The 54,559-nt window shown below is 67.1% G+C and carries 59 protein-coding genes (2 of these 59 cut by a window edge); 29 read left to right on the top strand and 30 right to left on the bottom strand.

Translation table 11 applies throughout. The features are described from left to right. A protein-coding gene (locus HNP52_RS13785) for a helix-turn-helix domain-containing protein (protein ID WP_221416278.1) crosses the window boundary here: on the bottom strand, nt 1–512 show its 5' portion. It extends 265 nt beyond the left edge of the window; the window shows 512 of its 777 coding nt (coding positions 1–512); it begins with the start codon at nt 510–512; its stop codon lies beyond the left edge, outside the window. Between the two features lie 320 nt (nt 513–832). Here HNP52_RS13785 and HNP52_RS13780 point away from each other — a divergent pair, with 320 nt between their 5' ends. Further along, on the top strand, nt 833–1,579 hold the full coding sequence (locus HNP52_RS13780; protein WP_221416276.1) for a siderophore-interacting protein: 747 nt from the start codon (nt 833–835) through the stop codon (nt 1,577–1,579). 224 nt (nt 1,580–1,803) lie between these two features. Continuing rightward, complete coding sequence (locus tag HNP52_RS13775) at nt 1,804–3,123, top strand: Nramp family divalent metal transporter (protein WP_184167995.1); 1,320 nt, start codon at nt 1,804–1,806, stop codon at nt 3,121–3,123. A gap of 157 nt (nt 3,124–3,280) precedes the next feature. Here the strand turns inward: HNP52_RS13775 and HNP52_RS13770 are convergent, their stop codons facing one another. From HNP52_RS13770 to HNP52_RS13740, 7 genes are all read right to left on the bottom strand, one after another. Next, on the bottom strand, nt 3,281–5,344 hold the full coding sequence (locus HNP52_RS13770) for a TonB-dependent receptor plug domain-containing protein (RefSeq protein ID WP_184167993.1): 2,064 nt from the start codon (nt 5,342–5,344) through the stop codon (nt 3,281–3,283). A 20-nt stretch (nt 5,345–5,364) separates the two neighbouring features. Next, entirely contained in the window at nt 5,365–6,309 is a 945-nt protein-coding gene (locus tag HNP52_RS13765; RefSeq protein WP_184167990.1) for a hypothetical protein, read from the bottom strand. 87 nt (nt 6,310–6,396) lie between these two features. After that, on the bottom strand, nt 6,397–8,013 hold the full coding sequence (locus tag HNP52_RS13760; protein ID WP_184167988.1) for a M56 family metallopeptidase: 1,617 nt from the start codon (nt 8,011–8,013) through the stop codon (nt 6,397–6,399). 3 nt (nt 8,014–8,016) lie between these two features. Further along, on the bottom strand, nt 8,017–8,394 hold the full coding sequence (locus tag HNP52_RS13755) for a BlaI/MecI/CopY family transcriptional regulator (RefSeq protein ID WP_184167986.1): 378 nt from the start codon (nt 8,392–8,394) through the stop codon (nt 8,017–8,019). Between the two features lie 75 nt (nt 8,395–8,469). Beyond that, the gene (locus tag HNP52_RS13750; RefSeq protein ID WP_311768468.1) at nt 8,470–11,229 is read right to left on the bottom strand and encodes a winged helix-turn-helix domain-containing protein; all 2,760 of its coding nucleotides are present in this window, start codon (nt 11,227–11,229) and stop codon (nt 8,470–8,472) included. A 373-nt stretch (nt 11,230–11,602) separates the two neighbouring features. Continuing rightward, a complete protein-coding gene (locus HNP52_RS13745) occupies nt 11,603–12,436 on the bottom strand; it encodes an oxidoreductase (protein ID WP_184167982.1) in 834 nt (277 codons plus the stop codon). Nucleotides 12,437–12,450: 14 nt separating this feature from the next. Then, nucleotides 12,451–13,560, bottom strand: coding sequence for a redoxin domain-containing protein (locus HNP52_RS13740; protein WP_184167980.1), 1,110 nt, complete (start codon nt 13,558–13,560; stop codon nt 12,451–12,453). A gap of 185 nt (nt 13,561–13,745) precedes the next feature. On the opposite strand from HNP52_RS13740, the gene HNP52_RS13735 reads away from it, so the two are divergent. From HNP52_RS13735 to HNP52_RS13720, 4 genes are all read left to right on the top strand, one after another. Next, nucleotides 13,746–15,017: an epoxide hydrolase family protein gene (locus tag HNP52_RS13735; RefSeq protein ID WP_184167978.1), complete on the top strand. Its 1,272-nt coding sequence runs from the start codon at nt 13,746–13,748 to the stop codon at nt 15,015–15,017. A 26-nt stretch (nt 15,018–15,043) separates the two neighbouring features. Continuing rightward, nucleotides 15,044–15,457: an organic hydroperoxide resistance protein gene (locus HNP52_RS13730; RefSeq protein ID WP_184167976.1), complete on the top strand. Its 414-nt coding sequence runs from the start codon at nt 15,044–15,046 to the stop codon at nt 15,455–15,457. A gap of 13 nt (nt 15,458–15,470) precedes the next feature. After that, complete coding sequence (locus HNP52_RS13725) at nt 15,471–16,247, top strand: alpha/beta fold hydrolase (protein ID WP_184167974.1); 777 nt, start codon at nt 15,471–15,473, stop codon at nt 16,245–16,247. Between the two features lie 149 nt (nt 16,248–16,396). Beyond that, nucleotides 16,397–16,753, top strand: coding sequence for a hypothetical protein (locus HNP52_RS13720; RefSeq protein WP_184167972.1), 357 nt, complete (start codon nt 16,397–16,399; stop codon nt 16,751–16,753). A gap of 41 nt (nt 16,754–16,794) precedes the next feature. On the opposite strand, the gene HNP52_RS13715 is transcribed toward HNP52_RS13720, so the two are convergent. After that, complete coding sequence (locus HNP52_RS13715; RefSeq protein WP_184167970.1) at nt 16,795–17,328, bottom strand: cytochrome P460 family protein; 534 nt, start codon at nt 17,326–17,328, stop codon at nt 16,795–16,797. Nucleotides 17,329–17,332: 4 nt separating this feature from the next. Then, the gene (locus tag HNP52_RS13710; RefSeq protein WP_184167968.1) at nt 17,333–18,376 is read right to left on the bottom strand and encodes an alpha/beta fold hydrolase; all 1,044 of its coding nucleotides are present in this window, start codon (nt 18,374–18,376) and stop codon (nt 17,333–17,335) included. A 198-nt stretch (nt 18,377–18,574) separates the two neighbouring features. On the opposite strand from HNP52_RS13710, the gene HNP52_RS13705 reads away from it, so the two are divergent. Next, nucleotides 18,575–19,231, top strand: coding sequence for a DsbA family oxidoreductase (locus tag HNP52_RS13705; protein WP_184167966.1), 657 nt, complete (start codon nt 18,575–18,577; stop codon nt 19,229–19,231). Nucleotides 19,232–19,390: 159 nt separating this feature from the next. On the opposite strand, the gene HNP52_RS13700 is transcribed toward HNP52_RS13705, so the two are convergent. The 4 genes from HNP52_RS13700 to HNP52_RS13685 form a co-directional block, all read right to left on the bottom strand. Beyond that, nucleotides 19,391–20,254: a hypothetical protein gene (locus HNP52_RS13700; protein WP_184167964.1), complete on the bottom strand. Its 864-nt coding sequence runs from the start codon at nt 20,252–20,254 to the stop codon at nt 19,391–19,393. 222 nt (nt 20,255–20,476) lie between these two features. Then, nucleotides 20,477–20,824, bottom strand: coding sequence for a hypothetical protein (locus HNP52_RS13695; RefSeq protein ID WP_184167962.1), 348 nt, complete (start codon nt 20,822–20,824; stop codon nt 20,477–20,479). After that, the gene (locus HNP52_RS13690) at nt 20,821–21,054 is read right to left on the bottom strand and encodes a hypothetical protein (RefSeq protein ID WP_184167960.1); all 234 of its coding nucleotides are present in this window, start codon (nt 21,052–21,054) and stop codon (nt 20,821–20,823) included. The genes HNP52_RS13695 and HNP52_RS13690 overlap by 4 nt, the downstream gene beginning before the upstream one ends. A gap of 138 nt (nt 21,055–21,192) precedes the next feature. Continuing rightward, entirely contained in the window at nt 21,193–22,515 is a 1,323-nt protein-coding gene (locus HNP52_RS13685; RefSeq protein ID WP_184167958.1) for a replication-associated recombination protein A, read from the bottom strand. 105 nt (nt 22,516–22,620) lie between these two features. On the opposite strand from HNP52_RS13685, the gene ubiM reads away from it, so the two are divergent. From ubiM to HNP52_RS13660, 5 genes are all read left to right on the top strand, one after another. Continuing rightward, nucleotides 22,621–23,781 (top strand): 5-demethoxyubiquinol-8 5-hydroxylase UbiM, encoded by a 1,161-nt coding sequence (gene ubiM / locus HNP52_RS13680; RefSeq protein WP_184167956.1) that lies wholly within the window; start codon nt 22,621–22,623, stop codon nt 23,779–23,781. 123 nt (nt 23,782–23,904) lie between these two features. Then, the gene (locus HNP52_RS13675; protein WP_409372629.1) at nt 23,905–24,495 is read left to right on the top strand and encodes a PadR family transcriptional regulator; all 591 of its coding nucleotides are present in this window, start codon (nt 23,905–23,907) and stop codon (nt 24,493–24,495) included. 69 nt (nt 24,496–24,564) lie between these two features. Next, a complete protein-coding gene (locus tag HNP52_RS13670; protein WP_184167954.1) occupies nt 24,565–24,897 on the top strand; it encodes a DUF2218 domain-containing protein in 333 nt (110 codons plus the stop codon). A 106-nt stretch (nt 24,898–25,003) separates the two neighbouring features. Beyond that, nucleotides 25,004–25,939: a hypothetical protein gene (locus tag HNP52_RS13665; RefSeq protein ID WP_184167952.1), complete on the top strand. Its 936-nt coding sequence runs from the start codon at nt 25,004–25,006 to the stop codon at nt 25,937–25,939. 25 nt (nt 25,940–25,964) lie between these two features. Continuing rightward, a complete protein-coding gene (locus HNP52_RS13660; RefSeq protein WP_184167950.1) occupies nt 25,965–27,923 on the top strand; it encodes an NACHT domain-containing NTPase in 1,959 nt (652 codons plus the stop codon). Here HNP52_RS13660 and HNP52_RS13655 read toward each other — a convergent pair. Beyond that, on the bottom strand, nt 27,868–29,022 hold the full coding sequence (locus HNP52_RS13655; RefSeq protein ID WP_184167948.1) for a glycosyltransferase family 1 protein: 1,155 nt from the start codon (nt 29,020–29,022) through the stop codon (nt 27,868–27,870). The genes HNP52_RS13660 and HNP52_RS13655 overlap by 56 nt on opposite strands. A 121-nt stretch (nt 29,023–29,143) precedes the next feature. Here HNP52_RS13655 and radA point away from each other — a divergent pair, with 121 nt between their 5' ends. The 8 genes from radA (at nt 29,144) to HNP52_RS13615 (ending at nt 35,771) form a co-directional block, all read left to right on the top strand. Next, on the top strand, nt 29,144–30,514 hold the full coding sequence (gene radA, locus HNP52_RS13650) for a DNA repair protein RadA (protein ID WP_184167946.1): 1,371 nt from the start codon (nt 29,144–29,146) through the stop codon (nt 30,512–30,514). 224 nt (nt 30,515–30,738) lie between these two features. Then, nucleotides 30,739–31,287: a hypothetical protein gene (locus HNP52_RS13645; RefSeq protein ID WP_260396090.1), complete on the top strand. Its 549-nt coding sequence runs from the start codon at nt 30,739–30,741 to the stop codon at nt 31,285–31,287. Between the two features lie 39 nt (nt 31,288–31,326). After that, nucleotides 31,327–31,890 (top strand): lipocalin family protein, encoded by a 564-nt coding sequence (locus HNP52_RS13640; protein ID WP_184167944.1) that lies wholly within the window; start codon nt 31,327–31,329, stop codon nt 31,888–31,890. A 95-nt stretch (nt 31,891–31,985) separates the two neighbouring features. After that, nucleotides 31,986–32,558 carry a CvpA family protein gene (locus HNP52_RS13635; RefSeq protein WP_184167942.1) on the top strand — a complete coding sequence of 191 codons (573 nt, stop codon included), beginning with the start codon at nt 31,986–31,988 and terminating at the stop codon, nt 32,556–32,558. Nucleotides 32,559–32,600: 42 nt separating this feature from the next. Next, nucleotides 32,601–33,026, top strand: coding sequence for an iron-sulfur cluster assembly scaffold protein (locus tag HNP52_RS13630; RefSeq protein ID WP_184167940.1), 426 nt, complete (start codon nt 32,601–32,603; stop codon nt 33,024–33,026). Continuing rightward, nucleotides 33,026–34,807, top strand: a complete 1,782-nt coding sequence (locus tag HNP52_RS13625; RefSeq protein ID WP_184167938.1) for a cation:proton antiporter — start codon at nt 33,026–33,028, stop codon at nt 34,805–34,807. Before HNP52_RS13630 ends, HNP52_RS13625 begins: the two co-directional genes overlap by 1 nt. Nucleotides 34,808–34,812: 5 nt before the next feature. Continuing rightward, nucleotides 34,813–35,151, top strand: coding sequence for a DUF423 domain-containing protein (locus HNP52_RS13620; RefSeq protein ID WP_184168354.1), 339 nt, complete (start codon nt 34,813–34,815; stop codon nt 35,149–35,151). Then, on the top strand, nt 35,133–35,771 hold the full coding sequence (locus tag HNP52_RS13615) for a 50S ribosomal protein L11 methyltransferase (protein WP_311768467.1): 639 nt from the start codon (nt 35,133–35,135) through the stop codon (nt 35,769–35,771). Before HNP52_RS13620 ends, HNP52_RS13615 begins: the two co-directional genes overlap by 19 nt. Nucleotides 35,772–35,891: 120 nt before the next feature. Here the strand turns inward: HNP52_RS13615 and HNP52_RS13610 are convergent, their stop codons facing one another. From HNP52_RS13610 to HNP52_RS13600, 3 genes are all read right to left on the bottom strand, one after another. After that, entirely contained in the window at nt 35,892–37,775 is a 1,884-nt protein-coding gene (locus HNP52_RS13610; protein WP_184167936.1) for a M1 family metallopeptidase, read from the bottom strand. Between the two features lie 88 nt (nt 37,776–37,863). Next, nucleotides 37,864–39,876: a PAS domain-containing sensor histidine kinase gene (locus HNP52_RS13605; protein WP_184167934.1), complete on the bottom strand. Its 2,013-nt coding sequence runs from the start codon at nt 39,874–39,876 to the stop codon at nt 37,864–37,866. A 96-nt stretch (nt 39,877–39,972) separates the two neighbouring features. After that, nucleotides 39,973–40,818: a LytTR family DNA-binding domain-containing protein gene (locus tag HNP52_RS13600; protein ID WP_184167932.1), complete on the bottom strand. Its 846-nt coding sequence runs from the start codon at nt 40,816–40,818 to the stop codon at nt 39,973–39,975. 143 nt (nt 40,819–40,961) lie between these two features. Between HNP52_RS13600 and HNP52_RS13595 the strand changes: the two genes are divergently transcribed. Then, nucleotides 40,962–42,896 (top strand): TonB-dependent siderophore receptor, encoded by a 1,935-nt coding sequence (locus HNP52_RS13595; RefSeq protein WP_184167929.1) that lies wholly within the window; start codon nt 40,962–40,964, stop codon nt 42,894–42,896. 98 nt (nt 42,897–42,994) lie between these two features. Here HNP52_RS13595 and aroB read toward each other — a convergent pair whose 3' ends face one another. Together aroB and HNP52_RS13585 are read right to left on the bottom strand one after the other, a co-directional pair. Continuing rightward, nucleotides 42,995–44,083: a 3-dehydroquinate synthase gene (gene aroB / locus HNP52_RS13590; protein WP_184167927.1), complete on the bottom strand. Its 1,089-nt coding sequence runs from the start codon at nt 44,081–44,083 to the stop codon at nt 42,995–42,997. Beyond that, on the bottom strand, nt 44,080–44,619 hold the full coding sequence (locus tag HNP52_RS13585; protein ID WP_184167925.1) for a shikimate kinase: 540 nt from the start codon (nt 44,617–44,619) through the stop codon (nt 44,080–44,082). Before HNP52_RS13585 ends, aroB begins: the two co-directional genes overlap by 4 nt. A gap of 75 nt (nt 44,620–44,694) precedes the next feature. Between HNP52_RS13585 and HNP52_RS13580 the strand changes: the two genes are divergently transcribed. The 4 genes from HNP52_RS13580 to HNP52_RS13565 all read left to right on the top strand — a co-directional run bounded on the left by HNP52_RS13580 (nt 44,695) and on the right by HNP52_RS13565 (nt 48,626). After that, nucleotides 44,695–44,832, top strand: coding sequence for a hypothetical protein (locus HNP52_RS13580; RefSeq protein ID WP_165828499.1), 138 nt, complete (start codon nt 44,695–44,697; stop codon nt 44,830–44,832). A 28-nt stretch (nt 44,833–44,860) separates the two neighbouring features. Then, entirely contained in the window at nt 44,861–46,621 is a 1,761-nt protein-coding gene (locus HNP52_RS13575) for a hypothetical protein (RefSeq protein ID WP_260396086.1), read from the top strand. Continuing rightward, nucleotides 46,618–47,520: a tyrosine-type recombinase/integrase gene (locus HNP52_RS13570; protein ID WP_311768466.1), complete on the top strand. Its 903-nt coding sequence runs from the start codon at nt 46,618–46,620 to the stop codon at nt 47,518–47,520. Before HNP52_RS13575 ends, HNP52_RS13570 begins: the two co-directional genes overlap by 4 nt. Nucleotides 47,521–47,678: 158 nt before the next feature. Beyond that, nucleotides 47,679–48,626, top strand: coding sequence for an acetyl-CoA carboxylase carboxyltransferase subunit alpha (locus HNP52_RS13565; protein ID WP_184167924.1), 948 nt, complete (start codon nt 47,679–47,681; stop codon nt 48,624–48,626). 19 nt (nt 48,627–48,645) lie between these two features. Here HNP52_RS13565 and HNP52_RS13560 read toward each other — a convergent pair whose 3' ends face one another. From HNP52_RS13560 to HNP52_RS13545, 4 genes are all read right to left on the bottom strand, one after another. Further along, nucleotides 48,646–48,798, bottom strand: a complete 153-nt coding sequence (locus HNP52_RS13560) for a hypothetical protein (protein ID WP_184167922.1) — start codon at nt 48,796–48,798, stop codon at nt 48,646–48,648. A gap of 67 nt (nt 48,799–48,865) precedes the next feature. After that, a complete protein-coding gene (locus HNP52_RS13555; protein WP_260396085.1) occupies nt 48,866–49,021 on the bottom strand; it encodes a Flp family type IVb pilin in 156 nt (51 codons plus the stop codon). 95 nt (nt 49,022–49,116) lie between these two features. Continuing rightward, a complete protein-coding gene (locus HNP52_RS13550) occupies nt 49,117–49,284 on the bottom strand; it encodes a Flp family type IVb pilin (RefSeq protein ID WP_184167918.1) in 168 nt (55 codons plus the stop codon). A gap of 144 nt (nt 49,285–49,428) precedes the next feature. After that, entirely contained in the window at nt 49,429–49,617 is a 189-nt protein-coding gene (locus HNP52_RS13545; protein ID WP_184167916.1) for a Flp family type IVb pilin, read from the bottom strand. Nucleotides 49,618–49,678: 61 nt separating this feature from the next. Between HNP52_RS13545 and HNP52_RS13540 the strand changes: the two genes are divergently transcribed. Continuing rightward, nucleotides 49,679–50,086 carry a (deoxy)nucleoside triphosphate pyrophosphohydrolase gene (locus tag HNP52_RS13540; protein ID WP_184167914.1) on the top strand — a complete coding sequence of 136 codons (408 nt, stop codon included), beginning with the start codon at nt 49,679–49,681 and terminating at the stop codon, nt 50,084–50,086. 16 nt (nt 50,087–50,102) lie between these two features. On the opposite strand, the gene HNP52_RS13535 is transcribed toward HNP52_RS13540, so the two are convergent. The 6 genes from HNP52_RS13535 to HNP52_RS13510 form a co-directional block, all read right to left on the bottom strand. After that, a complete protein-coding gene (locus tag HNP52_RS13535) occupies nt 50,103–50,369 on the bottom strand; it encodes a hypothetical protein (protein WP_184167912.1) in 267 nt (88 codons plus the stop codon). 8 nt (nt 50,370–50,377) lie between these two features. Continuing rightward, nucleotides 50,378–50,524, bottom strand: coding sequence for a hypothetical protein (locus HNP52_RS13530; protein ID WP_184167910.1), 147 nt, complete (start codon nt 50,522–50,524; stop codon nt 50,378–50,380). A 160-nt stretch (nt 50,525–50,684) separates the two neighbouring features. After that, the gene (locus HNP52_RS13525) at nt 50,685–50,927 is read right to left on the bottom strand and encodes a hypothetical protein (RefSeq protein ID WP_184167908.1); all 243 of its coding nucleotides are present in this window, start codon (nt 50,925–50,927) and stop codon (nt 50,685–50,687) included. Nucleotides 50,928–50,965: 38 nt separating this feature from the next. Then, nucleotides 50,966–51,364: a hypothetical protein gene (locus tag HNP52_RS13520; protein ID WP_184167906.1), complete on the bottom strand. Its 399-nt coding sequence runs from the start codon at nt 51,362–51,364 to the stop codon at nt 50,966–50,968. Next, on the bottom strand, nt 51,361–52,353 hold the full coding sequence (locus HNP52_RS13515; RefSeq protein ID WP_260396084.1) for a hypothetical protein: 993 nt from the start codon (nt 52,351–52,353) through the stop codon (nt 51,361–51,363). The genes HNP52_RS13520 and HNP52_RS13515 overlap by 4 nt, the downstream gene beginning before the upstream one ends. 117 nt (nt 52,354–52,470) lie before the next feature. Next, nucleotides 52,471–53,316 carry a class I SAM-dependent methyltransferase gene (locus HNP52_RS13510; RefSeq protein ID WP_184167904.1) on the bottom strand — a complete coding sequence of 282 codons (846 nt, stop codon included), beginning with the start codon at nt 53,314–53,316 and terminating at the stop codon, nt 52,471–52,473. Between the two features lie 42 nt (nt 53,317–53,358). Between HNP52_RS13510 and HNP52_RS13505 the strand changes: the two genes are divergently transcribed. The 3 genes in view from HNP52_RS13505 to HNP52_RS13495 are tightly spaced (at most 34 nt apart) and all read left to right on the top strand, a layout consistent with a single transcriptional unit that may run on beyond the window. Beyond that, nucleotides 53,359–54,117: a ComF family protein gene (locus tag HNP52_RS13505; RefSeq protein WP_311768465.1), complete on the top strand. Its 759-nt coding sequence runs from the start codon at nt 53,359–53,361 to the stop codon at nt 54,115–54,117. 34 nt (nt 54,118–54,151) lie between these two features. Further along, a complete protein-coding gene (grxC, locus tag HNP52_RS13500; RefSeq protein ID WP_184167900.1) occupies nt 54,152–54,409 on the top strand; it encodes a glutaredoxin 3 in 258 nt (85 codons plus the stop codon). A gap of 11 nt (nt 54,410–54,420) precedes the next feature. Next, nucleotides 54,421–54,559, top strand: the 5' portion of a protein-coding gene (locus HNP52_RS13495) for a DUF1178 family protein (RefSeq protein WP_184167898.1). 323 nt of this gene lie beyond the right edge of the window; 139 of the gene's 462 nt are visible here — the first part of the coding sequence; the start codon lies at nt 54,421–54,423; its stop codon lies beyond the right edge, outside the window.

The following is a 54,559-nucleotide window of genomic DNA, read 5'->3' as shown; positions in this document are numbered from 1 at the left end:
ATCGTGCCGCGATCCGCAGGCGCCGCGATCATCAGGTCCGCGACCCGCCGCAGCCGGGCGTCGGCTGGCATCGGCAGGTGCAGGTCCTCGACCCGGGCCGAGGCGATCTCGTCGACCAGCACAGCGATCAGCCGGGTATTGGCGCCGGTCTCCTCATAGAGCTCGGGCAGGGTGGCGGCGCGGGCCATCAGCTCGCGGAGCAGGGGCGTGGCGGCGAGGGCGCAGCAGCCCTGCGGGAGCCCGGCATCGACCTCGGGCGAGACAAAGGCGTTATAGCCCTCCAGCGCCCCCGAGGCCTTGATCGAATGGAGGGCGCCGCCCGGGATCCAGATGGCGCTGCGAGGCGGGACGATCCAGAGGCCACCCTCGACCTCGCAGCTAAGGGCACCCCTTTGGGCGAGGATGATCTGGCCCTTTTCGTGCCGGTGGAGGTCCAGCTCGAAGCTGCCGAAGTCGTCGGTGATGAAGCCATAGGTGACCACCGGACGCGGCACCGCGTCTGGATCCTCCATATCCGTTTTGTCACCAAGGTTACGCATTATCGGCATGCGGGGCTCCGGCGAGATTGGCTGAATCGAATAATATTCTGTCCATACTTCGCAGTGACGCCATAAGTCCAACCGATTATTCCAAGCGAACCAGCCAGTTGCGGCGGGAAAGTTGACGGACTGGACGCTCTGGACGCCGATGTTCGCACGCGGCGCCGGAACCGCTCGGCGGTGACCCCGCTCCGGCGCTGTAACCCGCTGACGAGGCTATGAAATTCGTGATCCCGCGGCCTGCGCGAGCAACGGGGGATGGAACGCTCCGATCAAGAGATGAGGACGTCGTGATGCTGCCGATGGAATCCCCCGAACGCCCCGGCACCAAGGCCCCCGGCCGGATCAGCCAGGCGCTGATCCGCCTGCTGATGAAGCGTGCAACCATCACCGCCAGCGAGCGTCTGGGCGAGGGCTTCGCGCTGATCACCCTCGAAGGACCGGCGCTCAAGGGCGTGGCCTGGACCGCGGGACAGAAGATCCAGATCGCGATGGGATCGGCCTTCACCGCGCGCACCTATACGCCGATCGAATGGAACGCCGAAACGGGACGCGTCTGCATCCTGGGATACATGCACGGCGAGGGGCCGGGCAGCGCCTGGGTGCGCGACGCCGCGCCGGGCGACAGCTGCGACATCTTCGGGCCGCGTGCCTCGCTCGACACCGGTCGGCTGACCGGTCCGCTGGCACTGTTCGGCGACGAGACGTCGATCGGGCTCGGCTATGCGCTCGCCTGGCAGGATCCCGCGCGGCCCGTCGCGAGCTATTTCGAGGTCGGCGATGTCGAGGCGAGCTGCCGGGTGGCCGAGCAGCTGGGGCTGGAGCGCATCTCGCTGTTCGCACGGTCGCCGGACGACGAACATCTCGCTGACATGGAAGCGCGGCTGGAAGCGCTGGCGGCCAGCGGCGCGAGCTTCGCGCTGACCGGCAAGGCGGGGACGATCCAGCGGTTGCGCCAGGCGCTCAAGCGGCTGGGCGTGCCGGCGGCGCGGATCGCGACCAAGGCCTATTGGGCACCGGGCAAGGCCGGGCTCGACTGAGATCGGAGGAAAGTGCGGGAGCGCCCGGAGGGGGGATGGGCGCTCCCGCGGCTTCCAAAGGGGGCGGAAGCTTGGGTGCGGCCAGCGCCGTCGGGGGGCGTTCGGCGATGACCTGCCCCGCCGATATGCACCCCCGCACGGGTGACCGCCATACTACCTTAGTTGGGGGTAACGGCATCGCTTTGGCGGTGGGCGATCCCATGCCCGCGCGCTAGGAAACGGCAATGCTCCTCTCGCTTCCCCGCATCGCCACCGCGCCCTTCTGCCCCGCCGAAGTGCAGGGGAGCGTCGCGGTGCCCGCCGGGCTGCCGGGCTGGCGCAAGCTGCTGCGCACGGCCGGGCCGGGGCTGCTCGTCGCGGTCGGCTATATGGACCCGGGCAACTGGGCGACCGATATCGAGGCGGGATCGCGCTACGGTTACGATCTGCTGTTCGTCGTGCTGCTGTGCGGCGTCGCGGCGATGCTGCTGCAATGGCTGGCGATGCGGCTGGGCCTGGTCGCCCGGCGCGACCTCGCCCAGATGGCGCGCGAGCGCTACAGCCTGGCGACGACGCGGACGCTGTGGCTGCTCGCCGAGCTGGCGATCATCGCCACCGATGTCGCCGAAGTGCTGGGTTCGGCGCTGGCCTTCAACCTGCTGCTCGGCGTGCCGCTCTGGCTGGGCGTGCTGCTGACCGGGCTCGACACGGTGATCGTGCTGGGGCTGAAGGGGCAGGGCTTCCGCCAGCTCGAGGCGATCGTGCTCGGGCTGATCTCGACGATCGCGATCTGCTTCGCGGTGCAGCTGGCGATCGTCGGGCCGAGCTTCGAGGGGCTGCTGCATGGCGCGGTGCCCAAGGCCGCGATCTTCGCCGATCCGCATGCGCTCTATCTCGCGGTCGGTATCCTCGGCGCGACGGTGATGCCGCATAACCTCTATCTGCACAGCTCGGTGGTGCAGACGCGGGTGACCGGCGCCAGCGTGCCGGCGACGCGCGAGGCGATCCGCTTCGCGACGATCGACATTGTGGTGGCGCTGTTCCTGGCGACCTTGGTGAACGGCGCGATCCTGGCGCTGTCTGCGGCCACCTTCCACGCCAATGGCTATACCGGGGTGGCGGAGATCGACGATGCCTATCGGCTGCTCGAGCCGCTGACCGGCGCGGCGGCCGCCGCCCTGCTGTTCGGCATCGCGCTGTTCGCATCGGGGCAGAGCGCGACCTTTACCGGCACGATCGCCGGGCAGGTGATCCTGGAGGGGTTCCTGAACCTGAGCATCCCGTGCTGGCTGCGCCGGATCATCACGCGCGGGCTGGCGCTGATCCCGGCGCTGATCGGCGTGGTGTGGATGGGCGAGGGCGGCGTGGGCAAGCTGCTGGTGCTGACCCAGGTGGTGCTCTCGCTCCAGCTGCCCTTCGCGATCTGGCCGCTGATCCGCTTCACCAGCGACCGGACGGTGATGGGCGAGTTCGCCAACGGGCTGGTGGTGAAGGTGATTGCGTGGGGGCTGTTCGGGCTGATCGCCGGGGCGAATCTTTGGCTGATCTGGCGGTGGTTTGGGTAGGGCCATTCTACCGTCGTCATCCCCGCGCAGGCGGGGATCCAGAGCCAAGAGCAGATCGCGTGCGGCTGGCTTTCGCGGTTCCGGTTAGCGTTTGCTCTATTGCATCGACTTCCCGAACTACCCTGGATCCCCGCCTGCGCGGGGATGACGATGATAGTCAGAAACTCCCGCTGATCTTGAAGGTGAAGATCGGGCCGATCAGCTGGTTGTTCGACTGGCGGAAGACCAGCGGATTGGTGGTGCGGCGGCCGGCATAGACCTCGCGGTCGTAATAGTGCCGCGCGCTGAAGATGTTGCCGACCGTGGCGCGGACCGTCAGGCCCAGCACGTTCTTGTGCTCGGCGAAGACGTTGACGAACCACGGCCCCTCATTCTCCTGGTTCACCTCGGTCAGGTAGTAATAGGGCGAATAGTGATAGAAGCTGGCGTCGACGCCCCAGGCGAGGGCGCTCTTCGGGATGTCGTGGCGGAAGTTGAGCTCCGCCCAGCGATCCTGGGTGCCGCTGATCGTACGCATCTGGCCGGTGAGCGGATCGCGGACGCGGGCGCGCTCGATGCCGACGGTCGCGTCGAGCTTGGCGCCTGGCAGGCCGAGCGGGGCGAACTGGATCGTGCTGGTGCTGACCAGCCCCATCCGGGTGGCGCGGGGCAGGTTGCCGACGCCTTCGTCGTCCGCGCCGATCGGGACGATATCGATGATGTCGTCGATCCGGTGATAATAGGCGCGCAGCCGAGTCTTGCCCGCCGCGCCCAGCGTGCGGCCGACTTCCATCTCCGCTTCCCAGCTTTGCGGCGGGACGAGATCGGGATTGCCGGCATTCTGGCGCTCGGACTTGAGATTGGGCTGGGCGAGGAAATCATAGAAGCTGATCTGGCCGACGCGGCGGCGGACCTTGAGGCTGAGGTCCCAGGCGGCATCGGGTTTCCAGCCGAGGGTTACGCTGCCCTTGGGCCGGAAGAAGCGCCGTGCGGGCAGGTCGCCATCGACGCGTTCCAGCACGCTGGTCTCGCCGCCGCCGGCAACCTGCAGGCTGAGCTTGGCACCGAGCGCCCGGCTATAGGTGACCATCCCCTCATGCCGGACCTCGCGGACGATCCCGCTGCCGCCGGGGAAGGGGACGGGGACGAAATCGCCCTGGGGGTTCAGCGTGGCGAGCGCGCCGCGCTGATCGAGCCCGTTGACCGCGCGCTCGAGCGAGACCTGCCAGTCGGCCTTGCCCATCTTCCAGCCATATTCGGCGCGGGCGATCGTCTCGGTGATGTGCGAGTTGCGGGTGAAGCGGGTGCCCTGGTCGGGCGCGCCGCTGGCGAAACTGTCGATCTGGGTGGAGATCACCGGCTCATGATCGAAATGGCGCAGGCCGATGATCTTGAAGCGGCCCGGCCCGAGCGCGAACTCGTAATCGGCGTTGACGTCGTAGAACCAGCCATTGAGCCGCTGGCGGCGCAGGCGAGTGCCGTCGTTGCCGTCGGCGCGGAAGCGCTGCTCGAAGTCGTAGACCGGGTTCCAATAGGGCGAATAGCCGAGGACGAGATTGCCCTTGGAGGTGCCCGGCCCGTCGATCGCCAGGCGGAGCTTGGCGGTGACCGTGTCCGATTCCTGGTGGAAGACTTCCTCGCGCCGCTCGATCAGCGAACCGTCGGCGGCGTAGAACAGCTCGGGCCCGCCGATGGCGCCGCGGCCGGCCTGGTCCTCGAGCGACAGGGTGTAATCGACCGCGCCGGTCTTGCCGGTGTAGCTGATATTGCCGCGGAACAGGTTGGGGCGCGAATAATGGGCGCGGAAATCGGGCTTCCACTCGAACTGGCCGCCGGCCTTGCGCGCATTCTTGAGGATGATGTTGGCGACCTGGCCCGAGAGGCCGGCGATGCCGAGCGTGGAGGCATCGACGATCTCGATCCGCTCGACATTGCCGGCGGCGATGCGCTGGAGCTCGGCGATCGCGCCGCCGGTCTTGTTGGCGATGCGGGTGCCGTTGATCAGGACATTCTCCGATGCCTGGCCAAGGCCGCGCTCCTGGTCCGCGCTGCGGATGGTGAAGCCGGGGAGCTGGACCAGCATGTCATAGGCGGTACGCGGGGCGAAGCGGGCGAAGTCCTCCGGCGTGAAGGATTGCTTGGCGGCCGCCGTGCCGGTTGCAGGCGGCACGGCGGTCTGGGCCTTTACCGCGCCCGAGGGCAGGAGCGCGGTGCCGGCAAGGAGAAGGGCTGCGAGACGCATACTGGCGCTTTCCCTGGCGATCAGTGCTTGAGCACGCGGATCTGGACGAGCTGCTCGGGCGTGGGATCGGTGATGCCGATCTTGCGCGCGTGGCGGACATCCTCGGCGGTGACGCCGACGGCCTTGAGCTCGACGAGGCGCTCGGCGGGCAGGTCCGGATAGCCGATCGCGGCGAGCTCGCGGACATAGGCGGGAGTGACGTTCAGCGCCTTGAGCTGGGTGACGTCATCGGCCGACAGGTTGCGGAGACCCGCTCCGGCCATCTCGGCGAGATATTCGGGCGAGACGTCGAGCGCCTTGAGCTGGATCAGCTCGTCGGCCTTGAGCTTGCCGAGCCCGGCGCGGAGCATGCGGCCGGCATAATCGGCATCGATCTTGAGCGCGGCGAAGGCGGTGAGGTCGTCGAGATTGTCCGGGCGGAAGCCCTGGCGGGCGAGATCGGCGATATAGGCGGAGGTGACCTGCAGCGCGGAGAGCGCGGTCAGCTCGTCGATCGTCGGCTTGGGATAGTCGGCCTTGGCCAGCGCCTCGACCAGTTCCTTGTTGGCGCCGACCAAAGTGAGATCGAGCGATTCCTGGAAGCTTGGCCGGCCGATGCCGCGCTGGGCGAGATAGCCGGCGAATGCGGCATCGGGGGTGAAGCTGCAGCTGCCGGTGGCGACCTTGCGCTCGGTGGCGCCGGTGCAGTCGAGGCGGCCGGGTTCACGCGCGATGGCGAAGCGGAGGGGGCCGTTTCCCTCCAGCGCCTGGGTGTCGAGGCCGATCTGGTTGCCCGAGACGCTGGTGTTCATGTTGTGGCGCTCGCCCATGGTCAGGCTGAGCTGGAAATGGCCGCGGCCTGCCTCGAGCTGGAGCTTGAAGCCGATCGGGGTGGAGGCGGTGACCGGATCGCGGGCGCGATCGCCGGCGATGGCGGTGGTGGCGAGCAGGGCAAGCGAAGCGAAGGCAATGATCGTGCGGCGCATGACATTTCTCCTGGGTGAAGAAGGCAAGCCGGGGGCGTTCACCCCGGGACGGGGTGTCAGCGCTTCGGCGGGTTGGGGGTGGTGGTCTTAGTTGTCGGGATCCGGGGCGGGCCGGGGATCCGGATGGGGACGCGGGCCGCGGCGGAGCGTCTTGCTCAGGGCGAGCGAGTCCATGTCGACGCTGGTGCCGGCGGCGCGCAGGCGGCGGACATCGTCGGCGGTGACGCCCATGCCGGCCAGGGCGATATAGTCGTCGATGTCGCCGTGATAGCCGGCCGCGATGATGCTGCGGACATAGGCGGGGTTCACGCCGACGGCGCGGGCACCCATCACATCGTCGTACGAGCGGATGCGCAGGCCGGTGGAGAGCAGCGCGCGGATATATTCCGGGGTGACGCCGAGGGCGCGCATGCCGTTGGCATCGTCGAGGCTGACCGGGCCGAGCTGGGGCGCGGCCTGGCGGAGCTCGGCGATATAGTCGCCGGTCACGCCCAGCGCCTTGGCGCCGATGATCGTGTCGAGCTCGTTGTGCTTGCGGTCGTCGCGCGCCTCGCGGTGGTCCTGCGGTGCGGCCGGGGTGGCGGCGGCGAGCGGGGCGGCGGGCGAGGCCGGCTCGATGGCTGCCGGGCGGGCGGCGACGCTGGGGGGCGCCGGGGTGGCGGGGGGCGTGGCGGCGGTGGTGTCGTCCCGACGCTCGGTGGCGTCGACGGTGAGCGCGGCGAGCGGGGCGGCCATCACCAGCATGCCGGCGCCGAAGCCCGCGATCCACGAGCCCTGGGCGCGGCCGCGCGGCAGGGTCGCGTCGAGCACGCGGCCGACACGGCGCTTGAGGCTGCCCTTGCCGGGGGCGACGCCGTGCGCGCCGATCAGCAGGCCGCGGGCTTCGTGCCGGGCGACGCGGACGAGCAGCTGGGCATAGTCGGGCGCATCGATATTGGCGGCGAGCACCGCGTCGTCGGCGGCTTCCTCGCGCAGCTGGTGCGCTTCGCGGGCCAGGCGCCAGGCGAGCGGGTTGAACCAGTGGATCGCGGTGGCGATGCGGGCGAGCATCAGCTTGGCCCAGTCGAGCGCGGAGACGTGCGCCAGCTCATGCGCGATGATCGCCTCGGCCTCGTCGGTCGCCGCCAGCGCATCGGCGCTGAGCAGGATGGTCGGGCGGGCGAGGCCCCAGGAGATCGGCGAGGGCAGGGCGTCGCTGACCAGCAGCGCGGTGCCGCTCTTCATCCCCATGCGACGCTGGGCATGGGCGAGCGCGCTCAGCCACACCGGATCGACGAGCACTTCGGCACCGGCGCGCAGGCGCACGAGGCGGAGAAGGGCGATAATGGTTAGCATTAGCAGCGCGACAACCGGCAGCGCATAGGCGAAGCGCTCCCAGCCCTGGGGCAGGGTGAAGCTGGGCTGCTCGGATGCGGTGCTGGCCTGGGGCGCAGCCGCGACGGTGGTTTCGCGGGGCGTGACCGGCTGGGGCACGACGTTCGTGGCGGCGGGTGCCTCGAACCGGCTCTGCAGCACCTCCGGCAGCGGCAGGCTGAGCGAGGGCAGCATGAAGGTCGCGACCGGCAGGATCACCAGCCCGGCCAGGCCGAGATGCGCGATCAGCGAGCGCTCGGCGGCGGAGCGGCTGCGGGTGAGGCGGAGCAGGAGCAGGGTGATGCCGGCGATCACCAGCGACTTGAGCACAAGGCCGAGCAATGCGGTCATCGATCAGGCTCCCTTCTTGGCGCGGGCGGCGGCGATCATCGCCTCCAGCTCGTCCAGGTCGTTGTCGTCGAGCTTCTCGCTCATGCCGAGCAGCGCGCTGGCGGCATGGGTGGTCGAGCCGTTGAAGAAGGTGCGCACGACATGGCCGAGCGCGTTCACGCTCGCCTTGTTTTCCGCGATGGTCGGCGAGAACAGGAAGCCGCGGTCGCTATGCTCGCGCTGGACGGCGCCCTTCTGCTCGAGCCGGGTCAGCATCGCGCGGACCGCCGAGGCCGACAGCTTGTCGGGCAGGGCGTCGCAGACATCGGACACGGCCATCGCGCCACGCTCATAGAGCAGGTCGACGATCTGGCGTTCGCGGGGCGGCAGGTTGTTCAGCATGACGAATCTCTCTACGCTACATTTGTAGTTCTAAGCTACAATTGTAGCGCATGCAAGCGCCATCTGAATCCTAGGCTAGCCGGTGCTCCCCGACGCGACGGACAGGGCCGCAAGATCGGCCGAAATCGCGTGTTCCCAGGCCAGTGCGCCCTGTGCATGGGCAAGGGCCAGCGCGTCCTCCAGCAATGCCCGACCCGCATCGGTGCCGGACGTGCAACGCGCCGCAATGCCGGCCTTGAGGCGTAGCAGCTCGGGGAGGGAGACGCGCTCGCCATTGGCGGTGCAGCGGGCGATCGTCGCGTCGATCAGTTCCAGCGCCTCGGGGTAACGCGCCTCGAGGACCAGCCCGCGCGCCAGCGCGATCGAGAAGGTTGTGGTCAGCAGGTCGTAGCGTGCGGCGCGCAGGCGGGAGAGGCTGTCGCGCAATATGTCCAGCGCCTCGCCGGTCTGGCTTCGCCGGATCGCCAGCTCACCCCGGAAACCGGCTGCCGCGGCGACATAGGGGCCGAGTGCATTGTTCTCGGCGCACTCATTGAACGCGGCCAGATCGGCCTCCGCAGCCGCGAGGTCTTCCATCCAGAGATGGACCGATAGCGACCAGATCAGCGCGATGCAGTGGGTGACCGCGTGGTTGAGCCGGGTGGCTTCGTCCACCGCCTGGCGGGCGAGGCGGTTGGCGCCATCGGTATCGCCGACGAGCCACAGGGTGCGCGCCAGCGCGATGATCGAGCGGTTGCGGTGATCGAAGCCGTAATGGATCGTCCGGCTGCGGATCGAGGGCGGGCTCTGCCGGATCGACAATTCCAGCGCCGGCCGTGCGCGTGTCTGGTCGCCATGGAGATGGTGCGAGATGCCGGCGAGCGAATAGGCGACGCCGATCGCCTCGGGCGCGCCGATCGCTTCGGCCACTTCCACCGCGCGCTCGGCCTGGCGCATGGCGATGTCATATTCGCCGATCCGCTCATGGAAGATGTGGAGCCGGCCGAGCAGGCGCAGCTGGTTCCAGCGATCGTCGAGCGCGGTGGCGATCTCCAGCGCACGGACAAGCGCATGGCCTGCCGCTTCGCTGTTGCCGCGGGTGAACATCAGCGTGATGCCGAGCGCGGCCTGGAGCTCGAGCTCGGTCGCGGTGCCGCGCTGGCCATCTTCGATCTCCGCGAGCGCCCGGGCGGTCCAGGTGCGGCATTCGATCATGTGCGACAGGTTGAGGAAGACGGGCGCGCTGGCGGCGGCAAGGCGGAAGGCGATCCGGGCATCGCCGTCCTGGCCGAAGCTCCAGTCGAGCGCGCTGCGGATGTTGCCGAGCTGCATGCGCAGCGGACGGGTGTCCTGCAGCACATCCTCGTCCTGCTCCGCCACCGCCTCGAGCTCCGCGAGGAAGAAGGCGGCGTGGCGCCGCGCCGCCGCGGCATAGAGCGGCAGCCCGCGGGCACGCAGCTTTTCCCGGGCATGGGCACGGGTCATCTCGAGCAGGCGATAGGTATCGGTGCGGCGCGAGCGATCGGGCGCGACCAGCGACTTGGAGACCAGCTCGTCGAGTGCGACGGCGACGGCGTCCGACCCGATTTCCGCATCGGCGGCGACCGCCAGTGCGGCATCGATCGAGAAGGGGCCGACGAATACCGACAGCCGCTCGAGTACGATGCGCTCGGCTTCGGAGAGCAGGTCGTAGCTCCAGTCGAGCGTGGCCTGCAGCGTCTGCTGGCGCGGCTGGGCGGTGCGGCGGCCGGACCAGCCCAGGCTGAACCGCTCGCCGAGCTGGCGTGCGGTGGCGGCCAGGCCGTGGGTGGCGACGCGGACGGCGGCCAGCTCGATCGGCAGGGCCATGCCATCGAGGCGCTGGCAGAGCTCGGCGATCAGCCGGGCGGCTTCGTCATCGATGACGAGCGTGCTGTCGGCCGCGCCGGCGCGCTCGCAGAACAGCTCGACCGCGGGGAAGGCGAGGAGTTCGGCGCGGCTGAGCCCATCGATCTCCTCGGGATAGGCGAGGGCGTCGAGGCGCAGCACATGCTCGCCGCGTACGCGCAGCGGCTCGCGCGAGGTCGCGAGCACGCGCGCGCCGGGCGCTTCCTCGACGATCCGCTCCACGATCTCCGCGATCTGGATGATGACGTGCTCGCAATTGTCGAGCAGCAGGAGGAAGGGGCGGTCGCGGATATGGGCGAGGATCACCGCCAGCGGATCGCCGCTCTGCGCCGAAAGGCCCATCGCACCCGAGATCATCGAGGCAACGACGGTGGGATTCTCCAGCATGCTGAAGTCGACGAACGCCACGCGCTCATCGAATGCCGGTGCCAGCTGGTGGCCGATCTCGATCGCCAGCGACGTCTTGCCGACGCCCGCCGGTCCGACGATGCTGAAGACCGGCGTGTCGACCGCGCGCGTTTCCAGAAAGGCGAGATCGCGCTCGCGGCCGATCAGATGGGGAAGGCGGGCGGGCAGGTTGAGCACCGTGCCGGGGCGGGGCGCCTCGACAGCGGGTTCCGGCGCCTGGGTGCCGGCGATGCCCTGGCGCTCCACCGGCGCGACAAAGGCATAGCCGACGCCAACCTGGGTGGCGATGTAGCGTGCGCCATCGACGCCGTCGCCGAGCAGCTTGCGCAGCCCGGCCATGTGGAAGCGGAGGCTCCCGTCCTCGACCACGACATCGGACCAGACGCGCTTGAGCAGCTCACGCTTGGACAGGACGCGGCCCGGCTGCTCGGTGAGCACCACCAGCAGGTCGAAGGAGCGACCGCCGATCTCGACCGGCGCGCCGTCGCGCGTCAGCAGCCTTGCGCCTGGCGAAAGCGCGAAGGGGCCGAAGCAGATGCGTTCGCCAAGCTGTTGATCCACGTCCGCCACGTTCTGCCATTACCCCTCTATGGTCGAGCGTTCCATGCCGCGCGGGTGGGCGCACCTCAATCCTACCTAAGTACTATTCTTTGGGTTCAGTCGGTTGGGCGGGGTTCCTTTCGGCATGCCCTTCTTTCGTCATCCCCGCGAAGGCGGGGATCAAGGTGTGAGGGATACGGGTCGAGGACAGGTCGACATTCAACAATCCTCCCCCGGAGGGGGAGGGGGACCAGCGAAGCTGGTGGAGGGGGCTTGCCACGGGCGGGTCGCTCGTGGCGTTCCCTCTCCACCACCGCCTTCGGCGGCGGTCCCCCTCTCCCTCCGGGAGAGGATTTTGAAGTCCAAGCCCGTAATCGATGAATGCCGATCCCTTCTAATCCTTCGGGAAATCGGTGGAGATGCTGAGCGTGCGCCAGCGCTCCAGCTCCTCCAGCCGCGCCCGGTCGCCGCGCTCGATCGCGCCGACCGCGTCGCTGCCGAGCGGCAGGCGGAGCGGCGGCGCATCCGAGCGGACCACTTCCAGGATCGCGCGGGCGCCGCGATGCGGGTCGCCCGGCTGCTTGCCGTTATAGGCCGCCTGCATGCGGGCGGCATTGCCGACCACCGCGTCATAGTCGGCGCGGCCGGCTTCCAGCGTGGTGGAGGAACCGGCGAAATCGGTGCGGAAGCCGCCCGGCTCGACGATCGTCACCCGCACGCCGACCAGCTTCATTTCCTGGGCGAGCACTTCGGAGAAGCCCTCGACGCCCCATTTCGCCGCCGAATAGGCCGCGCGGCCCGGCGCGCCGAGCCGGCCGCCGACCGAGGAGAATTGGACGATATGGCCGCTGCGCCGGGTGCGCATGTGCGGGATCACCGCCTTGGTCATGATGATCGTGCCGAACAGGTTGGTCGCGATCTGACGGCGAAAGCTGTGGAGCGAGGTATCCTCGACCGAGCCGATATCGCCATAGCCGGCATTGTTGACCAGCACGTCGAGCGCACCGAACTGGGCGATCGCCTCGGCCACCGCGGCGCTGGCATCTTCCTCGCAGGTCACGTCGAGCGGCGCAGTGGCGAGGCCGCCGGGGCGGCCGTCGCCCAGCCCGGCGAGCTGTTCGGGGTCGCGGGCGGTGGCGAGCAGATTGTCGCCGCTGTCGAGAATGGCTTCGCACAGCGCGCGGCCGAACCCGCGCGAGCTGCCGGTCACCAGCCAGGTGCGTGGCATGTGTGGATACTCCCTCAGCCGAAGGTGAAGACATAGGCGCGCGCGCCGGGGCGGGCGAACTCGATCGTGACGGTGCGATCGGTGATCGTGCCGGACTGGCGGATCAGCTGGTAGAGTCGGTCCTCCCGGACCTCGCCCCAGCCGTTCGCATCGACATCGACGCCGTGGCTCGCTCCCGGTGCCTTGCCGTCGAGCGTTACCCGGAAGCGGACCGGCTGGCCGTCCTGCGCGCCGCCGAGCACCAGATGCGCGTCGCGGGCGTGGAAGCGGAAGCGGATCGTGCCGGGGCCGTTCTCCAGCGCGGCATATTCGCCGCCGACATTCCAGCTTCCAGCCAGGTCCCACTGGTTGAGCGACAGGGACGCGGCGGAGGCATAGCCGTACGGCCTGTCGTTGCGCAGGCCGCCGGGCGAGACGAAGTTCTGGGCCTTGTCATAGCCGATATAGGCTTCGGGCGAGGCGAGATCGGCCCAGTCGGCCTGGGCCTCGACCCCGCTGGCCGGGACCGGGGCCACCGGCACATCCGCGACATTCTGCCCGGCTTCGGTCAGCAGCTTGCGGATCAGCCGCTCGCCTTCGCCATAGCCGCCTTCGCCCAGCCGGTAGCCGCGGATCTTGCCCTTGGCGTCGATGAAATAGATGCCGGGCCAGCCCTGGTTGGCGTAGTCGCGCCATACCGCATAGGCATTGTCCTGGAGGTTCGGCCAGGCGACGTGGAGCTGCTCGGTGGCGAGGCGCACCTTGGTGGGGTCCTTCTCGAAGCCGAATTCGGGCGCGTGGACGCCGACCACTTCGAGGCCCTTGGCGCCATAGCGCTCCTGCCACGCGCGCAGATAGGGCAGGGCGCGCAGCGAGTTGATGCAGGAATAGGTCCAGAAATTGACCACTACTACCTTGCCGCGCAGCGCCTTGGGGCCGCCGGGCATCGGGGTGAGCCAGGGAGCGGCGCCCTGCAGCACGCCGACGGGCTGTGAGGTTGCGCCGAAGGGCGCGGAGACGATCAGCTCGGCGCCCTGGGCCGGCGCATGCACCAGCCCGAGCGCGTCGCCGAAGCAGATCGCGGTGGTGGCGCCGGCCGCGACGATCGCGGCGACGGCGAAGCCTAGGGAGCGTTTATAGGTCATTGGGTGCCTGCCTCATTTTGCGGGTCATCACCGATCTAGGCGCCTGGCGCGGGAATGCCCGTTAGCGTTCGCCCGCCGCGCGTTAGTTGCTGCAAGCAGCGCCTAACAGCGCATCACTCCAGTTAACGGGCGCCGTGCCGCCATTCCCCTAAATCTGGGTTCAACCAGAAAGGGAGCAAAAGCCCATGTCCGCAGACAAACCTTCGCGCCGCCAGTTCGTGGCCGGTGCCGCGCTGGCAGGCGCCGCGAGTGCCTTGCCCTCGCGGCTGCTTGCCCAGGCGGCCGGCAACAGCGCCATCCGTCCGTTCCGGATCAACATCCCCGCCGCCCAGGTCGCCGCGATGCAGCGCCGGATCGGCGAGACGCGCTGGGCCGATGCCCAGCCGGTCGCCGACGACAGCCAGGGCGTGCGCCGCCAGACGCTCGAGCCGCTGATGCGCTACTGGGCGCGCGGCTATGACTGGCGCAAGATCGAGGCGCGGCTGAACGCGCTGCCGATGTTCCTGACCGAGATCGACGGGCTCGACATCCACTTCATCCATGTCCGCTCGCGGCATGAGAATGCGATGCCGATGATCCTGACGCATGGCTGGCCAGGCTCGATCCTCGAGTTCCTCGGCGCGATCGATCCGCTGGTCAACCCGACCGCGCATGGCGGCAAGGCGGAGGACGCCTTCCATGTCGTGATCCCCTCGATCCCCGGCTTCGGCTTCTCGGCCAAGCCGACGGTGCCGGGCTGGGGCTCGGACCATATCGGCCGGGCGTGGAGCGTGCTGATGCGGCGGCTGGGCTATGAGCGCTTCGTCAGCCAGGGCGGCGATTGCGGATCGGTGATCTCGCAGCGCATGGCGCTCCAGCATGTGCCGGGGCTGATCGGCATCCATCTCAACATGCCGGCGGTGGTGCCGGCGGAGATCGCGCATATCCTTGCCGCGGGCGATCCGGCGCCGGCAACGCTGACGCCCAAGGAGCGCTTCGCCTTCGACCAGCTCGTGGCCTTCTACCGCGACAATTCGGCCTATGCGGCGATGATGAAAACGCGGCCGCAGACGATCGGCTATTCGCTGGTGGACTCGCCGGTCGGCATGGCCGCCTGGATGTACGAGAAGATCGACCAATGGGCCTATCCGGCCGGCGATCCGCAGAAGGTGCTCGGCCGCGACGCGATCCTCGACGACCTGTCGCTCTACTGGCTGACCGGTACCGGGGCCTCGGCGGCGCGGATATATTGGGAGGATCACAGCAACAACTTCAACGCGCGCGGGATCATCGACCTGCCGGTGGCGGTGAGCGTGTTCCCCGGCGAGATCTTCCGCGCGCCGAAGAGCTGGGCGGAGCGCTGCTACACCAACCTCACCTACTTCCACGAAGCCAGCAATGGCGGGCATTTCGCGGCCTGGGAACAGCCGCGAATCTTCGCCGAGGAAGTGCGCGCCGCCTTCCGCTCGCTGCGCTGAACCAGCCGATCCACAGGAGAAACCCGATGTCCGATACCAAGACCCTCTACACCGCCAAGGTCCATGTCACCGGCGGGCGCGAAGGTGCCGCGCGCAGCAGCGACGGGCGGCTCGACGTCCAGCTCGCCGTGCCCGGCAGCGCCGGGGCGGGGACCAATCCCGAGCAGCTGTTCGCCGCCGGCTGGTCCGCCTGTTTCGAAGGCGCGATGGGGATCGCGGCGAAGAGCAAGGGCATCACCTTGCCCGCCGATCTCGCGATCGATGCCGAGGTCGACCTGCGCCACGGCGACGAGGGCTATTCGCTCGCCGCGCGGCTCAACGTCAGCGTCCCCGGTATCGAGCCGGAGATCGCACGCCAGCTGATCGAGGCGGCGCACCGCACCTGCCCATATTCCAAGGCGATCAAGGGCAATATCGACGCCGTCGTCGCACTCGTCTGAAGGGAGATCTGACATGAAGAAGCTTATCGCAGGCGGGCTGCTGCTCGCCGCTTCCGCCCTGCCGCTGGCGGCGCAGGCCCAGGCTGCCAAGCCGACCATCGTTCTGGTCCACGGCGCCTTCGCGGATTCGTCGAGCTGGAACGGCGTGATCCCGATCCTCCAGCGCGACGGCTATACCGTGATCGCCGCGCCCAACGCGCTGCGCAGCGTGCGCACCGATGCCGATGAGGTGCGCGACCTGGTGAAGAGCATCGACGGACCCGTCGTGCTGGTCGGGCACAGCTATGGCGGCTCGGTGATCAGCGAAGCGGGAGAGGGCGCGCCCAACGTCAAGGCGCTGGTCTATGTCTCGGCCTTCGCGCCGGAAGAGGGCGAGACCGCGCTTGGCCTTACCGGCAAGTTCCCGGGCAGCACGCTGGCGCCGGCGCTTGCCCCGCCGGTCAAGCTCGCGGGCGGCGGCAACGATCTCTACATCCTCCAGGCGCGCTTCCACGACCAGTTCGCGGCGGACGTGCCGGTGGCCGAGGCCAGGCTGATGGCGGCCGGCCAGCGGCCGATCGCCGATGCGGCGCTGGGCGAGGCGACCACCGCGCCGGCGTGGAAGCATGTGCCCTCGTGGTTCATCTATGGCGACAAGGACAAGAACATCCCGCCGGTGGCGATGCAGTTCATGGCCGGGCGCGCGAACTCGCGCGGAACCGTGGTGGTGAAGGGCGCCTCGCATGTCGTGATGGTGTCGCATGCCCCGGCCGTGGCCAGCCTGATCGAGAAGGCCGCGACCGCGCAGTGAGTTGAGGCGCCGGCGATCCCCAGCGCCCCCCTGCGCCGGCGCCCACGCCCACGGCCGGCATCCAGCGTCGCCGGCCGTGGGCGTCTTTTTGTGTCCAGACGCCCCCTATTCGGGCATGGCGCGTTCGATCCGGGAACAAGAGGGACGCGATGACTGTAGAAAAGCCCTGGGACGGCGCGCTGGTCCGCAAATGGCTCGAGCGCCGGCTGGCGGCGTCGCGGCTCGACCAGGCGGCGGCGGACCGGCGCGGCTATGAAGCGCAGGATGACTATGACAAGGCCGCTGCCGAGGAATGGGCGTGCCGGGCGCTGAGCGCCGCGGATTTCGCTGACGATCAGGCGGCCTTCGCCAAGCGGATCAAGGAGCTGATCGCGCAGGAGGAATATCCGCAGACGGGCATCTATGACGATGCCAAGTTCGAGCGGCACGTGCGCGGTCATCTGCGCAAGATCGCCAAGATGACCAAGGCGAACGAGGGGTTCGAGAAGACGCTGCGCTATCAATAGCATGTGGCGCCCGGGCAGCGGCCCAGGCGCCGTGCGGCGGGCTATTTCGAGTAGCCGGTGAAGACCAGGTCGGCCTGCTTGTCGATCGCGTCGAGCTTCACATGACAGGCGTAGCAGGACTGGGTGAGCGCGACATTCTGGTCGGCCACGCCATTCTCGAACTGGCCATAGCCCCAGCCATTGCTGGCGGCATAGCGCTTCGAATCCTTGACGCTGACCTGCACATTGGTCGGCGGTCCCGCCACGAAGGACTGGGGCGCCGGGAACACCGAGTCATTGCGCGGCGAGGACTGGTACTGCCAGGCGAGCCGCACGATCACGGCGCCGTCCGGGAAGGGGCGGATGTTCTCGCGGTATGCCTTCACCGCGATGTCGTTGCCCAGGATGGCGCGGATGTCGTTGTTCTTGCCCGCTTCGTGGGCGACGCTGATCAGCTTCCAGTCGCGATAGCCCTCGGGCAGGGTGACGCCATAGACCGGTGCGGCATCCTGTTTCGGGCGATTGGCGGCGGCGACGGCCGAGACCCCGAAGACCAGGGTCGCGGCCGAGAATGCGAGCGTGGAGAGGCGCCGCACCGGCTCAGCCCGCCATCTTTGCGACGTCGAGCACCGCCTTGGCGAAGGCGGCCGGGGCCTCCTGCGGCAGGTTGTGGCCGATGCCGCCGCTGATCAGGCGGAACTCGTAGGGGCCGGTGAACTTGGCGCGATATTGCTCGGGCGCGGGGTGGGGGGCGCCATTGGCGTCGCCTTCCATCGTGATCGTCGGCACGGTGATCACCGGGGTGGTCGCCAGCCTGGGCTCGATCGCGTCATATTTGGCCTCGCCCTCGGCCAGGCCGAGCCGCCAGCGATAATTGTGGATCACCAGCGCGACATGGTCCGGGTTGACGAAGGACGCCGCGGTGCGGGCGAAGGTGGCGTCGTCGAACTTCCATTTCGGCGAGGCGAGCTGCCAGATCAGCTTGTTGAAATCATTCGTGTTCTTCGCATAGCCGAGCTTGCCCCGCTCGGTAGCGAAGTAGAATTGGTACCACCATTGCAGCTCGGCCGCGGGCGGGAGCGGCGCGGCGTTGGCGGCCTGGCTGCCGATCAGATAGCCGCTGACCGAGACGAGGCCCTTGCAGCGCTCGGGCCAGAGCAGCGCCATGATGTCGGCGGTGCGGGCGCCCCAATCGAAGCCGGCGACGATCGCCTGCTGGATGCCGAGCGCGTCCATCAAGGCCAGGCCATCGGCCGCCAGCGCGGCCTGCTGGGCGTTGCGCGGCGTGTCGGCCGAGAGGAAGACCGTCGAGCCATAGCCGCGCAGATAGGGCGTGATCACGCGGTGGCCGCGGGCGGCGAGCAGCGGCGCGACTTCGGCGAAGGCATTGATATCATAGGGCCAGCCATGGAAGAGCAGCACGGCCGGGCCGTCCGCCGGGCCCATCTCGACATAGCCGATGCTGAGCGGGCCGGCGTTGACCTGCTTGACCGGGCCGAAGGGCGTGGCGGCAGGCGAGGCACCGGACCGGGGGGTGGCGGTGGCGACGCTGGCGACGGTGCCGCCGCCGAGCAGGGCGGCGAGGGTGGCGGCGCCGTGGACGAAGCTGCGGCGATCGGAGTGCAGGGACAAGGGCTTCGACATGACTCGGTCCTTTCTGGCTGGTGACGAACCCGGCCGAGATAGGTGCACCCCCTTTGGAGCGCCCGTTAGTCGGTGTGAGGTCGTATGAGACCTGACCGAACGGTCCGGACGCCTAAGCTCGCAAAGGTTGCGCCGAAGGGGCCTTTGCATCGGACCGGCCCCATCCCATCTGGGAGGGGAATGTCAGAAGGAACCTCCATGCCGCGTCCCCTCAAGATCGATTTTGTCTCCGATGTTGTCTGCCCCTGGTGCATCATCGGGCTGCGCGGGCTGGAGGAAGCCGTGGAGCGGACCCGGGATGTGGTTGATGTAACTGTGCATTTCCAGCCGTTCGAGCTGAACCCGCAGATGGCACCGGAAGGTGAGAATATCGGCGAACACATCGCTCGGAAGTACGGCTCCACCCCCGAGCAGTCGGCCGCCAACCGCCAGATGATCCGAGACCGGGCCGGCGCGCTGGGATTCTCGATGAATAGCTCTGCCGACAGCCGGATCTACAACACGTTCGATGCGCACCGGCTGCTCCACTGGGCGGAGACCGAGGGCGCGGACAAGCAGACGGCGCTCAAGCATGCGCTGTTCACGGCCTATTTCACCGACCAGCAGAACCCTTCGGACCCCGAGGTGCTGGTCGCGGCCGCGCAGAAGGCCGGGCTGGACGGCGAAGCGGCGCGCGAGGTGCTGGCCTTGGGCCGCTATGCCGAGGAGGTGCGCGCGGCCGAACAGCTCTGGCAGAGCCGGGGGATCAATTCGGTGCCGGCGATCGTGATCGAGGACAAATGGCTGATCTCCGGCGGCCAGCCGCCCGAGGCGTTCGAGCAGGCGCTGCGGGATATCGCCGGGCAGCTGGCGTAGGGCATTCTTCTGCTCCCCTCCCTGCAAGGGAGGGGTAGGGGGTGGGTTGCGAGCGGAGCGAGCCCTACTGGCCGGTGGCGTGTAAAGAAAAGGCCGGGCATCGAGCCCGACCTTTTCTAACCCACCCCTAACCCCTCCCTTGCAGGGAGGGGAATTCCGCTACCTGACCCCGAAGGTCCAGCCTTCGGTGCGCGCCAACTCCGGCGTCAGGCCCTTCGGCGCCCATATCGCCGGGTCGCCCGCCACGGTGCGCAGCCAGGCGGCGGTGAGGATCGCGTCGGTGGCGTGGTCGTCATAGCGGGACAGCGGCGCGTGGGGGCCTGAGCCCAAAGCCGCGAGCATCGCGTCGAGTGTTTCGCCGTCGCGGATCTTGGAGATGCCCTTGCGCATGCCGGCGGTACGGGCGGCGAGCGCGGTGTAGATCTCGACCAGCACCGGGCCAGTCTCGGGCAGCGGATCGAAGGGCCAGATCGGCACGCGCCCACGGAGGCGATGCAGCACGCGCATGCCGGTGAGGCTCGACTTGCCGACCTGGCTGGCGCCGACCAGGTTGAAGCAGCTGTAGGGCGAGAGGTGCATCGCGGCCTGGCCATGCTCGCATACCCGGAAGCGGCCGCGGCCGGGCGGGAACAGGTCGCCGCAATCGTGCAGCTGGCGGAAATGGCGCCGGGCCTCCGCGTTCTGGACGAAGCTGGTGGCGGCGAGGTGCGGGTCCTCGCCCGAGAGTTCCTCGACCAGCTGCCAGAGCGCCGGGCCGTCGCGCGGCGAGCGGTCCCAGCCGGGGAAATAGGCGCCGGCGTCGACCAGCGGGAAGGCAGGGGACAGGTCGAGCCCGATCAGCGCGCGGGTGCCCTTGTCCGCGAGGTCGGCGAGCCAGTCGGTGATGTCCTGGCGGGACCAGTTGCGGTCGATGAGTTCCGGCGCGGCGGTGCCGGCCTCGGCGCGGGCGACGGCAAGGCCCTTGGGACGCTCGACCGCCTGGCCGGACCAGTCGATGGCGATGAAGGTCGTGAAGGGGAGCATTGGTTTCGGGGTGATCCTCGGGCCTAGGGCGTACGACGTTCAGGTGTGGCGGAGGAGCTGTTCCCCGGCGAACGCCGGGGCCCAGGGTCACAAGCGATGCGGCAGAGAAACCCTGGGCCCCGGCTTTCGCCGGGGAACCGGGAGAGCCGAAGGCGATACGCCCCAGCACCTCCGGTCATGCTGAAACAAGTTCAGCATGACGGTGGGAGGAATTGGTGGGCCTCACGGCCGCTCCGGCATGCCGGCGGCGATGCGCTGCGGCTTCTTCGCACGGTCCCACCAGGCGCGCTGGATGTAGAGCTCGATCCGTTCGCGGCTTTCGGTGCCGTAGCGGACCAGCAGCATCGGGTAGTTGGCGTAGTGATCGGTCTGCCAGAAGGTTTCCGGATCGGTTTCGAACAGGATCTGCTTTTCCGGGTGGGTGACCATCAGCCCGAAGCTGCCCTGCTCGCGGCCGGGGGACATCAGGCCCTTGCCGTTGATCTTGGGACAGGGCGTGCCCCACCAGCTTTCCATCACCACATCGGGGAGGGTGCGGGCGTAGGCGGTGGCGTCGTCCCAGTTGTTCATTCGAACGCTCCGTTTCGCCAGGTGACGAAGCCTTCCGTCCACTTGTCCTGGCCCAGCGTGTGGCTTTCGATGAGGAAGTTGTCCGGGTGGTCGCAAAAGCCGGGCAGAGCCACGCTGCGCGCTCGTGCCGCCTCGGCATCCGCATGGCTGGCATAGATGCCGATCAGCTTGCTCTCCTCCTCTCCCTCATTGAGTTCGTAGGAGTGCCAGAGCGCGAAGACCTCGTTCATTCGTTCCATTCCCTTTCGTGCTAGCGCTCCAGCTCCCCGGCGAAAGCCGGGGCCCAGGGGCGCGAGCGATGCGGCAGAGAAACCCTGGACCCCGGCTTTCGCCGGGGAACGGGTGGGCGCCTGGGGAATAGGATGGCTTCACGCATCCCGCTTCCGTTCCCGCATCTCGTTCCACCACGCGAGCCGCTCGGCGATGCGCTTTTCGTGGCCGCGATCGGTGGGGGTGTAGAAGGTCTGGGGGGCCATTTCCTCGGGCCAGTAATTGTCGCCCGAGAAGCCGCCCTCGGCGTCATGGTCATAGGTGTAGCCCGAGCCATAGCCGATCTGCTTCATCAGCTTGGTGGGCGCGTTGAGGATGTTCTGGGGCGGCATCAGCGAGCCGGTTTCCTTCGCGCTCCGCCACGCCGCCTTCTGCGCCATATAGGCCGCGTTCGATTTGGGCGCGGTGGCGACATAGAGGCAGGCCTGGGCGATCGCCAGCTCGCCCTCGGGGGAGCCCAGGAACTCATAGGTGTCCTTGGCCGCGAGACACTGGACCAGCGCATTCGGGTCGGCGAGGCCGATGTCCTCCACCGCCATGCGGACCAGCCGGCGCAGCACGTAGAGCGGTTCCTCGCCGGCGGTGAGCATGCGCGCGAGATAGTAGAGCGCCGCCTGGGGATCGCTGCCGCGCACCGATTTGTGGAGCGCGGAGATCAGGTTGTAATGGCCTTCGCGGTCCTTGTCGTAGACGGCGACGCGGCGCTGGAGGAAATCGCCGAGCGCTGCGGGATCGAGCGGCTTCTCGAACTGGACCGAGAACAGGGTCTCGGCCTGGTTGAGCAGGAAGCGGCCATCGCCGTCGGCACTCGCCACCAGCGCGTCGCGCGCCTCGGGCGTGAGGGGGAGGGGGCGTTCCTCGGCGGCCTCGGCGCGGTCGAGCAGGCGGGTGAGCGCTTCATGGTCGAGCCGGCGCAGGATCAGCACCTGGGCGCGGCTGAGCACGGCGGCGTTGAGCTCGAAGCTGGGATTCTCGGTGGTGGCGCCGACCAGGGTGACGGTGCCGTCCTCGACATAGGGCAGGAAGCCGTCCTGCTGCGAGCGGTTGAAGCGGTGGATCTCGTCCACGAACAGCAGGGTCCTGCGGCCGAGCCGGGCATATTCCTTCGCCTCGGCGAATACCTTCTTGAGGTCGGCGACGCCTGAGAACACCGCGCTGATCGCGACGAAGCGCAGGCCGACGGCGTTGGCGAGGAGGCGGGCGATCGTGGTCTTGCCGGTGCCGGGCGGGCCCCAGAGGATGATCGAGCTGAGCTTGCCCGCCGCGACCATGCGGCCGATCGCGCCCTCGGGCCCGGTGAGGTGCTCCTGTCCCACGACATCGGCGAGATCCTGCGGGCGCAGGCGATCGGCCAGCGGGCCGTCGGGCGGCGTGGTCTCGGGGGCGAAGCTCGGTTCCTGGGCGGCGAAAAGGTCTGCCATGCACGCTAGATAAGCGCAGACGACGATTTGTGCATCCTTGGCTTTGACCAAACGCAATTGGCATCGGCGCGCCGGGGTGCATGAGCATGGCGAAGGAGTAGCGCCATGGATTGCGACGTCATCATCGTGGGCGGTGGCCCGGCCGGGCTGGCCTTTGCCCGGTCGCTGCGGGACACCGGGCTGGAGGTGCTGCTGGTCGAGCGCCAGCCGCGCGCGGCGCTGGCCGAGCCCGGCTATGACGGGCGCGAGATCGCGCTGACGCACGGATCGCGGGCGATCCTCGAGCGGATGGGGGTATGGGAGCGGATCCCGGAGGCCGCGCCGCTCCAGGCCGCGCGGGTGCGCAACGGGCGCTCGGCCTTCGCGCTCGACTTCGACCCCGGCCATGACGGGCAGCCGCTGGGCTGGCTGGTCTCCAACCATCTGATCCGCCAGGCGCTGTTCGAGGCGGTGCAGGACCAGCCGGGGCTGCGGCTGGCCTGCGGGATCGGGCTGGGCAGCGCGCGGACGACGCGGGACTTCGCCGAGGTCACGCTGTCGACTGGTCTCTCCATGCGCGGAAGGTTGCTCGTCGCGGCGGACTCGCGGATGTCGCCGGTGCGCGAGCAGCTGGGCATCGCGGCGGAGATCAACCGGCTGGGCCGATCGATGCTGGTGTGTCGCGTTTCGCATACGAAGTGGCATGAACAGGTTGCAACGGAATGGTTCGGCCATGGCCAGACGATCGCGCTGCTGCCGCTCAACAACGGCATGACCTCGGTGGTGCTGACCCTGCCCGAGCGGGCGATCGCGCGGCTGGCGACCTTGCCCGATGCGGCGCTGGCGAAGGAGCTGACCAAGCGATCGTCGGGGATATTGGGGCCGATGGAGATGGCCGGGTCGCGCCACGTCTATCCGCTGGTCACCACCTGGGCGAAGCATTTCGGGGCGCGGCGGGCGGCGTTGATCGGCGATGCGGCGGTGGGCATGCATCCGGTGACCGCGCATGGCTTCAACCTGGGGCTGAGCGGGCAGGACCTGCTCGCCGCCGAGATTCGCGAGGCGCTGCGGCATGGGCGCGATATTGCGGGCGAGCAGGTGATCCGGTCGTACGAGGAGGGGCACCGCGCGGCGGCGCGGCCGCTATGGCTCGGCACCAATTTGTTGGTGACGCTCTATACCGACGAGCGCCCGCTCGCCCGGGTGATGCGGCATACCGGGCTGCGGCTGGGGGCGAGGCTGCCGGTGTTCCGGACGGGGGTTCGGAACATGCTGATGGCGCGGTAGGGGGCATTTTTCCCCTCCCTTGCAGGGAGGGGAGGAAAAAGGGTGAAATTCTCCAAACCCAGGCCTTGTCAAAAACTGTTTAAGATATATCTTGTGCGCATCAAGAGTCGTACAGGAGTTATTATGCGACATCATCATTGCGGCCATCGCGGCATGCATTTCGGCCGCCGCGGCGGCTTTGGCGGGGCGGACTTCGCCATGGCGTTCGGCTTTGGCGGGCGTGGCGGCTTCGGGCATGGCGAGCGCGGCGGACGCCGGCGCATGTTCGACGGCACCGAGCTTCGCCTGATCCTGCTCAAGCTGATCGAGGAGCAGCCGCGCCACGGCTATGACCTGATCCGCGAGATCGAGGAGCGCACCGGCGGCGCCTATGCCCCGAGCCCCGGCGTGGTCTATCCGACGCTGACCATGCTCGACGACATGGGCCTGATCGAGGAGAGCAAGAGCGAAGGCGCCAAGAAGCAGTTCGCGATCACCGAGGCCGGCACCACGCATCTCGCCGAGCGGGCGGAGGAAGTGGAGGCGCTGTTCGAACGGCTCACCCAGCTGGCCGGCATGCGCGCGCGCGCCGATGGCGGCCCGATCCGCCGGGCGATGGGCAATCTGCGCACCGTGCTGCAGGAACGCCTTGCGGGCGAAAGCGTCGATCCCGACATGCTGCACAACGTCGCCGAGATCCTCGACGAGGCGGCGCGGAAGATCGAGCGGCTCTGAGCCGTGCCTCGGCTCGAACTATTGCGGCGGCGGCTCGGGATCGTGCCGCCGCCCGTGGAGAACGAACACATGACCCTCACGACCTTCTCGGCCGAGACGCTGACCCCGACCGAGCATGCCAGCCGCTACCTCCAGCAGCTGTGCAAGCACTGGCAGCACAACCTCCAGGTCGAGTTCACGCCGGAGAACGGCACGGTGATCTTCCCGAAGGACGCGCGCGGCGCCAATCATCCGGGCGACGCGGTGGTGACCTTCAATGTCGCCGAGACCGGGCTCGACATCCGCATCGACGCAAGCTCGCCCGAGCAACTCGACGGGCTGAAGGGCGCGGTGGAGCGGCATCTCGACCGGTTCGCGTTCCGCGAGGACGGGTTGAAGTATGATTGGCGACATGCCGGATGAAGTCGCTGAAACAAGAAGAACCGGAATGGTATATTCCGAGCTTGTAAACATTTACGGGAGTTGACGCTGAACTCGTCATGAGCGAGCCTTCGTATAGGGGGAACTCATGATCTATGTGATGTGGCTTTTCGTCGGCCTTCCTGCGCTTGCGACGTTCTTTTACTTTAGTCGCAGAAACAGCGGGAAGGCGTATGTCGCCACAGCTGCGATCTCCGCGATAGCCGCTATCATGCTGGGCTATTTCGGGGTCATGGCGACCGGGCTGCCGACGGTCCTGATTGCCTTCCTGCTCCGGCGCGAGCCCGACAAGATACTCGGGATCGTCGAGCCGAGCACATTGGTGGTCATCGCCTGCGGCATTCTCGCCATCGTGGCGTGCACCCTGATCTATCGGCTCGCGGTGAAAATGGTGAGCAGCGAGCGCTATGCGGCCAACACCTCCAGTCTCGGGGCCTATGAGAGCGGCAGGGTACCGCAGCTGCTCGAGCTGATGTTCAATCACTTCGTGTTCGTTTTTCGCGGGCAGCGCGATTCGGTTGTGGGTCCGCTCGGCGAGGACCCGTATATGCTGCCTCCGCTGCAGCAGGTGCCCGCCTGGGCGGATTTCTCCTTCGACCTGTTGATCCAGATGGAGCCGAACCTGGTTCGGGAGAGCTTCCGGCCGCTCCGGGAGCGGCAATTCTATACCGTGATCGAGGACAGTCCGTTTCCTCCAAATCCATCGACCACCTGGCTGGTGCAGCCTGTGGCGGAAGATGACGACATGGCAGCGGTCCTGCGGCGCTTCGAGGGGCTCGCGCCGCAGGAGCTCATGGCAGCATCCAACCTGAGGGTCGTGATCTGCATGCAGTCCCGAGAAGCGCGCGATGAGGTCATCGGCGCCTGGGGCGCGCATCCGGTTCGTCTGGTAACCGAAGGGGAATTGGTCCAGCGAAGCCTGGACCTCACCTATTATGTTTCCTCGCTGAACCAGCGCTTCCGCAAGCAATCCATCGCAGGCGTTGACTATACACTTGAGGATTGTTTCGTCCGGCCGCGCTGACCGGCGCGATCTGGGCTCGAGCGTCGTGGTCCCCAAGATCAAGGAGGGGCTCGACCTGCTCGATTTGCTCGAAAACTGGATCGCTTCCGACAGGGACAGCCATCTTTCGATCATCGGCGAATTTGGTCAGGGAAAAAGTACGGCGTTGCTGGCGCATTGCGCGGACTGGGCTCGCCGCTGGATTTCCGGCGACAAGAACGGCCGTGTTCCGCTGCTCATCGAATTGCGCGGCAAGTCGCCCAAGCGCCAGAGCCCAGAGGCCTTTCTCAGCGAGTGGGGGCAGCGCTTCAGGTTGCATGGCGATGCGCTCCTCAACCTGATCAAGACGGGCCGGGCAATACTGATCTTCGAAGGATTCGATGAAATACAGGACGCGGGGATGCGCTATGACCGCTTCCAGCAATTCAAGGCACTTTGGGATTTCTCTTATCCCGGCACCAAGATCATTTTCACGGGCAGGCCGAATTTCTTTCTAGATTCGGTCGAGATGGTGAATTTGCTGCGCGATAGCCCAGTTGCGCGGGCGGCCGGATTGGTGGGGTCGGAAATCTATCAGCTTCGCTTCCTCGAGGGAGACTCGATCGCCAACGCATTGAGGCGGCACGATAGCGAGACGGTCGCGGAGATTGTCGCCCGGTGTTCGGAGGACAAGGCCTTTCTGGACATTGTCCGGCGCCCATCCATGTTGCCGTTGATCGCAAGCCTTTGGCCCAGCATCCGCGCCGAGATCCGTGCCAAGAACAGCGTCACTTCCGCCCAGATCATCAAGCAGTTCATCGATTATCTGTACAAGCGCAAGGAGGCGGATGCGGAGAGGCTGGGCCGCTATCACGTGCTTAGCAGCGCGGTCCGGCACTATGTTACGCAGCGTGTGGCCTGGAAGATGGCGGAGACGAACTCGCGGAATACGATCACGGCGGAAGATTTCGCGGAAGTGGTGGAGCGAGCTTGTGATTCCTTCGATACGGAATTCAGAAGTGGCGATGCCGATGATGGCGGCAATGCGGATTTCATTCGGGATCTGAAGGCAAAGTATGAAAGCAGGCCGCGCCATGTATTTATTGCGGATGTCGTCACTGATGTTCGCGCCCAGGGCCTCCTGACGCCGGATCCCGCAGGCGGAAGGAATAATCTCTATTTCCCGCACAAGCAGTATTATGAATACATACTTGGTGAAGTGTTCTGGACCAGCCAGAATGGAAAGAAGGATAGTTGGGCATCCGGGCTGACGCAGGAATCCCTGATGAGGATTGTACGGCTTGAGCCTAGCGCCTTGCTGTTTTCTGCCGGTCTTTGGGACGAGGATAAGCTTCGCGCTTCGCGGTATCGTAGGACAATCGGCGAAAGATTGAAGAAATCGATACAGGCTCGCGCGGTATATATTGATGCCGTGGAAGGGGTATTATTTGAAAAGATAAAGAAGATTCTGTCCGTATTTTCAAAATACAATTTCAAGAAAAATGATACCAATAATGAAGATCGAGATAATAGAAGAGTAGTTTATCTTAATTCAACATTGGTCATGAGTATAATAAAATCGTGTCCTATAAAATATAGGTACCTATTCTTAAAAAGCAGGGTAATTTCATATAATGGCGAATATTATATTATGCGAGGTAATAGATTATTATCTATTAACTTAATGATGGCTACTATTTTTGGAGTTTATTCTATAAATATATTAAACCTAAGGGAAGTATTGGATTATTATGCCTTTGTGATTGCAGCGACGCTTGCATTCACTACATTTGCGCTGATTTCGCTGACCTTTTCAGTAAGGTCAAGAAATATTAGGATGGAGGATGCTTATCTGATAATGGAATATCTTAGGTTCGGAGAAATTAGATCCATCCGAAAGGAATATGGCGAGCGGGCGCACAGTTCTCTTTTGGCTGTATTCGGTACACCTGAGAATCTCTTTCTCGATCCTATTTTTCTCGCCATTCAATCGTCTCAAGATACGCGTCCAGAACCTTCTGGTTGATCGCGTCCCAGACATAGGCGCTGGCGATCTCATGGCCGGCCTTGCCCGCGGCGAGGCGGGCTGCGTGGTCCTCGCAATAATGCTGGATCGCATCGGCATAGCGGCCGACCGCGCCGGGGCCGGGCTCGACCAGCACGCCGCTGACATTCTCCTCGACCATGCCGACCGGGCCGACCGCGCGGGCGGCGACCACCGGCACGCCGGCGGCCATCGCCTCCAGCGTGACATTGCCGAAGCTCTCGGTGAGCGAGGGGTTGAAGAACACGTCCATCGAGGCGACCGCGCGGCCGAGGTCGTCGCCGGCCTGGAAGCCGGCGAACACCGCATCGGGCACGCGCTCGGCGAACCAATCCTGCGCCGGCCCCTTGCCGATCACCAGCACCCGGTGCTTCACGCCGCGGCGCTGCAGTTCGGCGACCACCTCCGCGAAGATGTCGAGGCCCTTCTCGAGCACCAGCCGGCCGAGGAACGCGACGGCGACTTCGTCGTCCTGGATGCCGAGGTCGCGGCGCCATTCCAGGCTGCGGCGGCCGGGATTGAACCGGTCATGGTTCACGCCGCGTGACCAGATGCGCATCGGGCGAGTGACGCCCCAGCTCTGCAGCAGCTCCACCATGCCGCGTCCGGGCGGGAGCAACATGTCGACCCGGTTGTAGAGCCGCGTCAGCATCCGGACCAGCAGCGGCGTGACGAAGCCGATCTTGTAATAGCCCGGATAGGTCTCGAAGCGGGTATGGACCGAGGCGACGGCGGCGATGTTGTTCTCGCGCGCCCAGGTCACTGCGCGGTGGCAGAGGATCTCGGGAGCCGAGATGTGGACGATATTGGGCGCGAAGGCCTCCAGATCGGGCAGCACTTCCTTGATGCCCTTGGCGAACCTGTATTCGTCGCGACCGCCCGGGACGGGGAGCGAAGGCACGCTGACCAGGTCGCCGGTGGGCGGGAACGCGGGGGTCTCGGTGGTCGGCGAATAGACGCGGACCTTGACGCCCTTGTCGAGCAGATAGCCGACGAGCAGGTTCAGCGCCTGGTTCGCGCCGTCGCGGACATAATTATAGTTGCCGCTGAACAATGCGACGCGGAGCTCGGTGGGCTTCATGGCGGGCGCATACAATCCGCGCGCTCGGGGAGCAAGATTGCGGCGGTGTGGCGAATTGTCCCGGCTCGGGCGCGGACGCGCGGGGTTTACAGTTGTTCCCTGATTGTTCTACGCATGCGCCATGGCGAAACTCAAGAAGCGTTATGTCTGCCAGGCCTGCGGCTCGGTCTCCTCGCAATGGGCGGGGCAGTGCGCCGATTGCGGGGAGTGGAACCAGCTCGTCGAGGATTCCGGCGCGAACGTGACGCCGTTCCAGGCGAAGCATAACCTCCAGTCCGGCGGACGGGCGATCATGCTCACCGGGCTCAACACCGATATCGCGCTGCCCGAGCGGACCTCGACCGGGATCGCCGAGTTCGATCGCGCGCTGGGTGGCGGCTTCGTCGAGGGCTCGGCGACGCTGATCGGCGGCGATCCCGGCATCGGCAAGTCGACGCTCCTTCTGCAGGCAGCAGCCAGCATCGCCTCGCGGGGCCTCAAGGTCGCCTATGTCTCCGGCGAGGAAGCGGCGGACCAGGTGCGGCTGCGCGCGCGTCGGCTGGGGCTGGGCAAGGCACCGGTGATGCTCGCCGCAGCGACATCGGTGCGCGACATCCTGACGACGATGGGCGAGGGCGAGCCGCCCGCGCTGCTCATCATCGATTCCATCCAGACCATGCATTCGGACCTGATCGAAGGTGCGCCGGGCACGGTGAGCCAGGTGCGTGCCTCGTCCGGCGAACTGATCCGCTTCGCCAAGGAGCGGGGAACGGCGGTGGTGCTGGTCGGCCATGTCACCAAGGACGGCAGCATCGCCGGGCCGCGCGTGCTCGAGCATATGGTCGATACCGTGCTGGCGTTCGAAGGTGAGCGCAGCCACCAGTACCGCATCCTCCGCGCCGTCAAGAACCGCTTCGGCGGCACCGACGAGATCGGCGTGTTCGCGATGCAGTCCGAGGGGCTGGAGGAAGTCTCCAACCCTTCCGCGCTGTTCCTCACCCAGCGCGACGAGAGCGTGACCGGCACGGTGGTGTTCCCGGCGCTGGAGGGCACGCGGCCGGTGCTGATCGAAGTGCAGGCGCTGACCGTGCGGCTGGCGAGCGGCGCGACGCCGCGGCGCGCGGTGGTCGGCTGGGATTCGGCGCGGCTTTCGATGATCCTCGCGGTGCTCGAGGCGCGCTGCGGGCTGAGCTTCTCGACCTGCGAAGTCTATCTCAACATCGCCGGCGGCTACCGGGTGCAGGATCCCGCGGCGGACCTGGCGGTGGCGGCGGCCCTGGTTTCGGCGCTCAGCGAGCGGCCGATCCCGGCGGATGCCGTGGTGTTCGGCGAGATCGCGCTGTCGGGCGAAGTACGGCCGGTGGCGCATGGCGCGCTGCGCTGCCGGGAAGCCTCGAAGCTGGGCTTCGGCCGGGCGATGGCGCCGATGGCGCAGGTGAACGACAAGGGCGGGCTGTCGCTCGCGGGGTTCAAGTCGCTCGCGCAGTTCGTGGATCATCTGCTGGGGCGGTAGGGCAGGCGGGATGCACGGCTGCGCTGGTTGCTCCCCGGCGAAGGCCGGGGCCCAGTAGCCATGTCGCCCGAGGGGTTTGACTGCCTATCCAGCTGCGCCGAGACTGGGCCCCGGCCTTCGCCGGGGAACTGAATGGGCAATGATCTCCACTCACTGCCATGGGCTTGTAATTGCTTCCATTGTCATGGAATAACATATCGAAGGAGAGGTGGTCGGAGCAACCGATGCTGCGGGAATTGGCGGCCGATTGGACGCGTCCGGGAATGCTGGTGCCGACCTTGTGCGCCGTCGTGCTGATGGCGGCGATCCTGGTGGCCGGCCGGGAGCCCGCGCGGACCCCGCCGCCGCCGCTCGCCTTTGCCGGGCTGCCGGTGAGCGGCAATGCGGAAGTTGCGCGAAGGGCGGGCTTTACCCGCTGCGTGCGGATCGATGCGTTCCGCCTGCGCTGCCGGCGCGAACCGGTGATGCTGTTCGGCGAGGGGCCCTATGAAGCGGCGGTCGACCTGATCGGGAGCAAGGGGCAGGGCGGCTTCGCCTATCTCACGCTGTGGAAGAACGGGCATCAGGAAGCCGTGTACAAGCTGGTCGAGGCGTTGCAGCGGCAGGGCTGGCGGCATTGCGAGACCGGCAGTGGGCGCTGGGGCGACCAGGATATCTATACCCATCCAGGCGCGCCGGTGCGCGTGTCGATGGACCTGAGCTATTACGGCAAGCGCCGGGTGCGGTTCCTGCCGCTGTCCAGCCCGGAACGAAGCTGCACGCCCTGGCATTGAGGGCTTTGCTTTCCGTCCCTTAGGCAGCAGAGTGAAGAGATGAAGCGAAGCACTGCCATTTCCATTGCCTCGGGCGTCGCGGTTGCGGCGATCGGCGGCATCTTCCTCTATTCGCGCGCCACGCGCCCGCCGGTGATCAACAAGAAGGTGCCGGAGCCGGCAAAGCCGGTCGATCTGACACGTTATCTCGGCAAATGGTACGAACTCGCCCGGCACGAGAACCGCTTTGAGAAGGGGCTCGATGCGGTGACAGCGGAGTATGCGCTGCTCGACGACGGCAAGATCAGCGTGATCAACAGCGGCACGCACAACTGGCCGGACGGCGACCGCAGCGTTTCGGAAGGCAAGGCGATCGTGGCGGACGAGGAGAGCGGGGCCAAGCTCAAGGTCTCGTTCTTCGGGCCGCTCTACACCGGCGATTACTGGGTGCTCGATCATGACGAGGACTATAGCTGGTCGATCGTCGGCGAGCCGAGCGGACGGTATCTGTGGGTGCTGTGCCGCGAGGCGGTGCCCTCGGCGGCGTTGGCGCAGACGATCATGAAGCGGGTCGAGGCGCTGGGCTATGACCGCTGGGCGCTGCGGATCACGCGGCAGGGCTAGGACGAAGCTCCCTCTCCCGCAAAAGCGGTAGAGGGAGGAGGCTTCCGCTCTCGGTCGGCTTGAGGCATAGCCCGTCGCGGGAGGGAAGTGTTCCAATGACTTTGACCGGGCTCGACATCATCGTGCTGCTCGCCATCGGCGGTGCCGCCGTGCTGGGTTTCCTGCGCGGGTTCGTCACCGAGGTGCTGGCGCTGGTCGCCTGGCTGCTGATCGTGCTGGCGCTCAAGCTGTTCCACACGCCGCTCGCCGCGGCGCTGGCGGGCTTGGTGGGGACCGACCAGGGCGGGGCGGTGCTCGCCTTCGTGATCCTGACGGGCGTGACCTATTTCGGCGGACGGCTGCTCGCCCGGGCGATCGGGGCGCGGACGCGCGAGAGCTTCCTCGGGCCGATCGACCGCGCGCTCGGCCTCGGCTTCGGCGCCTTGAAGGGGCTGATCCTGGTGAGCATCGGTTTCCTGCTGATCGTGCTGCTGTTCGACACGGTGAGCGGCGGCCCGGCCAATCGGCCGCAATGGATCACCAAGTCGACCACCTATCCGCTGCTCAACGCGACCAGCGCGAGCATCGCCGATTTCGTCGATCGCCGCCGCAAGGGCGAGCCGGTGTTCGGCGAGGACGAAGGCAATGGCAGCATCGCCAATCGCGCCGAGACAAATTCTACCCGATAGGGGGTCGCGCATCGCGGTCCGCTCCCCTAAGTCGGGAGCGGAATGAACGCGCCGCTCTACAACACCGAAATCCTGCGCTTGGCGGCTTCCGTGCCGTTCGAGGCGCGGCTGGAAGGGGCGATGGCCTCTTCCGAGAAGCGATCCCCGGTTTGCGGGAGCCGCATCACCGTTGACGTGAACCTCGACGAGGCGGGCCGGGTGGCTGCGCTCGGCATGTTGGTGCGTGCCTGCGCGCTCGGCCAGGCATCGGCGGCGCTGATGGAGGCGCATGCGGTGGGCCGATCGCTGGACGAGCTGGATGCGGCCCGTGACGACCTTACCGCCTGGCTGGCGGGCGAGCGGGCTACCCCGCCCGACTGGCCCGGGCTCGACCTGTTCACGCCCGCGCTCGAGCATCGCGGCCGCCATGCCGCGATCCGGCTCGCCTTCGAGGCGGTAGCCGAAGCCACGCGGAAGGCGCAGGGCTGATGGACCACGCCGAGACCTCGCTGCTGGGCGAATATGTACCGCTGCTCGGCTTCGCGCTGCTGTTCGTGCTGGTGTTCCGCCGGCTCGGGCTGGGTGCGACCCTGGGCTATCTCGTCGCCGGCGCGATCGTCGGCCCGCAGGTGCTGGGGCTGGTCGGCGATGCCGAGGGCAAGCTGGGCATCGCCGAGCTGGGCATCGCGTTCCTGCTGTTCCTGGTCGGCCTGGAGCTGAGCCCGGGGCGGCTGTGGCGGATGCGGCGCGACATCTTCGGGCTCGGCCTGCTCCAGGTGACGATCTGCGGATTGATCGTAGCCGCCATGGTGTGGTTCGCGACCGGCAGCTCGATCGGTGCCGCTTTGGCGCTGGGCCTGCCGCTGGCGCTGTCCTCGACCGCGCAGGTGCTGCCGCTGCTGCAATCGGCGGGGCGGCTGCGCACCCCGCTGGGCGAGCGCGCCTTTGCGATCCTGCTGTTCCAGGACCTTTCGATCGTGCCGCTGATCACGATCATCGCCGCGCTCTCGCGCAATCCGGCGGACCAGCACGGCGCGCCGGGCTGGATGCTCGGCCTGTTCACGGTGGCGGCGATCGTCGGGCTTGTCCTCGCCGGCCGCTACCTGCTGCGCCCGCTGTTCCGGCTGATCGGCAATCTGGGCGAGCGCGAGATGTTCATCTTCGCCGGGCTGTTCACGGTGATCGCGGTGGCCGCGATCATGCAGCGGCTGGGACTGTCGCCGGCGCTGGGCGCGTTCATCGCCGGCGTGATGCTGGCGGACTCGCCCTATCGACATGAGCTGGAGGCCGATGTCGAGCCGTTCCGCTCGATCCTGCTCGGCCTGTTCTTCCTTGCGGTGGGCATGACGCTCAACCTGCACGCGATCGCCGAGCGGCCCTTCTTCGTGATCGGCATGGCGCTGGCGCTGATCGCCGCCAAGGCAGCGATCATCATGGGGCTGGGAATGCTGTTCGGCATGCCGCGGCGGCAGGCCTTTGCGCTCGGCGTGCTGCTCAGCCAGGGCGGCGAGTTCGGCTTCGTGCTGTTCGCCCAGGCCCAGTCGGCGATGCTGATCGAGGGGCAGGCGGCGAGCATCTTCGGCGCGATCGTCACGCTGTCGATGGCGACCACGCCGTTCCTGATGATGGCAACCAAGCGGCTGCGCACCGAGCCAGAGCCGAGCGCGGCCGGGCTCGACCTGCCGCGGCACGAGGGATCGAACGCGGTGGTGGTCGGCTATGGCCGGTTCGGCCAGACGGTAGCGCAGATGCTGTTGTCGCAGGACATCCCCGTCACCATCATCGATACCGATGTCGAGATGATCCAGACCGCCAACGACTTCGGCATGAAGGTCTATTATGGCGACGGCTTGCGCATCGACATGCTGCGCCAGGCGGGTGCCGCCGAGGCCGAGCTGGTGATGTTCTGCAATGACGGCGACAAGATCGACACCGAGTTCCTGGAGGCCGTCCACTATGCCTTCCCCAAGTCGACGGTGTTCGTCCGCGCCTATGACCGGCGCAGCGTCATCAAGATGAAGGGCGCGCCGGTAGGCGGCGTGGTGCGTGAAGTGCTGGAGAGCGCGGTGATGATGGCGCGCCAGGCGATGCAGGCGGTGGGCGTCGACCAGCGCGAGATCGACAAGACCGAGGCGGAGTATCGCAAGCGCGATAACGCCCGGCTCGACGTGCAGCGCGAGACCGGCGACCTGCGTGCCGGGATCGACGGGATGATTACCCATGCCAGCCGGGCGGCGGCGATCGAAGTGGACCTGGAGAGCTCGGGGTGACGAACATGCGGATCGTGGCGGTGCTGGCGGCGCTTTCGGGCGCGGTTGCGGTGGCGGCAGGCGCGTTCGCCGCGCATGGCGCGAGCGGGCAGGCGGCCGAATGGCTCAAGACCGGTGCGCACTACCAGCTGATCCACGCCGTCGTGGCGCTGGTCGCGGCGCGGATGGGCGAGCGGATCTCGCCCTGGCTGTTCGTGGGCGGCGGCGCATTGTTCTCCGCGACGCTCTACGCCATGGCCTTTGGCGCACCGCGCTGGTTCGGGGCGATCACGCCGATCGGCGGGGTAGCACTGATCGCCGGCTGGCTGTGTCTGGCGCTGGGCGCGTGGAAGCGGGCCGCCTGAGCCTCGTCGATTTCATCCGGGAGCGGCTGCCGCTGCTGCCCGTGCCCGGGATTCCCGAGATAGTGCTGCACAAGGCGGTGCCGGCCAGCGGGCTTGGGCGGCTGGCTGCGCAGGACGACGCGTTCGGATCGCCGTATTGGGCCTATTACTGGCTGGGCGGGCTGGCGCTGGCGCGGTTCGTGCTGGACCGGCCGGAGACCGTGGCCGGGCGGCGGGTGCTGGACCTGTGCTGCGGATCGGGGCTGGTGGCGATCGCGGCGGCGAAGGCCGGGGCGGCGAGTGTGCTGGCGGCGGATGTGGATTCCTATGCCGTGGCGGCGACGCAGGTGAATGCGACGGCGAACGGCGTGATGGTCGAGGTGGCGCCGGGCGACCTTACCGACGGGCCGGTGCCCGACATGGACCTGATCCTGGCAGGGGACGTGTTCTACGATCCCGAGCCGGCGGCGCGGGTGACGCCGTTCCTGGCGCGGTGCCGGGCGGCGGGAGTCGAGGTGCTGGTCGGAGATCCGCGGCGGGCGCCGCTGCCGGTGGAACGGTTGCGGGTGCTGGCGGACTATGCGTTCGCCGAGACGGACAGCGGGGTTATGCGGGCGAGCGAGGTGTTCGCGTTCGATTGAGCCCCACCGTCATGCTGAACTTGTTTCAGCATCCAACTCTCCCCTGGCGGTATCGCCCGAGGCGCGTTGGACCCTGAAACAAGTTCAGGGTGACGGTTTGGTTTGGGTGGTCCGCTCCCGTCAGTCCGCCGCCCCCACGATCTTCGCCACGCCGGCGGCTGCGTTCGGGTGATACCCCGCCTTCGCGCCTTCGTAGAAGCGCAGCGCGATCGGCTTGCCCCAGTCGCCCTGGGCCATCAGGTCCTTGTAGATCGGGTAGATCAGCAGGCCGCGGCCGACGCGCTTCACGAATTCCTCGATCGACGGCAGCGCCGGTTCGTAGCGGTTGGCGATTGCCAGTTCGGCCCAGGCCGAGCGGACATAGGCGTTGTTCGATGCCGACAGGCCGAGCGTCTCGTCGAGTTCCTTGAGGCGGGCGGGCGTCTGCTGGCGGGGCAGGCCGTTCAGGAAGCGCAGCCATTGCTGGGTCGCCCAGCCGGTCGGCTGGACCGCGCTCGCCGGGCCGCCGGCGTTGAACGCGGCGAGCTTGGCGTCGACCGCCGCCAGCGTCGCCGAGGTGACGTGGACGGCATTGTCGGGCAGGCCGGCCTGATAGGCCCAGCGATCGAGCTCGAGCTTCGCCTCGAGCGCCTTGTCGCCCTTGATCAGGTTGGCGCGCAGGTCGGCGAGGAAGCCGGCGGTGGTCTGCGGCTGGAAGGCATGGCGATCGAAATAGGAGCGCAGATACGCGTCCCACTTCGCCCGGCCCACTGCCGCCTCGATCGTGCGCAGGAAGGTCGAGCCCTTGAAATAATCGAGCTGGCCGAAGGTCGCGCCCGGCTCGCCGTGGAGGCGGGTGGTCGGTGCATCCTGGCCGCCGGCGTTCTTGATGTCGCGGACCAGCCCGTCCCAGTCGAGGTCCGAGTACATGGCGGCGCGCTCCTTGCCGTAGACCGCCTCCATGATCCGGTTCTCGAAATAGGTCGTGAAGCCCTCGTTGAGCCAGGAGTCCGACCAGGTCGCGTTGGTGACGAGATTGCCCGACCAGCTATGCGCCAGCTCATGCGCGACGACGTCGGTGTTCGAGCGATCGCCGGTGATGATCGTCGGCGTCAGGAAGGTGAGGGTGGGGTTCTCCATGCCGCCGTACGGGAAGCTCGGCGGCAGCACGAGCATGTCGTAGCGGCCCCAGCGATAGGGGCCGTAGAGAGCCTGGGCGGCGTCGATCATCTTCTCGACATCGGCGACTTCGTGCGCGGCGGCGTCGAGCTGGCTCGGCTCGGCCCAGACGCCGGAGCGCGGACCCGTCGCCTTGAAGGCGAGGTCGCCCACGGCGAAGGCGATCAGATAGGGCGGCACCGGCCGGTCCATCTTGAAGCGGAACTGGCGCTTCTGGTGCGGGACCAGCGTGCCGGTGGCGCCGTCGAGCCGGTCGCCGCTCATCACCGCGACGAAGCCGTCGGGCACGGTGAACGTGGCGGACCAGGTCTGGCGGATGCCGGGGCTGTCCTGGGTGGGAATCCAGCTGCGATTGTTGATCGGCTGGCCCTGGCTGAACAGGTACGGCATCTTCTTGCCTGCGGTCAGCTCGGGCGGGAGCCAGCCGAGTGCGCTGGCGCCGGGCTTCGTCCTGTAGCGGATCAGGATCTGCTTGTTGCCCTCGAGCTGCACGGTGAGGGCCGAGCCGAGGCCGGTCTCGGTCTCGCGCGGGCCGATGGTGAAGGGCAGAACCTTGCCCTTGGGGCAGGTGACGCTCTCGATCACCAGGTCGTCGACGTCGAGCACGATCTCCTTCGCGCCCTTGGCCGCCAGCACGTTGAGCGTCGCGACGCCCGACAATGTCTTGCTGGCGAAGTCGACGTCGAGGTTGAGGTCGACATGGGTGACGCGCGCCACTTCGGGCTGGGCGTGGGTCCATACGTCCTTCGCCTCGGGCGTGGTCAGGATCGGGGCGGGCTTGCCGGTCTGGGCGGCGGCGGGGGCGGCGATCAGCATCGCGGCGGCAACGGGAGCAAGGATGCGCATGGCCGCGTGCTAAGCGGATCGCGGCTGAACGGCAACTGAGTGGAGACGATGCCGGCCCGGCCATGGACGAAGGCGACCTTCGCCAAGGTCACTGATCGAGCATCTCCCGCACCTTGGCGGCGAGGTCGGTATAGGTGAAGGGTTTGGGGAGGAGCTGCACGCCCGGATCGAGCCGGCCATGATGGACGATCGTGTTGCGGGCATAGCCGGTGGTGAAGAGGACCTTGAGTGCGGGGCGCTTCTCCTGCGCTTCGGCGGCCAGCACCGCACCGGTCATCCCGCGCGGCAGGACGACATCGGTGAAGAGCAGGTCGATCGGGCCCTGCTCCGCATCGAGCGCGGCAAGCGTGGCAGGGCCGTCACCGGCTTCGATTACCCGGTACCCCAGCTCGCGCAGCACCTCGACCGTGTAGGCGCGGACATCGTCATTGTCCTCGCACACGAGGATTGTCTCATGGACCTTGCCCTGGGGCGCGACCTCTGCGGCGGTGGCTTCGGGCACATGGGCCTGGCCGCGATAGCGGGGCAGGTAGATCTTCACCGTGGTGCCATGGCCGGGCTCCGAATAGATCCGGACATGGCCGCCGGACTGGCGGATGAAGCCATAGACCATCGACAGGCCCAGCCCGGTGCCGCGGCCGACTTCCTTGGTGGTGAAAAAGGGCTCGAAGGCGTGGGCGAGCGTGTCCGCATCCATGCCGGTGCCGGTGTCCGACACGCAGATCACGACATATTGGCCGGGCGCCACTTCGCTGTCGCGGGCGGCATAATGGGCGTCGAGATGGGTGTTGGCGGTCTCGATGGTGAGCTTGCCGCCCTCGGGCATCGCGTCGCGCGCGTTGATCGCCAGGTTGAGCAGCGCGTTCTCCAGCTGGTTGGCGTCGATCTCGACCGGCCAGGTCCGCGCCGAGGGCAGGATCTCCACGCTGATCGTCTCGCCCAGGCTGCGGTGGAGCATGTCGGACATGCCGGCGATCAGCCGGTTGGGATCGATGCGCTCGGGGGCGAGCGGCTGGCGACGGGAGAAGGCGAGCAGGCGCTGGGTCAGCATGGCCGCGCGCTGCGCGCCTTGCATCGCCGCGTCCGCCGCGCGCGCGAGGCGGGGCTGTTCGGGCGGCAGGTTGCGCTGGAGGATATCGAGATTGCCGGTGACGACCTGGAGCAGATTGTTGAAGTCATGCGCCACGCCGCCCGTGAGCTGCCCGACCGTCTCCATCTTCTGGGCCTGGCGCAGTGCCGCCTCCGCGGTCTCGAGTGCTTCTGCCGCTTCGCGTTCGGCAGTGATGTCGCGCGCGACGCAGTAGAGCAGATTGCCTTCGGGCGCGCTCGTCCAGCTGAACCAGCGATACTCGCCGTCCTTGCCGCGCAGGCGGTTCTCGAAGCGCCAGGTCGGCTCGCCCTGCTGGAGTTTGGCAAGCTCCGCGCGGGTGCGCGCCAGATCGTCAGGGTGCTCGATCCATTCGGAGGTGCGGCCGGTCAGTTCCGCCTCGCTCCAGCCCAGTATCTCGGTCCAGGCCGGGCTGGCGTTGCGCCAGATGCCCTGGCTGTCCGCGATCAGGAAGGGGTCGCGCGCGAGCGTCCAGAGCCGTGCGCGGTCGGCCAGCGCCTCGCGCTCGGAAAGTACCCGCGCGGTCGTCTCGCTGACGATGCAGAGCACGCCGCCGACCGATCCGTCATCGTCGAACACCGGGGAATAGCTGACGTCGAAATAGACGGTCTCGCCGCGTCCCTGGTCGCGCTCGATGTAGAAGGGGCGGTCCTTCGCCCAGAAAGTCTCGCCGGTATCGCGGACGCCCTGGAGCAACGGGCCGAGATCGTCCCACAGCTCGCCCCACCAGATCCGCGCCGACTGGCCCAGCGCATTGGGGTGCTTGTCGCCGATCGTCGGGGCATAGGCGTCGTTGTATAGTGCGCAGAAATCCGGGCCCCAGAACATGACGATCTCGGCACGGGCGGGCAGCATCATGCGTACGGCGGAAGTGAGCGCGTTCGACCAGGTGGAGACCGGGCCGAGCGGCGATTGGGTGCCGATGGCGGCAGTCAGGCGGCCCAGCTCCCCGAGCTTCTCGAAACTGTTCGTCTGGAAGATCGCCGTGGCCATCCGCGTCCCGAGGGTTGGTCTCGTTGCGCAGGCGCAATTTGCCCGCTTGCCAACTCAACGCGGCAGAGGGCGATCAGGTCCCGGGAAAGCTGGGGATCAATGGCAGAGCGTGGAAAGCGCGGTGCGGTAGCTGCGGCCGAGCGGCACGATCTCGCCGCAACGCAGCTGCACCGCCGGGCGGCCGCCGGCCTCGCGATAGATTTGCGAGACATGGCCGCGGTTGACCACCACCTGGCGGTGTACGCGGACAAAGCCGAGCGCGGCGAAGCGCTCGGCGAGCTCGGAAAGCGGCGCGCGAACGAGATGGACGCGGCCATGCGCGATGATCTCGCTGTAATTGCCGGCCGAACGGATCTGGGCGACGTCGCAGGCACGGACGCGCAGGAACGGCGCCTCGGGCAGGTCGAGCCAGTCCTCCGCGCTGGGTGGCGCGAGCAGGGTCGGTTCGATCGACTGCTCTTCGTCATTGTCGAGCATGCGGCGATTGGCGAGGTGGCGACCCCAGGCCATCAGCGTGAGCAGCGCGGTCGAGCCGAGGATCGCTGAGCGCGGCAGGCACGTGACCAGCGGCGCGGGCAAGGCCGGGCCGCCGGGGCCGCACAGCTGATATGGCGAGATGGCGAAGGCGAAGCGCGATGCGGCAAGTTCGGCCAGGGTGACCGGGACAAAGGCCAGCGCACCGAGCAGCAGCGGCGAATGGCGAGGCGATTGGAGCAGCTCCTGCACCGGCTTGCGGCAGGCCCAGGCGATGCTGAGCATCGCACCCCAGACGAGGATTCGCGCCAGCCGCGCCTCATCGGGATGCTCGGTGGAGAAGCGATCGGCACCCGTCTCCAGGCCGCCCATGCCGAAGCCGAGCAGGAAGGCGAACAGCGCCAGCGCCGCCGCTACACTGAGCGGGACCCGAATGTCCCAGATCGACTCGCCGGCCGCCCTCTCCATGCACGCAGGATAACCCGCGAACGCGCGCGCGCGAACTGCCGTTCGTCACGCCGGCAATTCATTCGTCCCAGCACGCTCTCCCGGCCCTTCGATCAGCGGCAAATCGGCGCCGACAGGGGGTGTCAGGGAAGAGGGTTCCAGTCATGCGTCATTCGTTGTTCTGCCTGTCGGTACTCGCGGTACCGACCGCCCATGCCCAGACCGCGCGGGCGCCGCAGCCGCCCGCCAATGGCGATGTGGTGCGCGCCGCCGACGATGCGTTCGGCAGGCGCGTGGGGATCGAGGAAGTCGGGCTCTATTCGGAAGGGGAGGTGCGCGGTTTCGACCTGCAGGCGGCGGGGAACTACCGGATCGAGGACCATTATTATGTCCGGGTCGCCGGTATGCTCCAGCCGCTGAACGGCGGCACCGCGATCCGGGTCGGCGCCAATGGCCTGCGCACCGATTTCGCGGCCCCCTCGGGCGTGGTGCAGTATACGCTGCCGGCAGCCGGGGGCGGCTCCCGGGCTTCGCTCGAGGCAGGCTGGTGGGGCGGATCGGGGCCGGTGGCGATGCTGCGCGGGGCGGCCGGCACCGCGGGAGGCGAGCTGTCGGTCGCCGGCGGGCTGCAGCTCAGTGTCGCCCAACAGTATAGCGATGGGACCGGCGGCGATTTCGTTGCGGCCGGGCTGGTGCCGCGCTGGTCGCCGGCGCCGGGGGTGCGGGTCACCGGGTTGTGGAGCCACAACTGGTTCCCGCGCGAAGGAGACACATTCTTCGCGAATCCGGCCGGCGCGCCGGACCAGGTGAAGCGCTGGACCAACCGCACGCAAAGCTGGATGCGCGGCTATAACGAGTCCGACCTGCTCGGTGCCTTTGCCGATGTGGATGCCGGCAACGGCTGGACCTTCGGGGCCTCGCTGTTTCGCAACGCGCTTCCCTACACCCGCAGCGTGTTCAACCTGCTGCGCTTCACCGGCAATGGCCGCGAGGCGGCCCAGAGCGGGCTGGTGTTCGGCGCCGAGAATCGCCGGTCTATCTCCGGCGAGCTGACGGCGGCCAGGCAATTCCGGACGGGCAATCTCACGCATCGGATCATCGCCATGGCTCGCCGCAGGGATTCGATGGTCGAGAGCGATCCCGGCGTAAGCTACACGCTGGGCACCTATGCCGATGTGAACGATATTCCCGAGGTTGCCGCACCGGCGGTTTCGCGCGGCGCGGCGCGGATGCGGGACGATGTCGGGCAATGGACCGGCGGGCTTGGCTATCGGCTGTCGATCGGGTCGTTCGCCGAATTGCGGCTCGATGCGCAACGGGTCGACTATGCCAAGCGCGTGCGCGCCGTCGATGGCCGGGTAACCGAACAGGTGACGCGGCCCTGGCTCTATGGCGGATCGCTGTCGGTGGCGATCAGCGATCGGCTAACCGGCTTCGCCAGCTATGCGCGCGGACTGGAGGAAGCGGGCGTCGCGCCAGCCAATGCCAGCAACCGCGGCGCGGTGCTGCCCGCCGCCATCTCGCGCCAAGCCGAGCTGGGAGTGAAATATGGCTTCGCGGGTGGCCCGACGCTGATCGCCGGGTTGTTCGACCTGTCCAAGCCGACCCCCGGCATCGATGCGGCGGGCGCGTTCGACTTTGTCGGGAAGGTGCGACATCGCGGCGTCGAGCTGTCCCTGGCCGGCCCGCTCACCTCGCGGCTGAGCGCGGTGCTGGGGGCGACCTATCTCGATGCGAAGATCGAAGGTGAGCTGGTCGATCGGGGCGTGATCGGCACCCGGCCGATCGGGCGGCCCGAGGTGACCGCGCTGGCCAACCTGACCTGGCGGGTGCCGGGCATGGAGGGGCTGACGGTGGATGGCGGGTTGAATGTACGCGGCGCGCGCTATGCCGATCGCGAGAATCGGGTCGAGCTGCCGAGCTATGCGACCTTCAACCTGGGCGTGCGCCAGGCGTTCGAGCTGGACGGTCATCCGGTGACGCTGCGGGCGCGGGTGACCAACCTCACCGACAAGTTCGCCTGGAACCCGACCAACTCGGGGCTGATCACGCCGATCGTGCCGCGGACGCTGACATTGACGCTTACCGGAGAAATCTAACCCATGTTTTCCCCGGCGAAGGCCGGGGCCCAGGGTCACAAGCGACAGGGCAGAGAAACCCTGGGCCCCGGCTTTCGCCGGGGAGCAGGAAATGGGGCTTACCTAGGCTGCGTGTCGAGGAACGCGGCCACCTCGGCAAGGTTGACCGTCTTGTCGAGATAGGTCTGGCCGATCCCGCGGGCGAGCAGGAAGGGCAGGGTGCCCGCGCTCATCTTCTTGTCGTGGAGCATGTGCTCCACGAGCCGCGCACCGGAGGCGGTGATCCCCGCCGCCTTCAGCCCATCCGGCAGGCCTACCGCAGCCAGGTGCGCGGCAACCCTTTCGGCGTCCTGGCCGGGGCAGATGCCCTGCGCCGCCGAGAAGCCGAAGGCCAGCGCCATGCCGGCGGCGACGCCCTCGCCGTGGAGCAGCTTGTCCGAGAAGCCGGTCTCGGCCTCGAGCGCGTGGCCGAAGGTGTGGCCGAGGTTGAGCAGCGCGCGGGTGCCGGTCGTCTCGCGCTCGTCGGCCGCGACGATGCGGGCCTTGGCGCCGACGGAATGGGCGATGGCATATTCGCGCGCTGCCGGATCACCGGCCATCAGCGCGGCGGCATTGGCCTCGCACCATTCGAAAAAGGCGAAATCGTCGATCAGGCCGTACTTCACCACTTCGGCATAGCCGGCGCGAAGGTCGCGTGCCGGAAGCGTGTCGAGCACCTGCGGATCGATCAGCACCACGCTCGGCTGGTGGAAGGCGCCGACCAGATTCTTGCCGGCGCGGGTATTGATCGCGGTCTTGCCGCCGACCGAGCTGTCGACCTGGGCGAGCAGGGTGGTGGGGATCTGGACGAAGTTGCAGCCGCGCTTGAGCACCGAGGTCGCGAAGCCGACCAGGTCGCCGATCACGCCGCCGCCGAGCGCGATGACATGGTCGCTGCGCTCGATGCCGAGCTCGAGCAACCTGTCGAGCAGCGCCTCGAGCTGGCCCCAGCTCTTGGTGCCTTCGCCCGGGGGCAGGATGATCGCTTCGCTCGGGCCCAGGCTCGCCTGCAATGTGGCCAGGTGCGGGCGGACATTCTCGTCGGTGACGATCACCCAGCGCCGACCCTTGTAGAAGGGCGCGAGTGCTTCGCCGGCGCGGGCGAGGAGCCCCGCCTCGATGCGGACGTCATAGCTGCGGTCGCCAAGCGCGACGGGAACGATTGTCACGGATTCAGGGCCTTCAGGATCGCATCGACGGTGGTGTCGTGCGGCGCTGCTATGCTGGGCACCCGGATCGGCGCAAGCGCGTAATAGGGATTGCGCAGCGCGGCGAGCTCGGTGAGCACCACTTCGGGATCGCGTCCGCGCAGCAGCGGGCGGGTGTCACGCCGCCGCACCCGGTCGGCCAGCACTGCCGGTTCGGCATCGAGCCATACCGCGATCGCCTGGTCGAGGATCAGCGCGCGGGTATGCTCGTTCATGAAGGCGCCGCCACCGGTCGCGATGATCTTGGGGGCGCCATCGACCAGCCGGGCGATCACCCGCCGTTCCCCGTCGCGGAAATGCGCCTCGCCGAAACGCTCGAAGATATCGGCCACGGTCATCCCCGCCGCCGCTTCGATCTCATGGTCGGCGTCGACAAAGGGCAGGCGCATGCGCTGCGCCAGGCGCCGGCCGACCGTGGTCTTGCCCGCACCCATCAGGCCGATCAGCACGATCGCCTTGCCCGTCCACCCGGTATTCACTGCCTGTGTTTGTAACATGTTCGGAAGGGCTATACAGCGAGGGCGGTCGTCGGGCAAAAGGCCCGCGAAAGTCTCATTGTACCGGACCCCTTCATGTCCCGCTTGATTGTTGCGTTGATCGTCATTCTCGTCGTCCTGGTTGGCGGCCTCTTCTTCCTCGCAGGCCGCGAGACGAAGAAGGAGCCGGTGCGCATGGAGAAGGTGGTCCCGCTTGAAAATCTCGCGAATTAAGGGCCGCCAACTCGCGCTTGGGGCGCTGTTGCTGGCTGGCGCGGCGGTGCCCGCGCTGGGGCAGCAGGACAAGCCCGAATCGCTGCTGCCGCCGGGATTCGACGAACCGGCACCGGCTCCCGCGCCGCGCCCGGCGCCTGCGCCGGCCGCGAGTGCTCCTGCTTCGACCGTGCCCTCCGCCGCGCCGATTTCCAGCGTGCCGACGCTGGGTAACGACAGCGCCGCGCTTTCGAACACCACCGATGTCGCGGAGGTGCCGACCGGCCCGGTCGATCTCTCGCGCTACGAACTGCCCGATTACGCCAAGCACTCGCTGAACCGCACCGGCGCGCTCGCCGCCGGCAACACGCCGTTCCCGGCCAAGGCGTTCGGCGCCACCGATGGCCGCACGCTTGCGGTGCTGATGCAGCGGCTGAGCGCCCCGGTCGCCTCGCGCTGGGCATCGATCGCGCTGCGCCGCGCGCTGATGTCGCCGCTCAACACGCCCAGGCACATCAACGGCGCCGATTTCGCCGCCGAGCGGGCCTGGCTGCTGCTGCGCATGGGCGAGGCGAACGCCGCTCGCGCGGTGATCAACGACGTCGATACCGACAATTACACCACGCGCATGCTGCAGGTGGCGATGCAGGTCTCGCTCGCCACTGCCGATCCGGGCGGGCTGTGCGGCATCGCCGATCGCGGCAACCAGTATATCCACCAGCGCGGCTGGGCGCTCGCCAAGGCGATGTGCGCGGGTCTTGCCGGCAAGCCGAACGAGGCGGGCCAGCTGCTCGATCAGGCGCGCGGCGGCACGCCGGCCAGCGACATCGACAACCTTCTCGCCGAAAAGGTGCTCGGCACCGGCGCGCAGGGGCGCCGCGCGGTCACGCTCGAATGGGGCGGGATCACCCGGCTCAACGCCTGGCGCTGGGGCCTTGCCACCGCGACCGGCGAAGAAGTGCCGCTTTCGCTCTATAACTCCGCCGGCCCGCAGGTGCGCTACTGGCAGTCGCTCGCTCCGCAGCTGAGCCCGCGCGCGCGCGCCGCCGCTGCCGAGCTGGCTGCAACCGCCGGCGTCTTCTCCAATGCCGGGCTGGTCGATCTCTACAGCGAGATCGCCGAGGGCGACGATGCAAACAGCACGGAGGGCGCGGTCGCGCGCGACCTGCGCACCGCCTATACCGACGGCAATGTCGCAGAGCGGATCAAGGCGATCCGCACGCTCTGGGCCGAAGCGAGCACGCCGCGCACCCAATATGCCCGGCTGATCCTCACCGCGCGCGCTGCGTCCTGGATCCCGGCGGATGCCAAGGTGGAGGAGCCCGAGAAGCTGATCGCCTCGATGCTGTCCGCCGGCTACGAGACCAAGGCGATGGAATGGCGCACGGTGGTGCCGCGCGGCAGCATCGCCTGGGGCCTGCTCGCGCTCGGCGATCCCGGCGCGCAGGGGCCGGTTGCCTATGGCGATTTCGATGCATTCAAGGATGCCGCGGGTCAGCGTCGCGCCCAGCTCGCCTTTGCCGGGCTCGCCGGGCTGGGCCGGTTCGAGACCAGCGACGCCCAACGCGGCGCCCAGGCGCTCAACGTGGCGATCGGCGCGCAGAACGACTGGACCCGCGCGATCGACGCGGCCGGCCGGCGCGGCGATTCGGGTATGGTCGCGTTGTTCGCCGCGGTCGGCATGCAGTCGCGCGTCTGGGATAATGTGACGCCGGAGGCGCTGTTCCACATCGTCGCGGCGATGCGCGCGGCGGGGATGACCAGCTATGCGCGGATGATCGCCGTGGAGGCGGTCACGCGTACGGCGTGAACCCTTCCGATGACCGGGCGCTGATCGAGCGCTTCCTCGAGATGATGCGGGCGGAGGCGGGCGCCGCCGCCAATACCATCGCCGCCTACCAGACCGACCTGCGCCTCGCTTCCGAGTTTCTCGGCGGCGGGCTGGGCGGGGCGGGGCGGCCGGAGCTGGAGAGGCTCGGCGGCGAATGGCAAGCGCTGTCCCGCGCCACCGTCGCGCGCAAATCGGCATCGCTGCGCCGTTTCTATGCCTTTCTTGCCGATGAGGGGCTGCGCGCCGACGATCCCTCCGCCGCCCTGCCGCGCCCCGGCACCGCCCGCGCGCTGCCCAAGGTGCTGAGCGTCGAGGATGTCGACAAGATGTTCGCGGCGATTGCCGATCGTATCGCCCGGGTGCCGCCCGATCCCAACGACCTGCGGCTCCAGGCATTGATCGAACTGCTCTATGGCTCCGGCCTGCGCGCGACCGAACTGGTATCGCTGCCGCGCGGTGCCGTGTCGCCGGATCGCCCGTACCTGATCCTCAAGGGCAAGGGCGGGCGCGAGCGGCTGGTGCCGATCTCGGATCGCGCCCGTGCCGCGGTGGCGGCGTGGCGGGCGCATGTGACGTCGGAGCGGCCGTTCCTCTTCCCTTCGGGCAAGGGACATCTGTCGCGGGTGCGGCTCTACCAGCTCGTCCGCGCGCTGGCGGGGGAGGCGGGGATCCCGCCCGATCGGGTGAGCCCGCACGTGCTGCGCCATGCCTTCGCCACCCACCTGCTCGAGGGCGGGGCCGATCTGCGCGCCTTGCAGGCGATGCTCGGCCATGCCGATATCGCGACGACCGAGATCTATACCCATGTCGACAGCCGTCGATTGGTCGAGCTGGTCAACCAGCGGCATCCGCTGGGGGAAGCGCTGAACAAAAGCTAGTTCCCTGGCGAAAGCCGGGGCCCAGAGTCGCAAGCGAGTCGGCAGAGAAACGCTGGGCCCCGGCTTTCGCCGGGGAGCCGCTTTCATGAAGGGCCTGCGCACCTCCGGGACACAGCTGCGCGTTGACGTAGCTTCACACCAAGGTTAGCCCCCGCTCGATGACCACTTTCCTCGACTTCGAGAAGCCGATCGCCGAGCTTCAGACCCGCATCGACGAGCTGCGCCAGACCGCCCAGGGCGGCGCCGTCGATATCGACGCGGAGATCGGCCCGCTTCAGGCCAAGGCCGAAAAGCTCCTCAAGGACACCTATGCCAAGCTCACGCCCTGGCAGAAGACCCAGGTCGCGCGCCATCCGGAGCGGCCGCACTTCAAACATTATGTCGCCGGGCTGATCGAAGAGTTCATGCCGCTGGGCGGCGACCGCGCCTTTGCCGACGACAATGCGATCCAGGGTGGCCTGGGCCGGTTCCGTGGGCGCCGGGTGATGGTGATCGGCCATGAGAAGGGCGACGACACCGCCAGCCGGCTCAAGCATAATTTCGGCATGGGCAAACCGGAGGGCTATCGCAAGGCGATCCGCCTGATGGCGCTGGCCAACAAGTTCAACCTGCCGGTGATCACCCTGGTCGACACCTCGGGCGCGTTCCCGGGCGTGCAAGCCGAGGAGCGCGGCCAGGCCGAGGCGATCGCGCGCTCGACCGAGGCGTGCCTCAACCTGGGCGTGCCGCTGGTCGCCTCGATCCTGGGCGAGGGTGGCTCGGGCGGCGCGATCGCGCTCGCCGCGGGCAATACCGTGCTGATGATGGAGCACGCGGTCTATTCGGTGATCTCGCCCGAGGGCTGCGCCTCGATCCTGTGGCGCACCGCCGACAAGGCGGCCGACGCGGCGGAGGCGATGAAGGTCACCGCACAGCATCTCAAGGAACTGAAGGTGATCGACCGGATCGTCAGCGAGCCGCTGGGCGGCGCGCACCGGGATCAGGGTGCCGCGATCCACGCACTGGGCGATGCGATCGAGGAATCGCTGGCCAAGCTCGACGGCATGTCGCCCGAGAGCCTGCGCCAGGCCCGCCGCGCCAAGTTCTTGGCGATGGGGCGGATCTGAGAAAGGCGAAGCGCGTCGGTTAGCGAACCGGCGCGCTGTGCTCCGAGGCGGCCATGCTCGCGCCGAGCATGCCCAGGCCCTGAACGACCGCAAGAATGGCGCAGATCGCGAGGAACGCGACCAGCGCCAGCTCCATCGGCCGTACGGCCTTGTGGGGGATAATCTGCTTCATCCTCTCCTTATAGGAGAGTCGGCATGTACACCGGGTGAAGCGCGCGGTTCGTCCGGGTTCAGGAAAACTACGAGGCCTTCATGTTCGAGGAGACGTTGGTGAACGTCTTCTTGAGCGAATTGCCGAGTCCCTGCATCGCGGCGATGGCGGCGACCGCGATCAGCGCGGCGATAAGGCCATATTCGATCGCGGTGGCGGCGCGCGTCTCGCGCAGGAAAGTCATCAAACTGTTAATCATAAACCCCTCTAAAGCAATGAAAAGGGCGGCGGAACTGTAAGTCCCGCCGCCCGATTTCGTTCCGTTTGTCGGATCGAGGCTTACGAAGCCTTCATGTTCGACGAAACGTTGGTGAAGGTCGACTTCAGCGAGTTGCCCAGGCCCTGCATGGCGGCAATCGCGGCGACGGCGATCAGAGCGGCGATCAGGCCGTACTCGATGGCGGTCGCGCCCTTGGAATTCTTCAGGAAGTTGCGGATCTTCATCATAACCGGTCTCCAGAGTTCAAAATAGCTTCATTCACCCGGCCTCCCCGGAAGACTCCGGTTCGGCACGATCAAGCTACAATCCGGAAGTAAAGAAACGCCTAAGGCCGAGCGTTACGAGGGCGTAACCACTTTACGCGAAACCGTTCAGGACTGGGTGGCCGCCTGGACCTTGTTGGTGACGTTGCCCCACATGTTCTTGGTCTGGTTGGCCACGCTCGTCAGGCTGGCCATCATCGCGAGGACGATGAGCGCGAGGATGAAGCCATATTCGACGGCGGTCGCCGCGCGGCGGTCATGCATCACCTGGTGGATCGCGCGTACAAGGGCTCGCATCGGGGGCACTTCTTCTCCAAAGGTAGCCCAAGACTAGCCAAAGAGGCTTAACGAAAAGCTGATGGATGCTTCTGATATGTTGCTCGTCGTAGCGGCGGCACTGATCGACGATTCCGGCCGCGTGCTGCTCCAGCAGCGCCCGCCGGGCAAGCCGATGGCGGGGCTGTGGGAGTTCCCCGGCGGCAAGATCGAGCACGGCGAAAGCCCCGAATCTGCGCTCGCCCGCGAGCTGCACGAGGAGCTGGGACTAACCCTTAGCGTGAAAGACCTGAGCCCGATCGCCTTCGCCAGCGAGCCGCTGGCCGGGCGGCACCTGCTGCTGTTGCTCTACGTCGCGCGGACCTGGCAAGGCGAGCCGGTTGCGCATCACGCCACCGAGCTGCGCTGGGTGACCCCGGTCGAGATGCGCGGGATGCCGATGCCGCCGGCGGATGTGCCGCTGGTGGCGGCGTTGGTGGGGATGGTTTGAGCCGTGCTGACTGGGGCTAGTCTAGATCTTCGTCTTCGAGGCCGAAGTCTTCGGGCATGCTCTCAACGGCTTTGCGGAAATCCCCATCGTATTCTGGGGCAATCCTGCGGAAAGCGTCGCTCAACATTCTGCGCGATTCGGGGTCTAGGGCTTGCATATCCGCACCCATGACTTCCTGAATTTTTACAATGTCATCCGCGTCGATGATTTCTCCAGAGTAATCTAGCGCAAGAGTGAAGTTGGCAAGAATGCGTGCGATCTGATCGATCATCATGGCGTGCATTGATCACCTCATTCCCAAGAGCGTGCTTCAGATGATTCCATCAGGCTGAAGCCGGGCTTGTTGGATCCGATATCGATGCGGATTGCTTTGTCGGGCAGGCCTTCACCACCGTAGTTCTGATAATTTGCCGATGGCTCGATTGTGACGATGGGCAACGGCTGCTGCTGCGTTTAGACAGAGGATGCGATCCAGCATTTCGCTAATTGGCCGAAACACAAATTCATCGAGCAAGGGTAGGGTGATCGGAATCGCGATGCCTGATTTGTGCAAGCGGGTGAGCGACTGTTGCTGGAACATGCGGCTCGCCACGCCTCGCTATTCAATGCCGATCGTATCGGGTAGGGTCTCCACGAATTCGCGAAGCTCACCCTTATATTCAGGTGCAATGTGACGGAAGGCATCGCTTAATATTTTACGAGATTCGGTGTCGAGATTTTGTAGATCGTATCCAAGTCGCTCCAAGATTTTGATGACATCGTCCTCGTCTATGGACTCTCCGGAAAATTCAAGCGCGATGTTGAGATTGGCCAAGGCTCGCGCGATCTGATGTATCATCATGACTTGGGCATCCTCATCTTGCGGTTGGGGTCGTCTGTTCAATCTCCGGTCACGTTTCCTTCTTCGTCCGGTAGTCGCTCTTTGGTCCGCTCGGCCCGGGTTGCCTGGATTATGTCCTCGATTTCGAACAGCAGGGCACGTCCCTGATCCGTTTTTCCGTTGGTGTCTTCGAGATCGTCGGCGAACAACGCCTTTGCTTGCGCTGCAAGTTCGACGAGTGATGCGTAACGCGTTTCGCCGAGCTTGGCTTTTACGAGCTCAAAGCCTCCAGCCAATTGATGGAAGCGGCTTTCTACGTTTCGATCCGGGAAGGAACCCGACTGATCGATGAAGGTGGGGGCATCTAGCACCATCGATCCGAGAAGGTCATAGATCTCGCTCAACGAAGCAGGAATATAGGGGCGAGGAGGGATGTAGGGTGGGGTTGGATCGTTCATTTTACATTCTCCGGTCGGCGTATGGCGTAGGTATATATACCCCCGAGCTGGGTTGGTCGGATGATGACGACCATCTCCGGACGAAAATCCGTGTTGAAGAATCCTCTTATTTGCGCGGTTAAGATGGTTTTGTTGGTCAGTGTTACGTCAAAAGCGACACTTCCAACTCTCGCGTCAGGAATACGATAGGTGCGCTCGGAGGTGTTATTCTCCCGTCTGTTAACCCGCACAAGCCCATTGCCGGATGAAGCGATGCCTAGTGCGCCATAGCGCTCTCGCAACTCACTTCGAACAGCTCGATCGATGTAATTGCCGAGCGCTTCGTTGGGCGACAGGCGAGGTTCCAGGCGGCCAGCGCGTTGCAGCTTTAGGCCGTTTTCGTATGCTCGATTCGTCGCATCTTGAAGGAAGCGCAATGTCTCAACCTGTAGAGGACGCAGGTCGCCCTTTACGCGCATATGGGCTTCAGCGCGTCGGAATCTCAAATCATTCAATTGCCTCATCTGCCCCTCGAAAGTGGACGGTGGTCCCAGGGAGGCGTATTGATACGTGGGATCGATGGATTTTATCTGCTGTAGATAGGTTTTTACCCAGCGATCCGCCATTTCAGTGGTCATTTGGCGTGCCGCAGATCTGAACCCTAGGATGTTGTCGGCAACGGCTACCGGTGTTCCAAGGGGTGAATTTCGCAGTCCGGGGAATGTCTGCTCAAGCGTCATGGGATCGTGGAATGCGCGGATATTGCTTCCGCGTCCGCCGCCGCCTCGGGAGCCGCCGCCCGGTTGGTTGGCGTTTACGGTCCAGCTTGGCTGTGTTCCATCCAGCGCCGTTGACCGCGGCCCACCCGGCCCGAACGTGAACTGCCCGTTCCGCGGATCATGCCACGGGTTGAACTTTACCTCGACGCTTGGCGCCTCAACACGGGGCCATCGCCCTGTCCGCATCCAGATCGAAAATGCTGTTGGTTGCCCCTGTCCCGAAATGCCCATGCCACCGCCTTTCCCAATTGCGGTGAGAACATTTCAAGAACATATTCCAACAATACAAGCGTAACTCCCTCCGAACCGGACCAATCCGTTCGAAGTGAGTCCGCCGAGGCAGTCGCCTCAATTCTTCCCCTTCAACGCCTCCGCCAGCGACGCCACCGCGCTGCCCCGCCGGGCCGGCTTGGGCTGGGATTCGTCCGGGGCCCAGCCGGTCAGGTAGACGATCTCGAAGCGCTCGGGGGTCTTGCCGTCCGGGTCGGCGCGCTCGGCAAAGGCCTGGGCGGCGCGGGCGAGGGTGCCGCGGGTGAGGGGCGGGGTGCCCGGCAGCAGGTTGGTCGCCGCCATGCCGCGCAGGTCGCCGAGCAGCGAGAAGATGCTCGAATAGCGCACGGTCAGCGTCTCGACGTCCGCCACCGGCAGCGCGAAGCCGGCGCGGGTGAGCAGGTCGCCAGCGGCGCGCACGTCGATCTGGGGGTGGAAGCGCGCGACCGGGCGCTCGCCCTCGGCATGCAGGAACACCGATCGCAGCGTCGCCAGCGTGCCCGCGCCGAGAAAGGCGCCGAGGAACAGCCCGTCGGGGCGCAGCGCGCGGCGGGCGATCGAGAGCGCGCCCGGCACGTCGTTGATCTGGTCGAGCACGCCGATGCTCACCACCAGGTCGAAGCTGTTCTCGGGAAAGGGCGTGCGGTCCTCATCGGCCTGGACCCCACCGGCCTGGGCGGCGAAGGCGGCGCCGGCGTCGATCCGGGTGATGCTGGCGCCGGGCAGCTCGAAGCCGCCGGCAAAGCTGCCCATGTCGAGCACGTCGTGGAATTCGCGGGTCACCCCGGCCAGGCGCTCGCCGATGCCCTCCAGCATATGCTCGCGGATAAAGCCTTCATAGCGGCGGGCGGCGCGGTCGCGGCGCTTGCGGCGCAGGGCGCGGTCGAAGATCTCGGCGGAATCAGTCGGTCCATTCTGGGGCATGGCGCGCTTGTGCGCCGGTGCGCCGCCGGGGACAAGGCACGTGTGGCCGGCCCCGCGACCCTCCTGCGCCCGCTCGTGCGGCCCCTGGCGCGTATCGCCGATCTCGCGCTGCCGCCGCGCTGTCCGGGCTGCGGCGCGATCACCCCGGCGGATCATCGCTTCTGCGCCGCCTGCTGGGGGAGCCTGCGCTTCTTGGGTCCGCCCTGGTGCGCCGCCTGTCACCTGCCGTTCGAGCATGACCGGGGGGAGGGCGCGCGGTGCGGCCAATGCCTTGCCGATCCGCCGCCGCATGACGGGGTGCGCGCCGCGGTCGCCTATGGCGAGGTGGCGCGGGCCATCGCGCTCAAGCTCAAATATTCGGGGCGGCTCGCCTGTGCCGCGACCATGGGGCGGGCGATGGCGCGGTTGATGCCGGAGGAGGCGGACCTGCTGGTGCCGGTGCCGCTGCACCGCTGGCGGCTCTGGTCGCGCGGCTACAACCAGGCCGGGCTGATCGCCGCGTCGCTTTCCCGCGCGCATGGCGTGCCGCTTGCGCCCGACCTGCTGCGTCGGGTGAAGGCGACGCCGATGCTGCGCGGGCTGGGGGCGAGGGCGCGGGCAAAGGCGGTGGCCGGCGCCTTCGCACTGGCGCCGGGCGCGCGGGAAAGGCTGGCGGGCCGGACGGTGGTGCTGGTCGATGACGTCCACACCAGCGGCGCCACCGCCAATGCCTGTGCGAGGCTGCTCAAGCGCGGCGGCGCGGCGCGCGTGATCCTTTTATGCTGGGCTCGCGTTCTGGACTCCGGGGAAGGCGCGGATTGACAAGCGCCGGGCGCGACCACAGGTGTGACGTGAAATGGCTAAGATCGAAATCTTCACCAAGGCGTTCTGCCCTTATTGCACCCGGGCCAAGGCCCTGCTCGACAGCAAGCAGGCCGAATATGAGGAGATCGACATCTCGATGGGCGGCCCGCGCCGTGCCGAGATGATCGACCGCTCGAACGGCCGGATGACCGTTCCCCAGGTGTTCATCGACGGCAAGCATATCGGCGGGTCCGACGATCTCGCGGCGCTCGATGCGCGCGGCGGGCTCGATCCGCTGCTCGCCGCCTGAGCCTTCGGGCGATGATCGTCTTCGACCTCAAATGCGAAGCCGGCCATGTCTTCGAGGCGTGGTTCGGATCGAGCGGTGCATGGGAGGAGCAGCGCGCCGCCGGGCTGGTCGCCTGCCCGATGTGCGGCAGCGCGGAGGTTGGGAAGGCCG

The sequence above is a fragment of the Sphingomonas kyeonggiensis genome (assembly GCF_014204495.1).
Lineage (GTDB): Bacteria > Pseudomonadota > Alphaproteobacteria > Sphingomonadales > Sphingomonadaceae > Sphingomonas > Sphingomonas kyeonggiensis_A.
This window is presented reverse-complemented; position numbering and strand designations above follow the sequence as displayed.

Coding starts and splice junctions, on each gene's coding strand:
- HNP52_RS13515 (WP_260396084.1), bottom strand. CDS start 52,353: ATGGGCATTTCGGGACAGGGGCAACCAACAGCATTTTCGATCTGGATG.
- HNP52_RS13765 (WP_184167990.1), bottom strand. CDS start 6,309: ATGCGCCGCACGATCATTGCCTTCGCTTCGCTTGCCCTGCTCGCCACC.
- HNP52_RS13745 (WP_184167982.1), bottom strand. CDS start 12,436: ATGCCACGCACCTGGCTGGTGACCGGCAGCTCGCGCGGGTTCGGCCGC.
- HNP52_RS13740 (WP_184167980.1), bottom strand. CDS start 13,560: ATGACCTATAAACGCTCCCTAGGCTTCGCCGTCGCCGCGATCGTCGCG.
- grxC (WP_184167900.1), top strand. CDS start 54,152: ATGGCTAAGATCGAAATCTTCACCAAGGCGTTCTGCCCTTATTGCACC.
- HNP52_RS13655 (WP_184167948.1), bottom strand. CDS start 29,022: ATGAAGCCCACCGAGCTCCGCGTCGCATTGTTCAGCGGCAACTATAAT.
- HNP52_RS13630 (WP_184167940.1), top strand. CDS start 32,601: ATGAACGCGCCGCTCTACAACACCGAAATCCTGCGCTTGGCGGCTTCC.
- HNP52_RS13755 (WP_184167986.1), bottom strand. CDS start 8,394: ATGCTGAACAACCTGCCGCCCCGCGAACGCCAGATCGTCGACCTGCTC.
- HNP52_RS13585 (WP_184167925.1), bottom strand. CDS start 44,619: ATGTTACAAACACAGGCAGTGAATACCGGGTGGACGGGCAAGGCGATC.
- HNP52_RS13595 (WP_184167929.1), top strand. CDS start 40,962: ATGCGTCATTCGTTGTTCTGCCTGTCGGTACTCGCGGTACCGACCGCC.
- HNP52_RS13730 (WP_184167976.1), top strand. CDS start 15,044: ATGTCCGATACCAAGACCCTCTACACCGCCAAGGTCCATGTCACCGGC.
- HNP52_RS13525 (WP_184167908.1), bottom strand. CDS start 50,927: ATGATGATACATCAGATCGCGCGAGCCTTGGCCAATCTCAACATCGCG.
- HNP52_RS13780 (WP_221416276.1), top strand. CDS start 833: ATGCTGCCGATGGAATCCCCCGAACGCCCCGGCACCAAGGCCCCCGGC.
- HNP52_RS13735 (WP_184167978.1), top strand. CDS start 13,746: ATGTCCGCAGACAAACCTTCGCGCCGCCAGTTCGTGGCCGGTGCCGCG.
- HNP52_RS13510 (WP_184167904.1), bottom strand. CDS start 53,316: ATGCCCCAGAATGGACCGACTGATTCCGCCGAGATCTTCGACCGCGCC.
- HNP52_RS13605 (WP_184167934.1), bottom strand. CDS start 39,876: ATGGCCACGGCGATCTTCCAGACGAACAGTTTCGAGAAGCTCGGGGAG.
- HNP52_RS13625 (WP_184167938.1), top strand. CDS start 33,026: ATGGACCACGCCGAGACCTCGCTGCTGGGCGAATATGTACCGCTGCTC.
- HNP52_RS13565 (WP_184167924.1), top strand. CDS start 47,679: ATGACCACTTTCCTCGACTTCGAGAAGCCGATCGCCGAGCTTCAGACC.
- HNP52_RS13690 (WP_184167960.1), bottom strand. CDS start 21,054: ATGAACGAGGTCTTCGCGCTCTGGCACTCCTACGAACTCAATGAGGGA.
- radA (WP_184167946.1), top strand. CDS start 29,144: ATGGCGAAACTCAAGAAGCGTTATGTCTGCCAGGCCTGCGGCTCGGTC.
- HNP52_RS13535 (WP_184167912.1), bottom strand. CDS start 50,369: ATGCACGCCATGATGATCGATCAGATCGCACGCATTCTTGCCAACTTC.
- HNP52_RS13760 (WP_184167988.1), bottom strand. CDS start 8,013: ATGACCGCATTGCTCGGCCTTGTGCTCAAGTCGCTGGTGATCGCCGGC.
- HNP52_RS13705 (WP_184167966.1), top strand. CDS start 18,575: ATGCCGCGTCCCCTCAAGATCGATTTTGTCTCCGATGTTGTCTGCCCC.
- HNP52_RS13545 (WP_184167916.1), bottom strand. CDS start 49,617: ATGCGAGCCCTTGTACGCGCGATCCACCAGGTGATGCATGACCGCCGC.
- HNP52_RS13640 (WP_184167944.1), top strand. CDS start 31,327: ATGAAGCGAAGCACTGCCATTTCCATTGCCTCGGGCGTCGCGGTTGCG.
- HNP52_RS13695 (WP_184167962.1), bottom strand. CDS start 20,824: ATGAACAACTGGGACGACGCCACCGCCTACGCCCGCACCCTCCCCGAT.
- HNP52_RS13620 (WP_184168354.1), top strand. CDS start 34,813: ATGCGGATCGTGGCGGTGCTGGCGGCGCTTTCGGGCGCGGTTGCGGTG.
- HNP52_RS13560 (WP_184167922.1), bottom strand. CDS start 48,798: ATGAAGCAGATTATCCCCCACAAGGCCGTACGGCCGATGGAGCTGGCG.
- HNP52_RS13645 (WP_260396090.1), top strand. CDS start 30,739: ATGCTGCGGGAATTGGCGGCCGATTGGACGCGTCCGGGAATGCTGGTG.
- ubiM (WP_184167956.1), top strand. CDS start 22,621: ATGGATTGCGACGTCATCATCGTGGGCGGTGGCCCGGCCGGGCTGGCC.
- HNP52_RS13725 (WP_184167974.1), top strand. CDS start 15,471: ATGAAGAAGCTTATCGCAGGCGGGCTGCTGCTCGCCGCTTCCGCCCTG.
- HNP52_RS13520 (WP_184167906.1), bottom strand. CDS start 51,364: ATGAACGATCCAACCCCACCCTACATCCCTCCTCGCCCCTATATTCCT.
- HNP52_RS13635 (WP_184167942.1), top strand. CDS start 31,986: ATGACTTTGACCGGGCTCGACATCATCGTGCTGCTCGCCATCGGCGGT.
- HNP52_RS13665 (WP_184167952.1), top strand. CDS start 25,004: ATGATCTATGTGATGTGGCTTTTCGTCGGCCTTCCTGCGCTTGCGACG.
- HNP52_RS13610 (WP_184167936.1), bottom strand. CDS start 37,775: ATGCGCATCCTTGCTCCCGTTGCCGCCGCGATGCTGATCGCCGCCCCC.
- HNP52_RS13550 (WP_184167918.1), bottom strand. CDS start 49,284: ATGATGAAGATCCGCAACTTCCTGAAGAATTCCAAGGGCGCGACCGCC.
- HNP52_RS13555 (WP_260396085.1), bottom strand. CDS start 49,021: ATGACTTTCCTGCGCGAGACGCGCGCCGCCACCGCGATCGAATATGGC.
- HNP52_RS13600 (WP_184167932.1), bottom strand. CDS start 40,818: ATGGAGAGGGCGGCCGGCGAGTCGATCTGGGACATTCGGGTCCCGCTC.
- HNP52_RS13670 (WP_184167954.1), top strand. CDS start 24,565: ATGACCCTCACGACCTTCTCGGCCGAGACGCTGACCCCGACCGAGCAT.
- HNP52_RS13700 (WP_184167964.1), bottom strand. CDS start 20,254: ATGCTCCCCTTCACGACCTTCATCGCCATCGACTGGTCCGGCCAGGCG.
- HNP52_RS13675 (WP_409372629.1), top strand. CDS start 23,905: ATGCGACATCATCATTGCGGCCATCGCGGCATGCATTTCGGCCGCCGC.
- HNP52_RS13540 (WP_184167914.1), top strand. CDS start 49,679: ATGGATGCTTCTGATATGTTGCTCGTCGTAGCGGCGGCACTGATCGAC.
- HNP52_RS13580 (WP_165828499.1), top strand. CDS start 44,695: ATGTCCCGCTTGATTGTTGCGTTGATCGTCATTCTCGTCGTCCTGGTT.
- HNP52_RS13685 (WP_184167958.1), bottom strand. CDS start 22,515: ATGGCAGACCTTTTCGCCGCCCAGGAACCGAGCTTCGCCCCCGAGACC.
- HNP52_RS13770 (WP_184167993.1), bottom strand. CDS start 5,344: ATGCGTCTCGCAGCCCTTCTCCTTGCCGGCACCGCGCTCCTGCCCTCG.
- HNP52_RS13775 (WP_184167995.1), top strand. CDS start 1,804: ATGCTCCTCTCGCTTCCCCGCATCGCCACCGCGCCCTTCTGCCCCGCC.
- HNP52_RS13720 (WP_184167972.1), top strand. CDS start 16,397: ATGACTGTAGAAAAGCCCTGGGACGGCGCGCTGGTCCGCAAATGGCTC.
- HNP52_RS13710 (WP_184167968.1), bottom strand. CDS start 18,376: ATGTCGAAGCCCTTGTCCCTGCACTCCGATCGCCGCAGCTTCGTCCAC.